At 62.6% G+C, this 55,800-nt stretch carries 55 protein-coding genes, 1 tRNA gene and 1 pseudogene (2 of these 57 cut by a window edge); 27 read left to right on the plus strand and 30 right to left on the minus strand.

Annotated features, from left to right (window positions below; all coding sequences use genetic code 11):
• From V6617_RS17665 to V6617_RS17680, 4 genes are all read left to right on the plus strand, one after another.
• Positions 1 to 22 carry the end of a mechanosensitive ion channel domain-containing protein gene (locus V6617_RS17665; protein ID WP_338608232.1) on the plus strand. 2,327 nt of this gene lie to the left of the window's left edge, so the window shows 22 of its 2,349 coding nt (coding positions 2,328-2,349); its start codon lies off the left edge, out of view; it ends in the stop codon at positions 20 to 22.
• A gap of 88 nt (positions 23 to 110) precedes the next feature.
• Positions 111 to 827 carry an HAD family phosphatase gene (locus tag V6617_RS17670; RefSeq protein WP_338608233.1) on the plus strand — a complete coding sequence of 239 codons (717 nt, stop codon included), beginning with the start codon at positions 111 to 113 and terminating at the stop codon, positions 825 to 827.
• 166 nt (positions 828 to 993) lie between these two features.
• Positions 994 to 1,881 (plus strand): cation diffusion facilitator family transporter, encoded by an 888-nt coding sequence (locus tag V6617_RS17675; RefSeq protein ID WP_338608234.1) that lies wholly within the window; start codon positions 994 to 996, stop codon positions 1,879 to 1,881.
• A gap of 497 nt (positions 1,882 to 2,378) precedes the next feature.
• Positions 2,379 to 2,921 carry a cell wall hydrolase gene (locus tag V6617_RS17680; protein WP_338610763.1) on the plus strand — a complete coding sequence of 181 codons (543 nt, stop codon included), beginning with the start codon at positions 2,379 to 2,381 and terminating at the stop codon, positions 2,919 to 2,921.
• 245 nt (positions 2,922 to 3,166) lie between these two features.
• Here the strand turns inward: V6617_RS17680 and V6617_RS17685 are convergent, their stop codons facing one another.
• Positions 3,167 to 4,762, minus strand: a complete 1,596-nt coding sequence (locus tag V6617_RS17685) for a phosphoenolpyruvate carboxykinase (RefSeq protein ID WP_338608235.1) — start codon at positions 4,760 to 4,762, stop codon at positions 3,167 to 3,169.
• A 340-nt stretch (positions 4,763 to 5,102) separates the two neighbouring features.
• On the opposite strand from V6617_RS17685, the gene V6617_RS17690 reads away from it, so the two are divergent.
• From V6617_RS17690 to V6617_RS17755, 14 genes are all read left to right on the plus strand, one after another.
• The gene (locus tag V6617_RS17690) at positions 5,103 to 5,819 is read left to right on the plus strand and encodes a response regulator transcription factor (protein ID WP_338608236.1); all 717 of its coding nucleotides are present in this window, start codon (positions 5,103 to 5,105) and stop codon (positions 5,817 to 5,819) included.
• A 36-nt stretch (positions 5,820 to 5,855) separates the two neighbouring features.
• Positions 5,856 to 7,643, plus strand: coding sequence for a sensor histidine kinase (locus tag V6617_RS17695; protein WP_338608237.1), 1,788 nt, complete (start codon positions 5,856 to 5,858; stop codon positions 7,641 to 7,643).
• A complete protein-coding gene (locus tag V6617_RS17700; RefSeq protein ID WP_338608238.1) occupies positions 7,640 to 8,101 on the plus strand; it encodes a hypothetical protein in 462 nt (153 codons plus the stop codon). Before V6617_RS17695 ends, V6617_RS17700 begins: the two co-directional genes overlap by 4 nt.
• Before the next feature lie 112 nt (positions 8,102 to 8,213).
• Entirely contained in the window at positions 8,214 to 8,612 is a 399-nt protein-coding gene (locus V6617_RS17705; RefSeq protein ID WP_338608239.1) for a PTS sugar transporter subunit IIA, read from the plus strand.
• Positions 8,609 to 8,926 carry an HPr family phosphocarrier protein gene (locus V6617_RS17710; RefSeq protein WP_014132637.1) on the plus strand — a complete coding sequence of 106 codons (318 nt, stop codon included), beginning with the start codon at positions 8,609 to 8,611 and terminating at the stop codon, positions 8,924 to 8,926. Before V6617_RS17705 ends, V6617_RS17710 begins: the two co-directional genes overlap by 4 nt.
• A gap of 37 nt (positions 8,927 to 8,963) precedes the next feature.
• Positions 8,964 to 9,491, plus strand: coding sequence for a DUF2937 family protein (locus V6617_RS17715; protein ID WP_338608240.1), 528 nt, complete (start codon positions 8,964 to 8,966; stop codon positions 9,489 to 9,491).
• 254 nt (positions 9,492 to 9,745) lie between these two features.
• On the plus strand, positions 9,746 to 11,146 hold the full coding sequence (gene ahcY / locus V6617_RS17720) for an adenosylhomocysteinase (RefSeq protein WP_338608241.1): 1,401 nt from the start codon (positions 9,746 to 9,748) through the stop codon (positions 11,144 to 11,146).
• A 357-nt stretch (positions 11,147 to 11,503) separates the two neighbouring features.
• Positions 11,504 to 13,939, plus strand: coding sequence for a HAMP domain-containing sensor histidine kinase (locus V6617_RS17725; protein ID WP_338608242.1), 2,436 nt, complete (start codon positions 11,504 to 11,506; stop codon positions 13,937 to 13,939).
• Positions 13,940 to 13,943: 4 nt separating this feature from the next.
• Positions 13,944 to 14,414, plus strand: coding sequence for a tRNA (adenosine(37)-N6)-threonylcarbamoyltransferase complex ATPase subunit type 1 TsaE (gene tsaE / locus V6617_RS17730; RefSeq protein WP_338608243.1), 471 nt, complete (start codon positions 13,944 to 13,946; stop codon positions 14,412 to 14,414).
• Positions 14,415 to 14,417: 3 nt separating this feature from the next.
• Entirely contained in the window at positions 14,418 to 15,161 is a 744-nt protein-coding gene (locus tag V6617_RS17735) for a nucleotidyltransferase family protein (protein WP_338608244.1), read from the plus strand.
• On the plus strand, positions 15,161 to 18,232 hold the full coding sequence (addB, locus tag V6617_RS17740; RefSeq protein WP_338610765.1) for a double-strand break repair protein AddB: 3,072 nt from the start codon (positions 15,161 to 15,163) through the stop codon (positions 18,230 to 18,232). The genes V6617_RS17735 and addB overlap by 1 nt, the downstream gene beginning before the upstream one ends.
• The gene (addA, locus tag V6617_RS17745) at positions 18,229 to 21,642 is read left to right on the plus strand and encodes a double-strand break repair helicase AddA (RefSeq protein ID WP_338608245.1); all 3,414 of its coding nucleotides are present in this window, start codon (positions 18,229 to 18,231) and stop codon (positions 21,640 to 21,642) included. The genes addB and addA overlap by 4 nt, the downstream gene beginning before the upstream one ends.
• Positions 21,643 to 21,750: 108 nt before the next feature.
• On the plus strand, positions 21,751 to 22,074 hold the full coding sequence (trxA, locus tag V6617_RS17750) for a thioredoxin (protein ID WP_338608246.1): 324 nt from the start codon (positions 21,751 to 21,753) through the stop codon (positions 22,072 to 22,074).
• Positions 22,075 to 22,326: 252 nt separating this feature from the next.
• Positions 22,327 to 23,439 carry a transporter substrate-binding domain-containing protein gene (locus tag V6617_RS17755; protein WP_338608247.1) on the plus strand — a complete coding sequence of 371 codons (1,113 nt, stop codon included), beginning with the start codon at positions 22,327 to 22,329 and terminating at the stop codon, positions 23,437 to 23,439.
• Between the two features lie 100 nt (positions 23,440 to 23,539).
• Here the strand turns inward: V6617_RS17755 and V6617_RS17760 are convergent, their stop codons facing one another.
• The 17 genes and pseudogenes from V6617_RS17760 to V6617_RS17840 all read right to left on the minus strand — a co-directional run bounded on the left by V6617_RS17760 (position 23,540) and on the right by V6617_RS17840 (position 34,555).
• A complete protein-coding gene (locus V6617_RS17760; RefSeq protein ID WP_338608248.1) occupies positions 23,540 to 24,832 on the minus strand; it encodes a folylpolyglutamate synthase/dihydrofolate synthase family protein in 1,293 nt (430 codons plus the stop codon).
• A gap of 10 nt (positions 24,833 to 24,842) precedes the next feature.
• Positions 24,843 to 25,848: pseudogene (accD, locus tag V6617_RS17765) on the minus strand (acetyl-CoA carboxylase, carboxyltransferase subunit beta).
• Positions 25,849 to 25,921: 73 nt separating this feature from the next.
• A complete protein-coding gene (gene trpA / locus V6617_RS17770; protein WP_338608250.1) occupies positions 25,922 to 26,749 on the minus strand; it encodes a tryptophan synthase subunit alpha in 828 nt (275 codons plus the stop codon).
• A gap of 133 nt (positions 26,750 to 26,882) precedes the next feature.
• Positions 26,883 to 27,065, minus strand: a complete 183-nt coding sequence (locus V6617_RS17775) for a hypothetical protein (protein ID WP_338608251.1) — start codon at positions 27,063 to 27,065, stop codon at positions 26,883 to 26,885.
• A gap of 146 nt (positions 27,066 to 27,211) precedes the next feature.
• Positions 27,212 to 27,631, minus strand: a complete 420-nt coding sequence (locus V6617_RS17780) for an SRPBCC domain-containing protein (protein ID WP_338608252.1) — start codon at positions 27,629 to 27,631, stop codon at positions 27,212 to 27,214.
• A gap of 5 nt (positions 27,632 to 27,636) precedes the next feature.
• Complete coding sequence (locus tag V6617_RS17785; protein ID WP_338608253.1) at positions 27,637 to 28,068, minus strand: DUF1801 domain-containing protein; 432 nt, start codon at positions 28,066 to 28,068, stop codon at positions 27,637 to 27,639.
• A gap of 12 nt (positions 28,069 to 28,080) precedes the next feature.
• On the minus strand, positions 28,081 to 28,500 hold the full coding sequence (locus V6617_RS17790) for a DUF1801 domain-containing protein (protein WP_338608254.1): 420 nt from the start codon (positions 28,498 to 28,500) through the stop codon (positions 28,081 to 28,083).
• A 4-nt stretch (positions 28,501 to 28,504) separates the two neighbouring features.
• Positions 28,505 to 28,735, minus strand: a complete 231-nt coding sequence (locus V6617_RS17795; protein ID WP_338608255.1) for a hypothetical protein — start codon at positions 28,733 to 28,735, stop codon at positions 28,505 to 28,507.
• Complete coding sequence (locus V6617_RS17800) at positions 28,732 to 29,055, minus strand: metalloregulator ArsR/SmtB family transcription factor (protein ID WP_338608256.1); 324 nt, start codon at positions 29,053 to 29,055, stop codon at positions 28,732 to 28,734. The genes V6617_RS17795 and V6617_RS17800 overlap by 4 nt, the downstream gene beginning before the upstream one ends.
• Positions 29,056 to 29,631: 576 nt before the next feature.
• Positions 29,632 to 30,852, minus strand: coding sequence for a tryptophan synthase subunit beta (gene trpB / locus V6617_RS17805; protein WP_338608257.1), 1,221 nt, complete (start codon positions 30,850 to 30,852; stop codon positions 29,632 to 29,634).
• A gap of 12 nt (positions 30,853 to 30,864) precedes the next feature.
• Positions 30,865 to 31,512, minus strand: coding sequence for a phosphoribosylanthranilate isomerase (locus V6617_RS17810; RefSeq protein ID WP_338608258.1), 648 nt, complete (start codon positions 31,510 to 31,512; stop codon positions 30,865 to 30,867).
• Positions 31,512 to 31,862: a LapA family protein gene (locus tag V6617_RS17815; protein ID WP_338608259.1), complete on the minus strand. Its 351-nt coding sequence runs from the start codon at positions 31,860 to 31,862 to the stop codon at positions 31,512 to 31,514. The genes V6617_RS17810 and V6617_RS17815 overlap by 1 nt, the downstream gene beginning before the upstream one ends.
• A gap of 167 nt (positions 31,863 to 32,029) precedes the next feature.
• Positions 32,030 to 32,311, minus strand: coding sequence for an integration host factor subunit beta (locus V6617_RS17820; protein ID WP_338608260.1), 282 nt, complete (start codon positions 32,309 to 32,311; stop codon positions 32,030 to 32,032).
• A 74-nt stretch (positions 32,312 to 32,385) separates the two neighbouring features.
• On the minus strand, positions 32,386 to 33,321 hold the full coding sequence (gene sppA / locus V6617_RS17825) for a signal peptide peptidase SppA (RefSeq protein WP_338608261.1): 936 nt from the start codon (positions 33,319 to 33,321) through the stop codon (positions 32,386 to 32,388).
• Positions 33,322 to 33,354: 33 nt separating this feature from the next.
• Entirely contained in the window at positions 33,355 to 33,855 is a 501-nt protein-coding gene (locus tag V6617_RS17830; RefSeq protein WP_338608262.1) for a GNAT family N-acetyltransferase, read from the minus strand.
• Positions 33,852 to 34,250: a VOC family protein gene (locus tag V6617_RS17835; protein ID WP_338608263.1), complete on the minus strand. Its 399-nt coding sequence runs from the start codon at positions 34,248 to 34,250 to the stop codon at positions 33,852 to 33,854. The genes V6617_RS17830 and V6617_RS17835 overlap by 4 nt, the downstream gene beginning before the upstream one ends.
• On the minus strand, positions 34,247 to 34,555 hold the full coding sequence (locus V6617_RS17840) for a helix-turn-helix transcriptional regulator (protein ID WP_338608264.1): 309 nt from the start codon (positions 34,553 to 34,555) through the stop codon (positions 34,247 to 34,249). Before V6617_RS17840 ends, V6617_RS17835 begins: the two co-directional genes overlap by 4 nt.
• Before the next feature lie 287 nt (positions 34,556 to 34,842).
• Here V6617_RS17840 and V6617_RS17845 point away from each other — a divergent pair, with 287 nt between their 5' ends.
• Complete coding sequence (locus V6617_RS17845) at positions 34,843 to 36,360, plus strand: carboxylesterase/lipase family protein (RefSeq protein ID WP_338608265.1); 1,518 nt, start codon at positions 34,843 to 34,845, stop codon at positions 36,358 to 36,360.
• A 43-nt stretch (positions 36,361 to 36,403) separates the two neighbouring features.
• Here the strand turns inward: V6617_RS17845 and V6617_RS17850 are convergent, their stop codons facing one another.
• On the minus strand, positions 36,404 to 37,375 hold the full coding sequence (locus V6617_RS17850) for an SDR family oxidoreductase (protein ID WP_338608266.1): 972 nt from the start codon (positions 37,373 to 37,375) through the stop codon (positions 36,404 to 36,406).
• 79 nt (positions 37,376 to 37,454) lie between these two features.
• Between V6617_RS17850 and V6617_RS17855 the strand changes: the two genes are divergently transcribed.
• From V6617_RS17855 to V6617_RS17865, 3 genes are all read left to right on the plus strand, one after another.
• Positions 37,455 to 38,063, plus strand: a complete 609-nt coding sequence (locus V6617_RS17855; protein WP_338608267.1) for a helix-turn-helix domain-containing protein — start codon at positions 37,455 to 37,457, stop codon at positions 38,061 to 38,063.
• Positions 38,064 to 38,169: 106 nt separating this feature from the next.
• Positions 38,170 to 39,045 (plus strand): division plane positioning ATPase MipZ, encoded by an 876-nt coding sequence (locus V6617_RS17860; protein WP_338608268.1) that lies wholly within the window; start codon positions 38,170 to 38,172, stop codon positions 39,043 to 39,045.
• Positions 39,046 to 39,171: 126 nt separating this feature from the next.
• Positions 39,172 to 40,191: a nucleotidyltransferase family protein gene (locus V6617_RS17865; protein ID WP_338608269.1), complete on the plus strand. Its 1,020-nt coding sequence runs from the start codon at positions 39,172 to 39,174 to the stop codon at positions 40,189 to 40,191.
• Between the two features lie 114 nt (positions 40,192 to 40,305).
• Here the strand turns inward: V6617_RS17865 and V6617_RS17870 are convergent, their stop codons facing one another.
• Positions 40,306 to 41,673, minus strand: a complete 1,368-nt coding sequence (locus V6617_RS17870; protein ID WP_338608270.1) for an RDD family protein — start codon at positions 41,671 to 41,673, stop codon at positions 40,306 to 40,308.
• Positions 41,674 to 41,900: 227 nt separating this feature from the next.
• Positions 41,901 to 42,326, minus strand: a complete 426-nt coding sequence (locus V6617_RS17875; RefSeq protein WP_422394839.1) for a winged helix-turn-helix transcriptional regulator — start codon at positions 42,324 to 42,326, stop codon at positions 41,901 to 41,903.
• Positions 42,327 to 42,422: 96 nt separating this feature from the next.
• Between V6617_RS17875 and V6617_RS17880 the strand changes: the two genes are divergently transcribed.
• Positions 42,423 to 43,190, plus strand: a complete 768-nt coding sequence (locus tag V6617_RS17880; protein ID WP_338608272.1) for an SDR family oxidoreductase — start codon at positions 42,423 to 42,425, stop codon at positions 43,188 to 43,190.
• 194 nt (positions 43,191 to 43,384) lie between these two features.
• Here V6617_RS17880 and V6617_RS17885 read toward each other — a convergent pair whose 3' ends face one another.
• The 5 genes from V6617_RS17885 to aroA all read right to left on the minus strand — a co-directional run bounded on the left by V6617_RS17885 (position 43,385) and on the right by aroA (position 49,549).
• Positions 43,385 to 44,386, minus strand: coding sequence for an AraC family transcriptional regulator (locus V6617_RS17885; RefSeq protein ID WP_338608273.1), 1,002 nt, complete (start codon positions 44,384 to 44,386; stop codon positions 43,385 to 43,387).
• A gap of 29 nt (positions 44,387 to 44,415) precedes the next feature.
• A complete protein-coding gene (locus V6617_RS17890; protein ID WP_338608274.1) occupies positions 44,416 to 45,234 on the minus strand; it encodes an SDR family oxidoreductase in 819 nt (272 codons plus the stop codon).
• 405 nt (positions 45,235 to 45,639) lie between these two features.
• Positions 45,640 to 47,343, minus strand: coding sequence for a 30S ribosomal protein S1 (gene rpsA, locus V6617_RS17895; protein WP_338608275.1), 1,704 nt, complete (start codon positions 47,341 to 47,343; stop codon positions 45,640 to 45,642).
• Between the two features lie 218 nt (positions 47,344 to 47,561).
• A complete protein-coding gene (gene cmk, locus V6617_RS17900) occupies positions 47,562 to 48,203 on the minus strand; it encodes a (d)CMP kinase (RefSeq protein WP_338608276.1) in 642 nt (213 codons plus the stop codon).
• Positions 48,200 to 49,549, minus strand: coding sequence for a 3-phosphoshikimate 1-carboxyvinyltransferase (aroA, locus tag V6617_RS17905; RefSeq protein ID WP_338608277.1), 1,350 nt, complete (start codon positions 49,547 to 49,549; stop codon positions 48,200 to 48,202). Before aroA ends, cmk begins: the two co-directional genes overlap by 4 nt.
• A gap of 270 nt (positions 49,550 to 49,819) precedes the next feature.
• Between aroA and V6617_RS17910 the strand changes: the two genes are divergently transcribed.
• The 3 genes from V6617_RS17910 (at position 49,820) to V6617_RS17920 (ending at position 51,653) form a co-directional block, all read left to right on the plus strand.
• Positions 49,820 to 50,263: a TIGR02300 family protein gene (locus V6617_RS17910; protein ID WP_338608278.1), complete on the plus strand. Its 444-nt coding sequence runs from the start codon at positions 49,820 to 49,822 to the stop codon at positions 50,261 to 50,263.
• 384 nt (positions 50,264 to 50,647) lie between these two features.
• Positions 50,648 to 50,723, plus strand: a tRNA-Ala gene (locus tag V6617_RS17915).
• A 312-nt stretch (positions 50,724 to 51,035) separates the two neighbouring features.
• Positions 51,036 to 51,653: a YdeI/OmpD-associated family protein gene (locus tag V6617_RS17920; protein WP_338608279.1), complete on the plus strand. Its 618-nt coding sequence runs from the start codon at positions 51,036 to 51,038 to the stop codon at positions 51,651 to 51,653.
• Positions 51,654 to 51,656: 3 nt separating this feature from the next.
• On the opposite strand, the gene V6617_RS17925 is transcribed toward V6617_RS17920, so the two are convergent.
• From V6617_RS17925 to V6617_RS17940, 4 genes are all read right to left on the minus strand, one after another.
• A complete protein-coding gene (locus V6617_RS17925) occupies positions 51,657 to 53,309 on the minus strand; it encodes a TadG family pilus assembly protein (RefSeq protein ID WP_338608280.1) in 1,653 nt (550 codons plus the stop codon).
• 3 nt (positions 53,310 to 53,312) lie between these two features.
• Positions 53,313 to 53,753, minus strand: coding sequence for a TadE/TadG family type IV pilus assembly protein (locus V6617_RS17930; RefSeq protein WP_338608281.1), 441 nt, complete (start codon positions 53,751 to 53,753; stop codon positions 53,313 to 53,315).
• A 168-nt stretch (positions 53,754 to 53,921) separates the two neighbouring features.
• Complete coding sequence (locus tag V6617_RS17935) at positions 53,922 to 54,173, minus strand: GlsB/YeaQ/YmgE family stress response membrane protein (RefSeq protein WP_338608282.1); 252 nt, start codon at positions 54,171 to 54,173, stop codon at positions 53,922 to 53,924.
• 85 nt (positions 54,174 to 54,258) lie between these two features.
• Entirely contained in the window at positions 54,259 to 55,155 is an 897-nt protein-coding gene (locus tag V6617_RS17940; RefSeq protein ID WP_338608283.1) for a LysR family transcriptional regulator, read from the minus strand.
• A 99-nt stretch (positions 55,156 to 55,254) separates the two neighbouring features.
• Here V6617_RS17940 and V6617_RS17945 point away from each other — a divergent pair, with 99 nt between their 5' ends.
• Positions 55,255 to 55,800, plus strand: the 5' portion of a protein-coding gene (locus V6617_RS17945; protein ID WP_338608284.1) for an NAD-dependent epimerase/dehydratase family protein. The gene runs 456 nt beyond the window's last position; 546 of the gene's 1,002 nt are visible here — the first part of the coding sequence; it begins with the start codon at positions 55,255 to 55,257; its stop codon lies beyond the right edge, outside the window.

The raw sequence follows: 55,800 nt of genomic DNA on the forward strand, positions 1-55,800 counted from the left end.
AGGGCCCGATGACGAGACCTGAGGGCACAAGGAGACCATGATGACTACTTTTATCGCCGTGATGATCGTGTTAGGGGGCTATGCTTTCGGAAAGAAGCCAAAAGCCTGACATGTCCCCACTCGCCCATCCCTTCGACGCCGTCATTTTCGATATGGACGGAACGCTGCTCGATACCGAAGCGGTGTTCAAGGCCATCGTCTATGAAGTGTGCACGGAGATGGGGTTCGAAATGACCGATCTCGTGCATGGACGGATGGTCGGCTCGTCGCACGAAGCGACCGCGGCGCTGCTGGTGGACAGTTTCGGCACCCATTTCCCCTATGAAATGTTCGACGACAAATGCCGGGCCTCCATGAAGATCCGCATGGCCGATGCCGTGCCGGTCAAGCCGGGCGCCGTGGAACTGGTCACGGCGCTGCGCGAACTCGATATTCCGCTGGCGGTGGCGACATCCTCGCGGGCCAATCACGCGCTGGGCCATCTCGAAGCGGCGGGTGTTATCGGGTTTTTCGATACCATCGTCACCCGCGACGACGTCATCAATCCAAAACCCCATCCCGAGCCGTATCTGACGGCGGCGCGGCGGCTGAACGTCGATCCGGTCCATTGCGTGGCGTTCGAGGATTCGGTTTCCGGGGTCAGGGCGGCCCATGCGGCAGGAATGCGCACCGTGATGGTGCCCGATCTGGTTGCACCGTCCGACGATATCGCGGCGCTGTGCGTGGCGGTGCTCGAAAGCATGGCCCATGCCCATGAGCATCTGGTCTCCGCACCGCGGTCTGCAAATGGGTTGCAAGAGCATTTGCAAGTAAAATCAAGGGGATAGACACGGCGCTCAGGTTGAGCTAGAGCCGTTCAGGATTTGATTGAATCAAATCCTTGGCTCTAAGCCCTTGTTTGTCGCGTGTCCGGACCGCAAAACCGGTTCCACTTTTGCCGGACACGCGCCAGGGGTATTGCCAACCGCGCTCCCCACCACCCGGATGTCCGCCATGACCCAGGTCCTCAAACTCGCCATCGGCAGTATCGTTGTCGCTCTGGGCGTCCTGGCGCTGAAATTGTGGGCGGCGCAGATTACCGGGTCGGTGGCTCTGCTCTCGGATGCCCTGGAATCGATCGTCAATCTGGCGACGGCGGTGGCGGCGCTGATCGCCGTGCAACTGGCGGCCCGGCCCGCCGATTCCAAGATGCCGTTCGGCTATTACAAGGCCGAGTATTTTTCGGCGGTGCTGGAGGGCGTATTCATCGTCGTTGCGGCGCTCTTGATCTTTTATCAGGCCTGGCAAGGGTTTTCGGCCCCCTCCCCGCTCGACGCGCCGTTCGAGGGCATTGCCATTTCCATGGTGGCGACGGCGATCAACTGGGTGTGGAGCGTGGTCCTGGTGCGCCAGGGGCGCAGATTGCAATCTCCGGCGCTCGAAGCGGACGGGCATCATCTGTGGACGGACGTGTTTTCCTCGCTGGGCGTGGCCGCGGGGCTGGTGCTTGTGGTCGTAACCGGTCAGCCCATGCTCGATGCGGCGCTGGCCGTGCTTGTCGGGCTCAACATCTTGTGGTCGGGATCAAGGCTTCTGGCGGCCAGCGTGGGCGGGCTGATGGATGTTTCGGTGGGAACAGAGCGGCTCGACGCCATTCGCCAGACCATCGCCGACAATGCCGAGGGGGCCATCGAGGCCCATGACGTGCGGGCGCGCGAGGCGGGCAAGGCCGTGTTCATCGACTTCCATCTGGTGGTGCCGGCCGCCATGAGCGTCAAGGACGCGCACGACATCTGCGACAGGATCGAAATGGCACTGCAGGATCGCGATTCCGGCGCCATCATCACCATCCACGTCGAGCCCGAGCACAAGGCCAAGCATTCGGGAATAGTCGTGTTGTGATTCAGGTGAGAGCTGGCTCCAAACGGGAGTAAGCTGCGCTTCCGGCCCCGCCTTGCTGACCGATCCCCTGTCACCCCGGCCCCCGAGCCGGGGTCCGGTACACTCGGCGCTTGAGACAGTACCGCCAGCGCCGCCGGTTACTGGATCCCGGGTCTTCGCCCGGGATGACGGCGGTTAATATGAGGACCACGATCCTCCAATGCCGCTTCAGGCCAGGACGGTCTCCGGGAAAAGCGGTGACGTTCGGCCGAGCGAATTTGCCTAAAATCCAACGGGTTTGAAGCACTCCCCGTTCAGTCCCCTCGTTTAGGGCTCTTTGCAATACGAGCCAAACACGATACAAATTAACCATTGATTAAGCTTAACATCGCGTTAATGGCTGGATCGGGTTAAAGGTCAGGGCAACGAGATAACGGCATCACTGTGAGGTGCCGAACCGGACAAGGGGACACATGGCGGGGCATTTGGCGCGGGGCAGACACGCCATCTTGAAGTGGGTGACAGGGGCCGTTCTCGGTCTCGTCAGCCTTTTTCCGGCGTATGGGCAAGAGGCGGTTCTGACCGCCGATCTGCTCAGCGACTACGTTTCCGAAGGCTATGTGAGCACCGCCGAGCGCAAGCAGGTCGCCGCCTCGGAAATTCACTGCCTTGCCCAGGCCATCTACCATGAATCGCGCGGCGAACCCGACCGGGGACAATGGGCCGTGGCCTCTGTGATCCTCAATCGCGTCGACAGCCGCACCTATCCCGACACCGTATGCGGCGTGGTGTTCCAGAACGCGCATATGGTCAATCGCTGCCAGTTTTCCTTTGCCTGCGACGGGCGCCCCGACGATGGCGGGCATGGCAACATCATCGACCGGGAAAGCTGGGTTCAGTCCAACATCATGGCGATGATCGCCTATCGCAAATCGCTTGAAGGCGGGCGCCCCGAGGATGGGCTGACCACCGCCATGCATTTCCACACAACCACGGTTTCGCCCTCCTGGGCCTCGGCCTATACGCAGGTCGCCGCGATCGGGAACCACATCTTTTACTGATTGGTGGCCGGAGAGCGGGGGCGCGCTGACGCTGGCATCCAACTCCGCGTCATCCCGGGCGAAGACCCGGTAGCCGGCAGCGCCGGCGATTCTGTCTCACCCACTGAGTGTACTGGACCGCGGCTCAAGGCCGGGGTGACAGCGTGGAGACTTTGGCACGTATAGAGCTTGCACAAAAGAAAACCCGCACCGGACGTATCCGGCGCGGGCTTTCCTCACTGTGAGACTGCGGGTGTCTTGAAGCCTTATTCGGCAGCCACCGCGAGGCGGGGGCCGGCTTCGGCGATCTGGGCGTCGGCGGCGGCAAATTTTTCGAAATTGGCTTCGAACAACCCGACAAGCCTGGCCGACTGGCGGTCATAGGCGGCCTTGTCCTGCCAGGTTTCGCGCGGGGTGAGCAGCTTTGAATCCACACCCTCGACGGCGAGGGGTACGGCAAAGCCGAACACCGGATCGATGCGGGCGGGCACATTGATCAATTCGCCCGAGAGCGCCGCGTTGAGCAGGCGGCGGGTGTCCTTGATGGAAATGCGCTTGCCAACGCCAAAAGCGCCGCCGGTCCAGCCGGTGTTGATCAGCCAGCATTCGGCAAGGCTCTCACGGATGCGCTTTTTGAGCATGCGGCCATAGACCGTTGGGTGCAGGCTCATGAACGGGGCGCCGAAACAGGCCGAGAACGTGGCCTGAGGTTCGGTGACGCCGCGCTCGGTGCCGGCCACCTTGGCGGTGTAGCCCGAGAGGAAATGATAGATGGCCTGTTCGGGCGAAAGCCTTGCAATGGGGGGCAGGACGCCGAAGGCATCGGCGGTCAAAAGCACGACATTGGTCGGCGTGGGGCCGGTGCCGGTGCGCGAGACATTGTCGAGCACATAAAGCGGGTACGCGGCGCGGGTGTTTTCGGTTTTCGAGCCGTCGTCGAAATCGGGCTCGCGGCTGTTTTCGTCGAGCACGACGTTTTCGAGCACGGTGCCGAAGCGTTTTGTGGCGGCAAAGATTTCCGGCTCGGCCCTGGGCGAGAGATTGATGGTCTTGGCGTAGCACCCGCCTTCGAGATTGAAGACGCCATCGTTGGACCAGCCATGCTCGTCATCGCCGATCAGGATGCGTTCGGGATCGGTCGAGAGCGTGGTCTTGCCGGTGCCCGAGAGACCGAAGAACAGGGCCGTATCGCCCCCTTTGCCGGTGTTGGCCGAGCAGTGCATGGGCAGAACGCCATCCGAGGGCGCATGGAAATTGAACAGCGAAAACACCGATTTCTTGATTTCGCCGGCATAGGCCGTGCCGCCGATCACAACGATGTTGCGCTTGAGATCGAGCGCGATCACCGTTTCGGAGCGGGTGCCGTGGCGGGCCGGATCGGCCTTGAAGGCGGGATTGTGCAGGATGGTCACATCGGGCGCGAACCCATCGAGCCCGGCGCGGGCCGGCCGGATCAAGAGATTGCGGATGAAGAGCGCATGCCAGGCCGAAGGGGTGAGCACCTCGACATTGAGCTGGTGCTTGAGATCGGCGCCGGCGAAAAGCTGCTGGCCGAACAGATCGGCGCCCTTAAGCGATGCGGTGAAATCGGCGAGCAGGGTTTCGAACTGGGCCGGATCGAGCGCCGCGGTGTTGTCCCACCACACAAGATTGTCGGTCAAATCGTCGCGCACGATGAATTTGTCGGACGGGGAACGGCCGGTGAACCTGCCCGTATCGGCGACAAAGGCGCCGTCGGCGCTGAGCCGCCCCTGCCTGTTGGCAATGGCGGTTTCAACAAGGATCGGTGCGGTGTCGTTGAACCGGACCGAAGCGGCGTTTGCGGCGACGGATCTGGCAAGGCTCTGGCACGTCGTGGTCATCTGGGGCACTCATTAATGCTATGATATATCGAGCGCTACCTTAGGGCCGCACCCGTCCCCGCTTCCATCTGGCAATGGGTCGTAAGACGTTCGTCTAGAGGGGCATTGGGTCCCTGGCCCGCGCGGCCCTTTGCGTGTTGGAGTGGCGCAATGAGGGCCGGCGGCGGCGGGACAAAGCCGCGCAGGGCGGAACCGGTGCGCACGGCAGGCGTTGGTCTTGCCATAATTTACGCGTATTGTGCACGGCAAAAGTCAGCATAAAGAGTTCATTCAGGCGACATTGCAAAGTGCCGGGGGCCTTCTTACCTGCCGGGCGCTCGCAACAGATAAAGGGAAATTCATGCCCAAGATCGCTCTTGTCGATGACGACCGCAATATTTTGACGTCGGTCTCGATGACGCTGGAAGCCGAAGGTTATCAGGTCGCCACCTATACCGATGGCGCGTCAGGACTTGACGGGTTGACCTCGGAGCGGCCCGACCTCGCCATTCTCGACATCAAGATGCCGCGCATGGATGGCATGGAACTGTTGCGCAGGCTGCGGCAGAAATCGGACGTGCCGGTGATCTTTCTCACCTCCAAGGACGAGGAAATCGACGAATTGTTCGGGCTCAAGATGGGCGCCGACGATTTCATCACCAAGCCGTTTTCCCAGCGCCTTCTGGTCGAGCGCGTCAAGGCCGTGCTGCGCCGCGCCGCCGCGCCCAAGGAGGCGGGATCGACGGTGATCAATGGCGAGGAGGGCGCGCCCAAGACCTCGCTCGAACGCGGTTCGCTGGTCATGGACCAGGAGCGCCATACCTGCACCTGGAAGGGTCAGCGGGTGACGCTGACGGTTACCGAGTTTCTGATCCTTCTGGCGCTGGCCCAGCGGCCGGGCGTGGTCAAGAGCCGCAATGCGCTCATGGACGCGGCCTATGACGACCAGGTCTATGTCGACGACCGGACCATCGACAGCCACATCAAGCGGCTGCGCAAGAAGTTCAAGAGCACCGACGACAGTTTTGACATGATCGAAACGCTCTATGGGGTGGGCTACCGCTTCAAGGAGCAATAAAACAATGCCTTGGGCATTTGTTTGAAGGCGCTCCAGTTGGACGCAGGCGAGACCATTTCAGGATCGGCTCCCCCTTCCAAGGGTGAGGAAAAGGCCAAGGCCGCCCGGGAACGCCAGGCGGCCCGCCAGCCGTTCATGCGCCCGCTGTTCGCATTTTTCCGCGGGTTGGGGCATCTGATCAACTTCACGTTCTTTTCCTCCCTCACCCGGCGGATCGTGATCCTCAACCTTGCGGCGCTGGCCGTTCTGGTGGCGGGGATCATGTATCTCAACACCTTCCGGGCCGGGCTGATCGACGTGCGCGTTTCCGCGCTGCGGGTGCAGGGGGAGATCATTTCGGCGGCGGTCGCGGCGTCGGCCACTGCGGATTCCGATTCCATCACCGTCAATCCCGACCGGCTGCTCGAGCTCTATATGGGGGATTTCCCCTCCTCCTACACGCTGTTCGATCCGGCGCTGGAATTTCCCATCAGTCCCGAGCGGGTCGCCCCGCTTTTGCGCAACCTCGTGACCCCAACCCGCACGCGGGCCCGGATCTACGACCGGGACGGGCTGATGATCCTCGATTCGAACAATATCTATGCCAGCGGGGAAATCCTGCGCTCTTCGAGCACGGAGGAGAGCGCACAGTCCCAGCCGTTCTTTTTTGCTGTCTGGAACTGGTTCAGCCGGCTTTTGCGCGGTGGAGACTATCCGGTCTATCAGGATTATCCGGCCCATGAGGGGCTGCGCTACCCCGAAGTGGCTTCGGCGCTCAGCGGTTCGCCCGCCGATATCGTGCGGGTCGATGAGCGCGGGCAGCTGGTGGTGTCGGTTGCGGTGCCCGTACAGCGCCAGCGCTCGGTGGTGGGCGCGTTGCTTTTGTCGACGAGCCCCGGGGAAATCGACGCCATCGTGGCCCAGGAGCGCTGGTCGATCCTGCGGCTGGCGCTGGTGGCGGCGCTGGTGACGGGCACGCTTTCGGCACTGATGGCGGGCACGATCGCCGGGCCGATGCGGCGGCTTTCGGCGGCGGCCGAGCGGGTGCAAAGCTCGATGAAGGCGCGGGCGGAAATACCCGATTATACCGACCGGTCCGACGAGATCGGGCACCTTTCAGGCTCGCTGCGGGCCATGACAAACGCGCTTTACAACCGCATCGAAGCCATCGAGCGGTTCGCGGCCGATGTGGCCCATGAGCTCAAGAACCCGCTGACCTCATTGCGCAGCGCCGTGGAAACCCTGCCGCTGGCCAGGACCGAAAAGGACCGCAAGCGGCTCGCCGACATCATCCAGCACGACGTGCGCCGTCTCGACCGGCTGATTTCCGACATCTCCAACGCCAGCCGCGTCGATGCGGAACTGGCGCGCGAAAACACCGAAATCGTCAATCTGGGCGAACTGGCAGAAGCCATCGTTTCGATCCAGGCCGATCTGGCGGCCAGCCGCGATGTGTCGGTGGTGCTCGAAATCGAGGACAGCAAATATGGGCCGCTGGTCAAGGGTCACGATACGCGGCTGGCGCAGGTCTTTACCAATCTGATCGACAATGCCGTCTCGTTTTCGCCCGACGGGGGCACGGTAACGGTGAGGATTTCGACCAGGGCCGAGAGCGTGATTGCCCGGGTGGAGGACCAGGGGCCGGGGCTGGGCGACACGGAAAAAGTGTTCCAGCGCTTTTACACCGACCGGCCCGAAGCCGAGAGCTTTGGCGACCATTCGGGGCTGGGGCTGTCGATTTCCCGCCAGATCGCGCAGGCCCATCAGGGCACGCTTGACGCAGGCAACCAAAGCAATGCAACTGGAGCGGTGTTTACCCTCACCCTACCCAGAGCGAAAACTTGAGCGCACAAAAGCACAACGCCCACGGCACCGGCATCCTGATCGGCCATCACGGCATCCTTCTCACCGGAGTTTCGGGGGCCGGCAAATCGCTTCTGGCGCTTGATCTGCTCGAACAGGCACGGCTGCGGGGCGAGACGGCGCTGCTGATTTCCGATGACCGGGTGGTGCTGTCGAGCGATGAGGACGGGCTGATCATGGAAGCGCCCGAGACCATCGAGGGCATGATCGAATTGCGCGGGCGCGGTATCATCACGCTGCCTTTTGCCAAGAAGGCCCATGTCCATCTGGTCGTCGACCTTGTCGAAGACGAAGAGCGCCTGCTCGAGGAATCGGCGCTGACCACCAAAATCGAGGGCATCTGGGTGCCGCGCTGCCCGGTTCCGCGGCGCGGGCGGATCGACGGGCTGCACCAGCGGTTTCTGGTTCATGCTGCATTAAGGGCGCTTGGCGCCATATAGGCATGTCGGGTCCGATTTCGCGGGATGGCGGGCCGAAAAGACTTGAAACCTTTACCGTCCCGATCAAGACTCCGCCCCGGTTGCGCGGACAGAAAAAGGTAGCGAAGCGATCATGATGGGCTTGGTCCTCGTGACCCATGGCAGGCTTGCCGAGGAATTCCGATCGGCACTCGAACACGTCGTGGGGCCCCAAGACGGCATCGCTTCGGTCTCCATCGGTCCGGAAGACGATATGGAAGGCCGGCGGCAGGACATCATTGCCGCGGTGGAATCGGTCGATAGCGGGGATGGGGTTGTGATCCTGACCGACATGTTCGGCGGCACGCCCTCCAACCTGGCCATTTCGGTGATGCAGGATCGCGATATCGAGGTTTTGGCGGGGCTGAACCTGCCCATGCTGGTCAAGCTGGCGCGTATCCGGCCTGAAATGGCAATGCGCGACGCGGTGCGCCTTGCAGCGGAGGCCGGGCGTAAATACATTAACGTCGCCAACGACGTTTTGGGAAAATGAGCACAACAGTTACCGAGCCGGGCAAGGCCGTCTGCCAGCGGCTGACCATCTGCAACAAGCGCGGCCTGCATGCGCGCGCTTCGGCGCGTTTCGTGCGCACGGCCGATCATTTCGACGCGCAGGTCAGTGTGACCCGCGATGGCGTGACCGTGGGCGGGACCTCGATCATGGGGCTCATGATGCTTGCGGCGGGGCCGGGATCGACGATTTTGGTCCAGGCGACGGGCAATCAGGCGCGCGAGGCCGTCGAAGCGCTGACCGAGTTGGTCAGTTGCGGGTTCGACGAGGACCAGGACGGCGAACCGGGGGCCTGAGGGTACTTTCAGCGCCGGCGAAAGGACGCCCCAAAAGATGCTCAAGCGCATTGTCTGCCTGATCGGTGCCGCGCTCGGCGGCATAACACTGTCCCAAGCCCCGGAATATTCCCAGCAATACACCCAGCGCCTTGCCGGTGCCGTCGATGAATTGACGGCGATCATCGCGCAGTTCGATGCCGACGCCGCCCGGTTCGGGCTCACCCGGCAAGAGGGGCTGGAGCGCTATCAGGCCAGCGCCGACGGGTTTCTGACCGAACGCGGGATTTCCATGGAAACGGTGTTCAACCGCCACGAACGGCTTTCCACCCAACTGGCCGATCTGCGCCAGGCGCCGGCCGGAACCCAGCTTTTCGAGATCGCGCGGTATTTCGACACCGAAGTGGGCGCAGCCGCACTCGAGGATTTCGAGCCGGCCGTGCCGCTGACGATTGCGGGGCTGGCCTATGTGATTTTCGGGCTGGCTTTGGGGTTCGTGGTTTTCTGGGTGCTGGCCAGCCTGCTCGGCGCACCGTTCCGCAGGCGGCGGAGCCGGGTCAGGATCAGCCGGGCCGAGCGGATGTAGGGAGGCGCTGCCTCGTGATGCCGTCGATTTGTATTGGGGCAAGAGGAACGGTCCCGGCCGGAGACGCTGGCTCTGCCGTGTACCGGGTCCCGGGTCTTCGCCCGGGATGACGGCTGCAGGGGGGATCCGGCTCTCACCATCGGCTCGTTTTTAAGGATATAAAACTTTCTTTATATCCCGGTTGCGGGAGCGGCCCTCTGTCTTGTATAAGCGGCCCACGCTTTTTTCAGTTATCAGACGTGGAGATCGGGCCGATGAGCGCCGCATCCAATTACGCCGTCAAGGACATTTCGCTGGCCCCCTATGGCCGCAAGGAAATCGAGATGGCCGAGATCGAAATGCCGGGCCTGATGGCCATAAGGGCCGAATATGCCGCCAGCCAGCCCCTAAAGGGGGCGCGCATTGCCGGATCGCTCCATATGACCATCCAGACAGCGGTGCTGATCGAAACGCTCGTCGCCCTGGGCGCAGACGTGCGCTGGGCGTCGTGCAACATCTTTTCGACCCAGGACCATGCGGCCGCCGCGATTGCCGAGGCGGGCATTCCGGTGTTTGCCCACAAGGGCGAAACGCTGGCCGAATACTGGGACTTTGCCGACCGCATTCTCGATTGGGGCAATGGCGAGGTCGCCAACATGATCCTCGACGATGGCGGGGACGCAACCATGCTGGTGCTGATCGGCGCGCGCGCCGAGACCGATCCTTCGGTTCTGGCCAACCCTTCCAACGAGGAAGAAGAAGAGCTTTTCCGGGTCATCAAGGCGCGGCTGGCGAAAGAGCCGGGCTTTTATTCCAAATGCCGCGCATCGATCAAAGGCGTTTCCGAAGAAACCACGACCGGCGTGATGCGGCTTTACCAGCTGCAGGAAAAGGGCGACCTGCCCTTCCCGGCCATCAACGTCAACGACAGCGTGACGAAATCGAAATTCGACAACAAATATGGCTGCCGGGAATCCCTTGTGGACGCCATCCGCCGGGGCACCGACGTGATGATGGCGGGCAAGGTGGCGATCGTTTGCGGTTATGGCGATGTGGGCAAGGGTTCGGCCGAATCCCTGCGCGGCGCCGGGGCGCGCGTGCTGGTGACCGAAGTGGACCCGATCTGCGCGCTGCAGGCGGCCATGGACGGCTATGAGGTGGTGACGCTCGAAGACGCGATTGAACGCGCCGATATCGTTGTGACCGCGACCGGCAACAAGGATGTTCTGACCATCGAGCATATGCGCCGGGTCAAGAACATGGCGATCGTTTGCAATATCGGGCATTTCGACAACGAGATCCAGGTTGCCGCGTTGCGCAACCTGAAATGGACCAACGTCAAGCCGCAGGTCGATATCGTCGAGTTTCCCGGCGACAAGAAGATGATCCTTTTGTCCGAAGGGCGGCTGGTGAATCTGGGCAATGCGACCGGGCACCCCTCGTTTGTGATGAGCGCATCGTTTTCCAACCAGACGCTGGCCCAGATCGAATTGTGGACCAAGGGCGAGGACTACGAAAACCAGGTCTATGTGCTGCCCAAGCATCTCGACGAGAAGGTCGCGAGCCTGCATCTGGCAAAGCTGGGGGCCAAGCTGACGACGCTGTCGGCGGCGCAGGCCGATTATATCGGGGTGCCGGCAACCGGGCCGTTCAAGGCCGATCACTACCGCTATTGAGGCACTGCGGCCGAAACCCTTGACGCTGCCGGTTACTGGATCCCGGCTCAGGGCCGGGATGACGGCAGAGGGTTTGAGGGCCGGCGCGTTAACCTTTATGAACGGATCTGGGGCGCTTCGGCGCCCCTTTTGTTAACCTTTTGAGGAACAAATCAGGATCAGAAAGGCTGCTCGGGACTGTGCAAGCCCTAAGTTATCCACGGGCCGTCAGTTTGACTCTTTTTCGCGATTCGCGGCGCGGTTATGGTTAACTGATTCGGGGGGCTTTCCGGCCACCTCAGGGGCAGTCAAGGCAAATCATTGAGCAAGAGGGCATCAGGAATGCAGCCGGCAGGATTCCGGAAATTTACGGGATTCATGGCCATTGGCGTTGCGGGCGCAGCCCTTTTTGCCGCCTCCCCGGCCCTTGCCGCTCCCTTTGCAGCCACCGCCATATCGGGCGCCGCACCCTATACGATGGCGCTGGGCGCCGCCGGGTTCGGGCTGGTCGCAACGCTTTTAGCGCTCAAATGGCGGCGCGAGGCGGAAGTGGCGCAGCTCGATGCCAGCGAAAAGCTGGGCGCGATGCGCGCCGCGCTCGATGAATTCGAGGGGCTTTTGGCCGGGATGCCCGAAGTCACCATCATCTGGCGCGACACGGGGATCGAGCCTTCGGTGATCGGGCCGATCACGGCGCTCTTGCCGGGGGAAAACCGCCCCCATGCGGTGCTCGAATTCCGCTCATGGCTCGAAGACGAGGCGGCGCGTGCGCTGGCGGGACGGCTGACCGATCTGCGCATCGAGGGGCGGGTTTTCGAAACATCGGTGACCGCGCGCGACGGACGGATCATCCGGGCCACAGGGCGACTGGTGGGCGGCGCGGCGGTCGTGCGGCTGCGGCCCTCGGGCGCCAATGTGGAACCCCCGCTCAAGGGCGCGGATCTGACCCGCCTGCCCTCTCCGGGCGAAGCGCAGGCGATCCTTGCGAACCTGACCATCCCGGCCTGGTTGCGCGACAAGGACGGGCTGCTGATCTACACAAATGCGGCCTATCTTCATTTTACCCGCACGTTGGGGCTCAAGGGCGAGCGCGGCACGGCGCCCGACATTTTCGACGTGGCGACCCGCGAGCGGCATTTGAAGGCCATCGAGGATGCGGCCGATACGATTGCCTTTACCGAGGAGCACGCCATTGCCGGGGGGCTCGAACTTGTGCTGTTTCCGCTTTCGGGCGGCAGCGCGGGCTATTGCTACTTGCCCGTGGCGCGGGCCAAGCCGGCCGAGACCGAGGATCCCGAGCCCGATCTGGGGCACCTGACCACGGTGATCGATGCGCTGGCGACGCCCATTGCCGTGTTCGACAAGCGCCAGCAACTGACCCATTACAACACCGCTTACGCCAATTTCTGGGGGTTGGACACGGGCTGGCTCAACACAGAACCCAATGAAAAGGCGATCCTGGACAAATTGCGCACGCAAGGGGCGCTGCCGGCGGAAACCGATTATCGCGACTGGCGCGGCAAGCATTTGATGAGCTATGCGCTGACCGCGCCGCGCGAGGTGCCCTGGTATCTGCCCGACGGGCGATGCGCCAATGTGATCGCGGCACCGGCCACCGGCACGGGCGGGGTGATCTATGTCTTTGAAGACATGACCGAACGGCTGGCGCTCGAAACACGGCACAATGCGCTGATGCATGTGCAGCGCGAAACGCTCAATGCGCTGACCGAGGGCGTTGCGGTGTTTGGCACCAACGGGCGGCTCAAACTGCACAATCCGCGGCTGTCGATGCTGTGGAAGCTGCCCATGAACACGCTGGGCAACCATCCCCATATCGACGAGGTCGCAAGGGTCTGCGCCGAAGCGTTCCCCGAGGACGGGCGGCGTATCTGGGGGGATTTGAAACAGCGGATCATCGATCTCAACCCGACCCGATCCGACACCAAGGGGCGGATCACGCGCGCTGATGGGCGGTTGCTCGATTATGCTGTGGTGCGGCTGCCCGACGGGCAGACCATGATGACCTTCGTCGATGTTTCGGAAAGCGCCAATTACGAGCGGGTGCTGAAAGAGCGCAACGAGGCGTTGATCGCGGCGGATCGGTTGAAAGATACCTTCGTTCAGAACGTGTCCTACGAGTTGCGCTCACCGCTGACCAATATCATCGGCTTTGCCGATCTTCTGGCCTCGGGCGAAGTGGGGCCGCTGACCGACAGGCAGCGCGCCTATACCGATTATATCCGGTCTTCGAGCGCCAATCTGGGGCTGCTGATCGACAACATTCTGGACCTGGCGACGGTCGATGCGGGGATTGCCCAACTCAATCCCGAAATGCTCGACATTTCCACGCTGATCGAAAAGGCGCGGGCCGGGCTCGATGCGACGTTTTCGGGCGGGGACGAAAAAGTCGATCTGGCGGTCGAGATCGAGGACGATCTGCCGACATTCGTCGCCGATGGCACGCGGATCGTGCAAGTGCTCTATAATCTTTTGTCCAACGCGGCGCGGTTTTCCGATCCTGGCTCGCAGGTACGGCTCAAGGTCTCGGCACGGGGCAATGAGCGGATCGCCTTTGCCGTGGAGGATGACGGGGTGGGCATCCCCGAGGACGTGCGCAATGCGATGTTCCAGCGCTTCGAGGGGCAATCGGTCGAGGGTCGTCAGCGGGGCGCCGGGCTGGGGCTGGCGATCGTCAAGACCTTCGTAAACCTGCATGGCGGATCGGTTCTGATCGAGGGCCGCCAGCCGCGCGGCACGCGGGTGACGGTGATCATTCCGTCCAACACCGCGCTGGCCCAGAACGCGGGCGAATAGGGCCATGATCGCGCTGTTCGCGCCCGATGCGGCAGCGACCGACGCCATCGGGGCGGCGATTGCCGCCCATCTCCGCGCGGGCGATATCGTAACGCTCGGGGGCGATCTGGGGGCGGGGAAGACGGCGCTGGCGCGGGCCATCATCAGGGCGCGGCTCAATGACCCCAACCTCGAAGTCCCCTCGCCCACTTTCGCCATCGTCCAGCCTTATCGCGGCATCATCCATGCCGATCTTTACCGGCTGGCCGATGAATCGGAAATCGACGAGTTGGGGTTGATCGAGGACGAGAACGATATCGTGCTTGTCGAATGGCCCGAGCGCGCGCCCTCGCTTATGCGGCGGCCGGGGCTGGGGATTGCCATCGGCATGGGGGCTGCGGGCAACGGGCGCGTCTTGAGCGTTACGGCAAGAGGCCGCGAACCTAAGGGGCTGGCCGATGCGCTTGCGCCGTGGCGGGCCGAGGAGACACAATAGGTCATGAGCGATTCCTTTCCCGTGCCACCCATTTCCGTGCCCGACGTGATGCTGCTTGCCGCAGGGCTGGGCACGCGCATGCGGCCCCTGACCTTCGAGCGGCCCAAGGCGCTGATCGAGGTGGCGGGCAAGCCGCTGATCGATCACGCCATCGATGCAGCACTGGCCGAAGGCTGCACGCGGTTCGTGGTCAATGCCCATCACAAGGCGGAAATGATCGCCGCCCATTTTGCGCGGCTCGAAAGCGCCCTGCCCGATCTGGGATTTGCGGTGAGCCATGAAAAAGAGAGGCTGCTCGATACGGGCGGCGGGCTGCGCAAGGGGCTTGAGCTTTTGAGGTCCGATCCGGTGCTGGCGCTCAACACCGATACGTTCTGGCTGGCTGGCAGCGACACCCCGATTGCGCGGATGCAGGCATGTTTCGAGGCGGGCGGGGCCGATGTCGTGCTGTTGTGCGTGGCGCCCGACAAGGCTTCAGGGTTTCGCAAGGGCGCCGATTATCTGATGGACGCGGACGGGCGGTTGAGCAAGACCCATGGGCGACCGATGGTTTATGCGGGCGCTGCGCTGATTTCGCGGGCGCTGGCCGCGACGGGACCGGATGTGCCGTTTTCACTCTACCGGCATTTTGAGACGGCGCGTGAGGCGGGGCGGCTCCGGGGCGTCGAAATCGCCGCGCCATGGTTTCACGTTGGCGACCGGCAGGCGCTCAAGCGCACCGAGCAGGATATCGGCGCGCTCGTGTGATGGCGCGCTCGGGCACCATTTTTTCCATCGCGCCGCACGCGCCGTTTCTCGCTACGCTGGCGGACGCGATCATCGATGGGCGGGTTGCGCCGGGCTGGCGGCGCGAGGGGCCCTTCTGGCTTTCTGACTTCACGATCTATCTGCCGACGCGCAGGGCGGCCAACACGCTGTCGCGCATCCTTGCCGACCGGCTGGGCGACACCCCGATGCTGCTCCCCGACATACGGCCACTGGGTGGAGACGATCCGAGCCAGGAGCCGTTCATTCCGCCCTATGAGCCGGTGGAGTTGCCCGGTGCGATCAACAGGTTCAAGCGGCGGCTGCTGCTGGCTGAAATCATCGAGCGCTGGCTGGCGGTGACGGGCGAGGGTGCGTTTTCGGCGCCGGGTTTAGGCGGGGTTTCCGGGGCGCCCAATGGGGCGGAAATCTTTGCGCTGGCCGATTCGCTGGGCACGCTGATCGACGATTTCACCATTGCGCGGCGCGATCCGCGTTCGCTGAAAAGCATCGAGAGCGATCAATTGCCCGCCCAATGGCAAGAGCACCTCGATTTCGTGACCTTCGTTCTGGACGCCTGGCCGCAGATCCTGGCCGGTGAAGGTGAAATGGAGGCGGCCGAACGCACCAATATCCTGCTTGAGCGCAAGGCGGCATCACTTGCGCTGGTGCATGGGGACAGACCCGTGGTGGTGGCCGGTTCGACCGGGTCGATCCCGGCGACGGCGGACCTGATCGCTTCGGTGGCAAAGCTGGCCAATGGGGCCGTGGTTCTGGCCGGGCTCGATACGCGGATCGATGGCGGCACCCTTGCCGCACTGGACGATCCGAAGCGCAATCCGCATGGGCATCCGCAATACGGGCTGGCGCGTCTGCTCAAGCGGGTCGGCACGCTGCCCAAGGCGGTGACCGAGCTGGCGCCTGAGGAGGCGCCGCGCACCAAAATTTTGAATGCGGCGCTGGGGCTGCCGGACGCCACCGCGCAATGGCAGACGGTTGCGCAGGATCTGGGCGCAGAGCTGCAGGCAGGCACACAAGGGCTGTCGCTGGTCGTGGCGCGCACGCCGGAGGAAGAAGCCCGGGCCATTGCCGTGTGCGTGCATGACGCGCTGGACCACGGCAAATCGGTGGCGATCATTGCGCCCGACCAGACGCTGGCGCGGCGGATTTGCGCGGAACTGGCGCGGTTTGGCGTGCCGCTCGACGATGCGGCGGGGACGCCATTGCTGCTCTCGCGCGCCGGGCGGCTGGTGCGGCAAGCGGTGAGCGTTCTGGCCAATGGGCTGAACGCCGTCGATATCATGGCGCTGCTGCGCAACCGGCATGTGGCGCTGGGACTGGGGCGGGGGGCGGTGGCGCCGGCGAGCGAATGGCTCGATCTGGGGATCCTGCGCGGACAAAGGCCCCTGCCCGGCTTTGACGGTTTGCGGCGCGCCGTCAGCGACAATCGCGACGGTATCACCAGGCGTCCGGCGCTCAAGCTCGATGCGGACAAGGCGCAGGCGGTTCTTGGATTGATCGATGCGCTGGAGGCGGGATTGGCGCCATTGGCCGGACTGATGGCGCGGGATGAGTTTGCGGCGAGCGCGGTCGCTGAGGTGATCGGCGAGACAATCGAGCGGTTGAGGGACGTACCGCAAGACGAAAAAATCGCGCCCCTGGAGGGCGAGGACGAACTGGCACGCTGGATCGAGCTGGCGGCTCGGCAGGGCGCGCGGGGGCCAAGACTTTCGGGCGGCGGGCTGGCGTTTGCGCTGGAGGGGCTGATGGCCGGCCAGAGCGTGCGGCCGCGCCAGCCCGATGCCGAAGATGTGCAATTGTTCGGGCGGCTGGAAGCGCGGCTGATGGATGCCGACCGGGTGATTTTGGCCGGGATGATCGAAACGGTGTGGCCCGAAGTGGCCGATCCGGGGCCGTGGATGAGCCGGGGCATGCGGTTGGCGGCCGGGCTCGAGCCGCCCGAAAAGCTGCACGGGCTGGCAGCCCATGATTTTCTGATGGCGGCGGGCGGGCCTGAAATCGTGTTTACCCTGCCCGAGCGGGCCGGGACATCGCCGGCCAATCCCTCGCGGCTGATCCAGCGGCTGGAAGCCTTTGTGGGGCCCGAGATCAACAAGAAGATGCAGGAGCGCGGCGCGGTCTGGGTGGAGATGGCCCGGCGGCTCGACGCCACGGGATTGCCGCCGCAACCGGCGGGGCGGCCCGCGCCAAAGCCGCCTGCCGATGTGCGCCCGCGCAAACTCTCGATCACCGAGGCGGAAACGCTGTTGCGGTCGCCCTACGATCTTTACGCGCGCCACGTTCTGGGGCTGCGGCGCATCGATGCGCTTGGCGCCGACCCCGATCATGCCGAGCGCGGCACGCTGATCCACGATATTTTAGGCGATTTCCTGACCGAAGGGCACGATCCGCAAAGTGCCGACGCGTTTGACGCGATCATGGCCATCGCCCAGGAACGCTATGGGCGGCTCGATGCCATTCCGGCGCGGCGCGACATCTGGCTGGCGCGGTTTGGCGCGATCGCGCGGGCGTTTCTCGAATTCGAGCGCGACAGGCCTCAGATCGCGTGGCGGATGGCGGAGATTTCCGGCAGCATCGAATTGCCGCTCTCCGATCCGCCTTTCGTTGTTTCGGGGCGGGCCGACCGGATCGACAGGACGCGGAGCGGCGGGCTCGAAATCATCGATTTCAAGACAGGTCAGGCGCCGGCGCCAAAGGAGATGAAGCAGTTCTTTGCACCGCAATTGCCGCTCGAAGCGCATATGGCACGGGTTGGCGGATTTGTGGGGGCCGAGGGCCAGACCGAAAATATGGCGTTCATCAAGCTCTCGCACGGACCCAAGGCGCTTGAGATCACGCAATACGCCGTGCCGGACGGGATGAGTCTTGCCGATGCCATCGATACGAGTTTCACCCTGTTCCAGAACCATGTGGCGGCGATGCTGCTGCGCGACGATTTTCCGATGACGGCGCGGGTCCTGCCCAAGCCCAGCCAGCGGTTCAAGGGCGATTACGACCATCTGGCGCGCACCGAGGAATGGACGCTGCTCGATGGCGGGGAAGAGGGCGAATGAGCCAAGAAATCCTTCGCGTCCCGCCCGATACCAATGCCAAGCAGGCGCGGGTGGCCGAGCCGCGGGCCAATGCCTGGGTTTCGGCCAATGCGGGGTCGGGCAAGACCTATGTGCTCTCGCGCCGGGTACTGCGGCTGTTGCTGGATGGGGCTGCGCCCGAGGCCATCCTGTGCCTGACCTATACCAAGGCGGCGGCGGCCGAAATGCGGCACCGGGTGACGGGGATTCTGGCGGGATGGGCGCGGGCCGGCGAGGCCGGGCTGGAAGAAGATTTGTTCAAGCTTTTGGATTACCGCCCTTCGGAAGCCGAAAAGCTTAGGGCACGGAGCCTTTTCGCCCATGCGCTCGATACGCCGGGCGGGCTCAAGATCAACACCATCCACGCCTTTTGCGAGGCGGTGTTGCAGCGCTTTCCGCGCGAGGCCGGCGTGCCGGTCAATTTCACGGTCATCGAGGACGCGGACGCCACGGCGCTGTTGCGCGAGGCGCGCGAGGGGGTGATCGCCGAAGGGCTCAAGGCCGATGGGCCGGTGGGCGCGGCGGTGCGGGCACTGTTCGATGCGCTCAGCGACAGCCAGATCGAAACCGCGATTGGCCAATGCCTTGCCAACAACCGCAAGCTGGGTCCGATCCTTGCCGATCCCGAGCGGGCGATTGGAGCGATGCGGGCCAGCATGGGGCTGGGCGCGGGCGAGACAATCGAAGCGTTCAATCGCCAGGTTGTGGATGGGATGCTGGTTTCGACGGGCGAATTTCCCGTGATCTGGTCGCTGACACCGCCCGGCGTCGCCAAGCGGGCCGGGTTCGAGGACAAGCTGGGGCGGATCGACCGGGCGGCCCCAACCGCCAGCCAGCTTTTCGCCGCCTATCTCACCGCAGCAGGGACGGCGCCCAAGCGCGGGTTCCCGGCCAAAGCCATTGTCACGGCCATGCCCGAACTGGCCGAGCGGCTGACGGCCGAGGCGGAACGGCTCGAAGGGCTGTTCGAAAAATCCAAGGCCCTGACCATCGCCGAAAACAGCGCGGCGCTGACAAGGGTTCTCGCGGCAATCCTGAAACGCTACGAGACGCAGAAGCGGGCCCGCTCGCTTATGGATTTCGACGATCTGGTGGCGCGCACGGCGGCGTTGCTGGGCGACAGAGGCATGGGCGAATGGGTGCGCTACAAGCTCGATGCGGGAATCGACCATATCCTTGTCGATGAAAGCCAGGACACCAATCCCGAGCAATGGGCGGTGATCGATGCGCTGGTCGACGATTATTTTTCCGGAGCGGGGGCAGCGCAAAGGCCCAAGACGATCTTTGCGGTGGGCGACCCCAAGCAATCGATCTATTCGTTTCAGGGGGCCGAGCCAAAACTGTTTCTGGACAAGGGACGCGCGCTGGCGGCGGCAGCCAGGGCGGCGGGGCGCATCTGGTACGGAGAGACGCTGGAAACAAGTTTTCGCACGCTGGGGGAAATCCTTATCGGTGTGGACAAGGTGTTTGGCCGGCCCGATATCGCAGCATCGCTTCTGGCCGAGACGATCCGGCATGAGCCGGCGCGAACGCGAACCGGCGGGCGGATCGAAATCTGGCCGGTGATCGAAAATCCCGACAGCCCGGAGATTCCCCAAGCCTGGCCGACCGAGCCGGTGGAAAGCCTTGCGGCGGCGCCAAAACAATTGGCGAACCGGATTGCCGATACGATTGCCGGCTGGATCGAAAGGCGGGCGCCGATCGGGCCGGGGGGGCGGGCGATGCGGCCCGAGGATATTTTGATCCTCGTCCAGAAGCGCAAGGGGATTTTTCCCGAGATCGTGCGGGCGCTCAAACAGCGCAATATCGCCAGCCCAGGCGCCGACCGGTTGCCGGTTTCGGCCCATATCGCCATCGACGATCTTCTTGGGCTTGCCGATTTCCTGCTCAATCCGGCCGACGATCTGACGCTGGCGGCGGTCTTGCGCTCGCCGCTGTTTGCGATTTCCGAGGAGCAATTGTTCACGCTGGCTCATGGGCGGGGGAAGGCAAGCCTTTATGAACGGCTGGCCGCGAGCGGGATGGAGGCCGCGCAGGCCGCATATGAGCGGTTGAGCGGGCTGCGGCAGCGGCTCGATTTCGATCGGCCATACGAATTTTTCGCGCATGTGCTGTACGGTCAGGGCGGGCTGAAACAGTTTCATGCGCGGCTGGGCGAGGAAGTGGACGAGGTGATCGCCGAATTTTTAGATCTGGCGCTCGAGCACGAGACGTCCGATCAACCATCGCTCACCGGGTTTGTCGCTTCGATGCGGGCCTCGGACATTGTGATCAAGCGCGATCTGGTGGCCAGAGCGGGCGGCGTGCGGGTGATGACGGTGCATGGGGCCAAGGGGCTCGAAGCGCCCGTCGTGATTCTTGCCGATGCGGCGACCAAGCCGCGGGCGGTGTCCGATGCCGTGTTTTTCGGCACCCGTGATGGCGCGGCGTTCCTGCTCTATTGCCCGAGCAAGGACAGCCATTGCGACGCCTCGCGGCCGCTGCGGGCCGAGGTGGAGGCGCGCAATGTCGCTGAATACTGGCGCAATCTTTATGTGGGCATGACGCGGGCCGAGGAGGCGCTCCATATCGCGGGGACGCTCGACAGCCGCACCAAGGTGGAGGAAACCTGGTTCGGCGCGGTGTCGGGCGCTCTGGGCGACGAGAGCGCCACGGTTTGCGACCATCGGGGGGACGTGTTGCGGTTTCCGGCGGCGGGGGCGGCTGACGGGGCGGGCGGGCAGGCGAGCGATGATGTGCGTGCCTCAACGCAACCGCTGAGGTTGGGGCCACCGCAAAGGCGCGCGGCGTTGCCGATCATCACCCCGTCGCGGCACGATGAGGTCTGGGTGCCGTCGGGGCTGGAAACGGCAGCGGAAAGTCTGCTCGATGCGCGCGGGGCGCGGCTGCGGGGCATTGCGCTGCACGCGCTGCTGCAGCATTTGAGTGCCGTACCTCAGGAGCGGCGCGAGGCCGTGGCGCTGAGCGCAGCGCAGACGCTCTTGCCCGACGATCCCGAACTTGCCGGGCCGGTGGCCGCGCGGGGGCTGGCGATCCTTTGCGATCCGGCGTTGGCCGGTCTGTTCGGAGCTGACAGCCGCGCCGAGGTGCCGTTCTCGCTTAAAGTGCGGCAGGGCGGGTCCGAGGCGCGGCTTGAGGGGCGGATCGACCGGCTGGTGGTCGGGGAGAGCGTTCTGGTGGTCGATTACAAGTCCGATGCGGGGGTGCCGGGCGGGCCGGAGGCGGTTTCGGCGGGGTATGTGCGCCAGTTGGCGCTATACCGGCTGGCAGCGCAGCGCCTGTTTGCGGGAAAGAGGGTCGAGGCGGCGATCCTGTGGACGGAAAATTCGCACCTCATGACCATTCCAGCCGGTCTGCTCGATGCGGCTGTGGGCGACGTCACGGTGCTGTGAGAAGGACACCTGACAGGGAGGCTTGAACTGGCTCCCGACTCTGCCTAGCTATAGTGCAACGTAATTCTCAAAGGTCCATATGTGGGGCCTGACAATAAAGGTAGTGCCATGACCGGACACGTTACAGACGCCAATTTCTCCACGGAAGTCCTGGGCTCGAAAGAACCTGTGCTCGTTGATTTCTGGGCGGAATGGTGCGGTCCTTGCCGGGCGATCGCCCCGATCCTCGAAGAGATTTCGGGCGAGATGGCGGGCAAGGTCAAGATCGTAAAGCTCAATGTCGATGAAAATCCCGGTGTTGCCGCGCAGTATGGCGTGCGCTCGATCCCGACCATGATCCTGTTCAAGGGCGGCGAAGCTGCCGACATCAAGATCGGTGCGGGCACGCCCAAGGCCGGTCTTGTCAAATGGCTCGAAGGCCACGCCGCCTAGGGATTGGCAGGTGAGGTCTGGCTGCAAACGCGGGATTTCGCTGACGCGGACCTTCGGTTCGTTCAGCCCTGACCTGTCCTGAGATCCATTAAGGTTTCAAGATTTCTCGCCTCTCCTTTCGTTTGGGCGAGACAGCAGAACGCCTCCAGCCTTCGGGTTGGAGGCGTTTTGTTTATTGGGCAAACTTGTGAAATCGGGCGATTGCGAGTTCACTGGCGGTGCTGTTTTGACCACTGCATGGGACCGGGCCTTATGTTTTTTTCTTTCCTGCGCGCTGCGCTGTTCGCGATTGTCGCCGTTTCGACCGCGATTGCCACGGGGCCCGCCGGCGCCCAGAGCGACCAAACTCCTGTTCCGTCTGCAGACCAGCCCATGACCGTGGGCGTTTATGTGCACCCGCCCTTTGTCATGGAAGCCGACGGGCAATTTGACGGCATGGCGATCGAGCTTTGGCGGTGGCTGGCCTCCCAGCTCGATCTCGAGAGCGAATATGTCGAGTTCGACACAATCGGCGACCTGGTGGACGCCACGGCGTCCGGGGAGGTGGACGTTGCGGTGACCAACATTACCGTGACGCGGGGACGGGCCGAGCGGATCGATTTCACCCATCCCTGGTTCGACGCCGGCCAGCGCATCATGGTCGACGAATTTTCCGGGGGGAGCTTTTTCGATCTTGTCGCGGGACTCAACGAATCGGGCCATCTGCGCGCCTATGCTTGGATTCTCGTCGTCATTATCGTCGCCACGGTTCTGGTGACGCTGTTCGACCGTCGCTTCGACAAGGATTTTCCCCGCCGCTGGAGGGACGGGCTTGCCGAGGGATTTTACACCGTCATGTCGGTTGCGACTTCGGGCAAACCGCCGGCGCGCAAGAACCTTTTCGGCTGGGCTGGCCGATTCTGGCAGGGGCTCTGGCTGGTCTGCGGCATTGCGGTTCTGGCCTATCTCACCTCATCGGTGACGAGCGTGATGACCACCCTTTCGCTCAACAACCAGATCAATACCGAGGCAGACCTGCCCGGCAGGGTGGTCGGGGTCCAGCCGGGTAGCGTATCGGAGGATTATGCACTCGAGGCCGGGCTCAACATCCGGCCGTTCAGCCATATCGATCAGGCCGTGGAGGCGCTGGTGGCGGGTCGGATCGACGCAATTGTCGGAGATGCGCCGGTGCTCGAATATTACGCGCATACCAACCCGCAACAATCGGTATCCGTTGTCGGCCCGATTTTTGCGCCGGACAAATATGGCTTTGGACTGCCCCAGCGCAGCGAGATGACGCGCCAGCTCTCGGTGGAACTGATCGGCGCACATGAAAGCGGGCTGATCGCTGACCTTAAGACACGCTATTTCGGAGACGAGTCCTAGAGCCTTGTTTTGTGGGGTTTTCGAACCGCAAAACCGTTTCCGCTCTTGCTGGCCACGCTCTAAACCGCGTTTGCGGCGAGGCCCGGAATAGAGCCCGGCTTCAAACCGGCGGGGTCCTGTTCTGCCTGAGCACGGCTCCGGCCAGATAGAGCGAGCCGCAGATGACGATGCGGGCGCCTTCGAAATGGGCGGCGCGCTGCAGGGCGGCGGGGATCGAACGGGCGATGGTGGTGTCGATGCCCCTGGCTTTGGGGAAACCGGCAAGCGCGCGGGCCGGCAGGGCGCCGGTTTCGCCGGGGATGGGGACGGTAAAGACGTGGCTGGCCATATCGGCCAGAGGCGCAAAGAAATTGGCGGCGTCCTTTGAGGCCATCATGCCGCACACCAGAACCAGCGGGGCGGGGCGGGCCTTGTTCATGTCCTTGAGCGCAGCAGCGAGCACCCCGGCACCGGCCGCGTTGTGGCCGCCATCAAGCCAGAGTTCCTGGCCCTCGGCGAGGTAGGACGACAGCGCGCCGCGCAGCGGCATGAGCCGGGCCGGCCAGACCACCGAGCGCAGCCCTGCGCCGAGCTGATCCTCGTTCTCGACAAGGTGGAAATGGCGCATGGCGGCAAGGGCGAGCGCCGCGTTGTCGACCTGGTGGGCGCCGGCCAGGGCCGGCAGGGGCAGGTCGAGCAGCCCATCCTCATCCTGATAGACGAGCTTGCCGCGCTGGGCAAAGCCGTCGAAATCGACCCCGGCGGCAAAGGGGACAACGCCAAGTTTTTTCGCTTCGGCATCGATCACATCCATGGCGTCATCGGGCTGGCGGGCGACGACCAGCGGCGCGCCGCGCTTTACGATGCCGGCCTTGGCCGAAGCGATTTCGGCGATGGTTTCGCCCAGGAACTGGGTGTGATCGGAGGAAATGGGGGTGATGATGGTGCCGTGCGGCTTTTCGATGACGTTGGTCGAATCGAAGCGCCCCCCGAGCCCCACTTCGAGCAGCAGGTAGTCGGCCGGCACGCGCGAGAACAGCAGGAAGGCAGCGGCGGTGGTGATCTCGAAAAAGGTGATCGGCCTGCCGCCATTGGCCGCTTCGCATTCTTCGAGCGCGGCGTTGAGCGCCCGGGCGGAAACGAGTTTTCCGGCCAGCCGGACCCGTTCGCGGAAGGCGACGAGATGGGGGGAGGTATAGACATGGACACGTTTGCCCTGCGCTTCGAGCATGGCGCGCAAGAAGGCTATGGTCGAACCCTTGCCATTGGTGCCGGCCACATGGATGACCGGCGGCAGGCGGTCCTGCGGGCGGCCGATGGCTTCAAGCATGCGCTCGGTGCGCCCAAGCTCGAGATCGATGAGCTTGGGGTGGAGCGTGAGCAGCCGCTTGAGGATCGCGTCGGTGCGGGACACGGCTGACCTATCAATTCAAAGGTTTATTCGGCGTGACCGGCGACGGGGGCATTGGCGAGGAAATCTTCGTCACCATCGCTTTCGGCGGCAAGTGCGGCGTCGCGGGTGGTGACGGTGGCGACCGCGGCCCCGGCAACGGCACGGGCAGCGGGAATGGCCTCGTTGACCGGAGCCCGGGTCAAAAGACCGATCAGCGAACCGATGGTCGAGCGCAGATCATGCCGATGGACGACCATATCGACCATGCCATGATCATAGAGATATTCGGACCGCTGGAAGCCCTTGGGGAGCTTTTCGCGGATGGTCTGCTCGATGACGCGCGGGCCGGCAAAACAGATCAGGGCACCGGGTTCGGCGATCTGGACGTCGCCCAGCATGGCATAGGAGGCCGTGACGCCGCCGGTGGTGGGATTGGTCAACACCACGATATAGGGCAGACCCGCTTCGCGCAGGCGCTGCACGGCAACCGTGGTGCGCGGCATCTGCATGAGCGAGAGAATACCCTCCTGCATGCGGGCACCGCCCGAGGCGGTGAAGATCACGAAGGGGAGCTTTTTTTCCACAGCCAGCTCAAGCCCGGTGATGATGGCGGACCCTGCCGCCATGCCGAGCGAGCCGAGCATGAAATCGCCATCCTGAACGGTGACCACCGCTTCCTGGCCATAGAGCTTGCCGGTGGCGACCACGATCGCATCGTCGCGCCCGGTGGTGTTGCGGGCTTCCTTGAGACGGTCGGTGTAGCGCTTGGTATCGCGGAATTTCAGCGGATCGGCGGCGACCGCGGGCAGGGCGATGGTTGTGTATTGGCCATCGTCAAAAAAGTGACCCAGACGATCGGTTGGCTTGATCTTCATGTGGTAGCCCGAATTGGGCACGACCCACTGATTGGCCTCCAGATCGCGATGGAACACCATTTCCCCGGTTTCGGGGCATTTGACCCACAGATTGTCCTCGACCTCGCGGCGATTGAGGAAGGAGCGAATCTTGGGGCGAACGACGTTGTCGATCCAGTTCATTTTCTCTCGTCTCAGCTTTTCATTCGGGCGGAAAGCGCTGCCCAAGATGTAGGAAGCAATTGTGGCAATACTATCAGCTTCTGGCGCTGCGTGCACCCTGCGCCAACGTGCGGACCAGATTGTGAACAGCCTGTGGAGTGCCCAGGCTGGCGCGGCCGTTTTCGAGCGATTTCTCGATTGCGGAGACCAGTGCGGAACCGACCACGACGCCGTCGGCGTCCTTGCCGATCAGCGCTGCATCCTCGACCGATTTGATGCCGAAGCCCACGGCAACGGGCAGATCGGTGACCGATTTGATGGCTTTGACCGCCGCGCCCACCGCCGCGCGGTTGCTGATTTCGGCGCCGGTGATGCCGGTCATCGAGACATAATAGACAAAGCCCGAGGCGTTGTTGAGCACGGTGGGCAGGCGGTTTGCGTCGGTTGTGGGTGTGGTGAGGCGGACGAAGTTGAGCCCGGCCTTGATCGCGGGGATGCACAATTCGTCATCCTCCTCGGCGGGGAGGTCGACGACGATCAGGCCATCGACGCCCGATTTGACCGCTTCGGCAATGAAATTTTCGACGCCATAGATGTAGATGGGATTGTAGTATCCCATCAAAACGATTGGGGTTTCATCGTCCTTTTCCCGGAAACGGGCGACCATCCGCAGGGTTTTTTCAAGGCTCATGCCGGCGGCAAGGGCACGCTGGCCGGCGAGCTGGATGGCGACCCCATCGGCCATGGGATCGGAGAAGGGCATGCCCAGCTCGATCACATCGGCGCCGGCCTCGGGGAGCCCGGCGAGAATGGCGTCGGCGGTTTCGGGATCGGGATCGCCCGCCATGATGAAGGAGACGAAGGCGGGGCGGTTTTCGGCCCGCGTCTTTTCAAACCGCTTGTCGATGCGCGAGGCGCCCATGAAATCTCCCGGTAGAAATGCCAGTTGTCGCGCGGATAAAGGACAGGTTGGGGGGTCAAGTCAACTCCGGCAACACAAAAGGCACCCGGCGTAAGCGGGGTGCCTTTTTGATGTCGGTCGCGAAAGCGGAAAATTACTTGGAGTTGAACGCGGTATCGAAAGCGTGGCGAGCGAGATCGGACCGGTTCAGACCGCGCGAGCGCAGCGCGTCGTCGGACATGCTGGACAGATCGGAATAAAGGTTCGAAGCATTGCGGGCGCGGCCCACGTCACCGAAAAAACCCGATATGGAAGCGAAAACGCCGTTGCGTGCCATTGTTCAAATCTCCTGAAAGGTGCTTGATTTCTTTAGATTTAAATGCGCTTACCAGGGGCAATAAACAAGAGCTCAATGGGTATTCCAGCCATGCGCAGAACGGAGGGCTGACGGCCAGGGACGCCCGAGACGTCAGCCCCGGTATGCTAGGCCTTGCCCTCGGCCAGCAGCTTTTCGAGGTTGGCCAGGTTTTCCTGCCAGCCCCATTTGGCGCCGCCGATGGCTTGTTTCTGGTTGGGGTTAAAGCCGGTCTGCTCCATGCGCAGACGGGTGCCCGTGGCAGTGGGAGTGAGGGTGAAGACCACGACGCTTTCGAGCGCGTAGGCGGGATCGGAGTGCGGGTGGTTCCAGGTGTAGGACAGGGTCTTTTCGGGCTCTATGGCCAGAACCTCACATTCCACGCCGCCCCAATCGCCGCGCAGGGTGAAATTGTGCCCGATCTCGGGCTTGAAGTCGGTCTTCATCAGCCATTCCTCCATCAGGTGGGGCTGGGTGAGGGCGCGCCAGATCTTTTCGGGCGGGAAGGGGATTTCGCGTTCGACGGTGACGGTGACGGGCTGGGTCATGGCGGTTAATCCGTGGCGGGCTTTTTGGACCGGGCCGGCTTCTTGACGGCGTTGAGCGCGGCGGCGGCAGAGATCAGAGCCTTGAAGGCATCCTCGTCGATTTCTGCGCCTTCATGGATATCGATGGCGCGGCGCATGTTGCCCTCGAGGCTCGAATTGAACAGGCCCTTGGGGTCATCGAGCGAGGCGCCCTTGGCGAAGGTGAGTTTGACGTAGGTCTTGTAGGTTTCGCCGGTGCAGATGATGCCGGCATGAGACCAGACCGGGGTGCCACGCCATTTCCATTCCTCGAGAACTTCGGGAACGGCCTCGTGGATCAGCGCGCGGACACGGGCGAGGGTTTTTCCGCGCCAGTCGCCGAGATCGGCGATGCGGGCATCGATCAGGCGCGTCGCATCGGCCTGGGTGTTTTCACTGGTTTGAGGCGATTTTTTCATAAGGCATACCGTTCAGAGTTTTTCGCCGGGCAGCTTGCTGGCCTGTTCGATCCATGCGGCGAACCGGTCCTCATCGAACCCTTTGTCCTCATAGATATCGAGATAGCGCACTGCCGGATATTTCGAGATGCCGGGCGGGGGTGGATCGAGATCGCTGCCCCTAAAGAAGGTCACCTTCACGTATTTCGTCATGCAGTGGTAGGAGGTGAACCAATAGTCCTTTTCGACCCCGTAAAAGGGCGAGTTCCATTTCACTGCCTTTTCGAGGTTGGGCACCACGCGCTCAATGATGGCATCGAGGCGGCGCCCGATATCGCCCTTCCAGCCCGGCATGGCGTCGAGGTAGGCGGCGACCGGGCCATTGCCATAGCCCTTGGGAATCTGGGGATTTCCGCCGGACAACAGCACCGGCTTGTCGTTGGATTTGCTCATGGGGTCATGCCCTTTCGCCAATGCGCCGCCCGCCGCGCCATTTGACGGCATAGGGTAGCACGAACAGGTAGAGCCCCGTAAAGAGCAACAGAAACAAGGGAATGAGGGCGAGCAGATAGACCCAGAAGGCGGGCTCTTCGCCACCGCCCAGAGCAATGAAATTGACGATGACGCCAAGCGTGAAGGCGATAGCGAGCCAGCGGTGAGCCTGGCGAAACCAAGCGTTGATTTTCATTGATCCATTCTCCTCAACACATCTTCGAGATCGTCGAACCGGCTGTTCCAGAAGCCGGCCATTTGCCGGGTCCAGTCGGCCAGGGGGGCCAAAGCATCGATGCGGGCGCTGTAATGGGTGTGGCGGCCCTCGTGGCGATCGCTGACCAGCCCGGCCTGCCGCAGCACGCCGAGATGCTTTGAGACCACCGGCTGGGACACACCAGCGCCCTGAGTCAACGCGCCGACCGTAAGCTCGCCGTTTTTGCACAGGCGCTCGAACAGGGCCCGGCGGGTCGGGTCGGCGAGAGTGCGAAACAGAACATCGGGGGTGGCGGACATCGATGACATATATCCCGTTGGCTATGGGTCGACGTATAGCTAGATAGGTATGTGTTTGTCAAGCTCCTTGGGCGGTAAGGATATGAAGAGTTAGGTAGCGCGATAAACGCATACCATTTGGGGCATGTGTTTGGAGCGACGCTGAAAGATGGACGGCGAGAATTGACCCCCGGGGCGACAGGGGGCGGTGAGGCGTTTGGGCAAGCGTCGCAAGCGCTGGGGGTACTGGGTCCCGGGTCTTCGCCCGGGATGACGGTGGGGAGGGAGGGGAAGGCGACGTGACACTGCCGGCGCTCAAGGCCCCCTCACCGGCATGCCGGCCTTCTCGCCTAAGGTGAGGGTAAATAATGCTTGCAGCGTTTGAGACAGGCACGGTGGATCGTCGCGGGTTTCCGGGTTCATCCCGAACCGGCCCCTCCTACCTAGGTCATCCCGGGCGAAGACCCGGGATCCAGTAAGCGGCAGGCTTGCGGTTCTGTCTCGGTGCCGAGCATACTGGGCCCCGGCTCAGGGCCGGGGTGACAGCGAGGTGGTTTTGGCAGGCAGGAGCCTTTGCCCCCGAAATGTCGATTGGCCCTAAAGCGCCATGCCCAGATGCTTGCCGACGGATTCGACGTCCTTGTCGCCGCGGCCGGAGAGGCAGAGGACGATGATGTCGTCCTTGGCCATTGTGGGGGCGAGCTTGATCACATGGGCAAGGCCGTGGGCGCTTTCGAGCGCAGGGATGATGCCTTCGAACTTGGTGCAGGCCATGAAGGCGTCGAGCGCCTCTTTGTCGGTTATGGGCACGTAGCTGACCCGGCCGCTGTCGCGCAGGAAGGCGTGTTCGGGGCCGACACCGGGATAGTCCAGACCGGCGGAAATCGAATGGCCCTCGGTGATCTGGCCGTCGGCATCCTGGAGGAGATAGGTGCGGTTGCCATGCAGCACGCCGGGGCGACCGCCGGTCATCGAGGCGGCGTGGCCGTCTTCCACGTCAAGGCCGTGTCCGCCTGCTTCGGTGCCGAAGATTTTCACATTCGGCTCATCGAGAAAATCGTGGAAGGTGCCGATGGCGTTCGAACCGCCGCCGATACAGGCGACCAGCGCATCGGGGAGCCGGCCTTCGGCTTCCAGAATCTGGGTGCGGATTTCCTCGCCGATCACCTTTTGAAAGTCACGCACCATTTCAGGGTAAGGATGCGGGCCGGCCGCCGTGCCGATCAGATAATAGGTGGTGTCGACATTGGTCACCCAGTCACGCAGCGCCTCGTTCATGGCATCCTTGAGCGTGCCGGCACCGGCGGTGACCGGACGGACCTCGGCGCCGAGCATTTTCATGCGCAACACGTTGGGCATCTGGCGCTCGACATCGGTGGCACCCATGAAAATGGTGCAGGGCAGGCCGAACCGGGCGCACACGGTTGCAGTGGCCACACCGTGCTGGCCGGCCCCGGTTTCGGCGATGATCCGGGTCTTGCCCATGCGCTTGGCCAAAAGGATCTGGCCGATGCAGTTGTTGAGCTTGTGGGAGCCCGTGTGGTTGAGGTCTTCGCGCTTGAAATAGATCTTTGCGCCGCCCAGTTCGGCGCTCATGCGCTCGGCGAAATAGAGCGGGGAGGGGCGGCCGGCGAAATGGGTGCGCAAATCGTCCATTTCGGCGAGGAATTTCTCGTCGGCCTGGGCGGCGCGGTAGGCTTTTTCCAGATCGAGGATCAGGGGCATTAAGGTTTCGGCCACGAAGCGCCCACCATAAATGCCGAACTTGCCGTTTTCGTCGGGTCCCTGACGCAGGGAATTGGCGCTTTGCTGGCTCATAGTCGTAAAACCTTACTGTGCCGCCGCCCGGGCGCTGGCGATGAACCGGGAAATCAGCCCGGCGTCCTTTACGCCCTTTTCGCGCTCGACGCCCGAAGAAACGTCGAGGCCGAAGGGTTTTAGGGTTTTGACGGCGCGGGCCACATTGTCGCTGTCAAGACCAGCGGAAAGCATGAAGCGGACCGCAGGGTCAAGACTTTCGAGCAGCGACCAATCGAACACGGTGCCCAGACCGCCTGGACGGGTGGCATTTTTTGGCGGCCGCGCATCGAGGATCAGCCGGTCGGAGACGGGGCGATAAAAGGGGACCTGACGCACGTCGTTTTTATCGCCGATGGGCAGGGCCTTGATGATTTTCAGCCCCGAGCGCTCACGAATATCGGCCACGCGGCCCTTGGGCTCAGACCCATGGAGCTGGAGCCATTGGGCGCCGGCTTCGACAGCGGCGGCGACGGTGTCGTTGTCGGGATCGACAAGCAGGATAACCGTTTCGATGCGGTCACCGGCCTGGGCGACAAGCCCTGCAATCGTATCGAAGGAGATATGGCGCGGGCTTTTTTCGAAATGAACGAACCCTATCATGTCGGCGCCTTGCGCGATGACATGATCGAGGATGTCGGGGGTTTTGACCCCGCAGATCTTGATGATGGGCTGGTCCATCAGACCAATTCGTCCGTGGCGAGCAGCGCGGCATCGGGCTCACGCGCCGGGGCGCGGCGGGAGCGCTCGAGATCGGCCTTGAGCTTTTCGTTTTCGCGGCGCAGGCGGCGTTCGTGCTTGCGGTGCTGGCCTTGCGTGAACCAGACCGAGAGCCCACCGAGCGAAATGCCGATGAACAGCACGGCATAGATCACCAGAAACAGCGGCACGCCGAAGCCGGGTGCGGCCTCGTCGGCGGCAACAAGAGGATTGAAGTTGACGGCGACCGTGTGCCGGTTGGCCAACGCAAAGACCAGGACCAAAAGGCATAAAGGCACGAGAACGAGCCAGCCGACGATGCGTTTGCGCATAGAATTTCAATTCCATCTGTCGCGGCGGCGGACCGAAAGAGCCGCCGGCGCTGCCGGTTACTGGATCCCCGATCATGTCCGCGATGACAACCGGGCAAAGGCCGTCCCTATCACCTTTTCGCAATGGCGGGCGGCTTTTGTAAGGCCGGCTCGCCCTGGGGTCGGTGTCAGCCGCCGTTGAGCCGTTCGCGGATTTCCTTGCCGGCCTTGAATTGCGGCACGTATTTTTCGCCCACGTCGACCTGTTCGCCGGTGCGCGGGTTGCGGCCGACCCGTGCCGGACGGTTCTTGACCGAAAACGCCCCGAAACCGCGCAATTCGACCCGGTCGCCCCGAGCCAGCGCATCGCCGACCTCATCGAGGATGGCGTTGACGATATTTTCGATATCGCGATGGAAAAGATGCGGGTTTTCCGCCGCGAGCGTTTCGATGAGTTCGGATTTTATCATTGTCTGTCGCACGCCCCCCGGCGCAAATTGGGGTGTTTGACACCCTCGGGCTAATTATCTGTGGGCTAGACGTTTTATCGGGCTTGAGGGTGCCAAAGCGAGACCAGCCCGTCAAGCGGCAAGCCGGGCCATCCTGTTTCGCCGAACGCACCGGCCAGCGAACCAAACAGCAGATCGAGCCAGCCAGGGGCGCGCTGGCGCGGCCAGACCGGGACAATATCGAGACCGGGGTCGATTTCCCGCTCGGTCTGCAGCCAGGCGAGCGCCTCGGTCTCGCCGCCTGCGGCATCGATCAGCCCGGCATCGATTGCCATGACGCCCGACAGGATGCGGCCATCGGCCAGGGCGAGGGTATCGGACCGGGTGAGCCCCCGGCGTTCGGCGACCAGATCAACGAAATACCGGTAGGAGGAATCGACGAGTTCAACCAGGGAATCGCGCACTTGGGGGGAGATCGGCTCATCGAAATCGGGTTTGCCCTTGAGGGGGCCCGAGGCGACCTTGTCGAGATCGACGCCGAGCGTTTCAAACAGGCCCGAAGCATCGACGTGCTGGTAATAGACGCCGATGGAGCCGACGATGGAAAGATTGCGCGCATAGATACGATCGGTGGCGATTGCGGCCATATAGGCCGCCGATGCCCCCAATTCGCCAATTGTCGAAACGACGGGTTTTTGTTCGGCCAGGGCGCGCAGGGAGGCATAAAGCTCCTCGCCGCCGGCCGTGGTGCCACCGGGGGAATTGATGGCGACAATGACCGCGGAGACCGAATCGTCTTCGGCGAGGTCCTCGAGCAGGGCTGTGCGTTCGGGATCGGTGGTGATGGTGCCCGAGATGGTGACGCGGGCAATCACATCACCCACCGGAGCCATGAGCGGGTAAAAACGGGCAAAGCCAACCAAAGCGGCGACGGCCAGCACCACGAAAGCGAAAATCCGCCAGCGGCCGCGCGAACGGCGCAGGGCGCGGGTGACGGGGATGGTGTCGACAGGATCGTCTTGAAGCGACATGAGGCGTCCGGATTGATGGTCTCCCGAAGAGGGCTACCGCCAACGGGAGGCGGGTGCAACCATGTAGCGCGCGTCCGGGGCGTAGCTTTTGAGCTTTGCGGCGAGGCGGGGGGCATCGGCCACGGCAAATCCCATGCGGGTCCAGAAGGGCGCCGAGTTATTGACGGCGACAAGACTGAGGGGGCCGAGGGGGGCGGCGCGGGAACTCAGGGTCTGGACAATCCGGCGCGCAGCCCCGCTGCCGCGCGCGACGGGCAACAGGGCCAGATCGTGGATATAAAGCGTGTCGCACGCCTCGGGCAGACGACCCAGGACCGTATTGAGTGCGGGAAGGCTGCCGAAGCGGTAGGGGTGGGCAAGAACATATCCTGCGGGGGCAGCATCGATTTCAAAAAGGAAGCACAAATCCGGCGCGATGGCCTGCCGGTCGGCAAACACCGCGTCGTCCTCGGGGAAATCGGGATGCACCCGTTGGGCGATGGCCGAGACGGCAGCAATGTCGGTGGGGAGAAGCGGGCGCCAGAGACCGTTCACGGCGAACCGACCATTTGAACGATCTGGATGAGATTGCCGCATGTGTCGTCGAGGACGGCCATTTTGACCGGGCCGGCATCTGTGGGCGGCAGGGTGAAGGCGACGCCGAGGGCTGTGAGACGCTCATATTGGGCGCCAATGTCATCGACCTGAAACGAGGTCATCGGGATGCCGTCGGCGACGAGGGCCTGTTTGAACGGCCTTACGGCTGGGTGGCCGGAGGGTTCGAGCAGCAGCTCCACGCCATCGGGCGCGTCGGGACTGACCACGGTGAGCCAGCGGTTTTCGCCATCGACGGGGATGTCGTTCTTTTTGATGAAGCCGAGCTTGCCGGTGTAGAAATCGAGGGCCTTGGCCTGGTCGTCGACAAAGACGGACGTGACGTAGATTTTCATTGGGGGTCCTCCTCCAAGGATTTCAGCCAGCCCGATTTGAGCTGCAGTATGGGATTGGCGTTGAGGCTGTGGAGTTTTGTGGTGCCCTGCCATTCGATTTCGATAAGCCCGGCCTCTTGCAGTGTTGTCAGGTGCCGGGAAAACCCCTGGCGGGTCTGACCGATGCCGTGGTTGGAAACCACGCGGGTGTAAAGCTCGAACAGGGACTGGTGGTCGCGTTTGCCCAGTTCGGTGATGATGTTTCGTCGCGTCGTATCGCCCAGGGCGCGGAACAGGCGGTTGAGGGATTCGTCGTCGGTGGTCATGCCATTTAATGCAACAATATTGTTGCATAGTCAAGCCATGGTTGGGCCCGGCACCGAAATCGACGAGCGACAGGTTGCGGACAGCAACGCGGAGTAGGCTCGATCGTGCGATCGGGAGGTCTTCGATTGCAGTTCAATGAAGCGCCTGGGCTTCCGAGGAGGGGGCTGCCGGCAACTTCATTTCCCAACAGCGCATGCCGGGCAGTCGTCCGGCGGCATCCGATATGGCCCGTCATGAATTCGAGCGGATTCGTGCACGCCGTCATGCTCAACTCAAGGAGGAGAAGATGAGCATTTTGCGTTCCCTGACCATTGCGATGATCGCACCCTGCCTGGCGCTGGCCAGCCATGCCGTTGTTGCCCAGGACGGCCCGACCGTCGGACTGGCGTCCGGCACTGTGCAGGGCGTGGGCGGCGATGTCGTCAGTTTTCTCGGCATCCCCTACGCAACACCCCCGATCGACCAGTTGCGCTGGAGAGCGCCCGAACCGGCGGAACGCTGGGACGGAGTGCTCGAAGCCACCGCGTTCCGGCCGGCCTGCATGCAGCAGGGCGACCGAGTGATGAGCGAAGATTGCCTTTACCTCAATGTTTGGGCGCCGGAAGAGGCACTGGAGGAAGGCTCGAACCTGCCAGTGATCGTATGGGTATTCGGCGGCAGCTTTCACGGGGGTTCGGGGGATATCGACGGCGCGCCACTGGCCAGCAAGGGGGCCATTGTGGTGTCGATGAATTATCGCGTAAGCACCATGGGTTTCATGGCCCATCCGGGGCTTTCGGCCGAGTCGTTGAGCGGCGTCTCGGGCAATTACGGGCTCATGGACGTCACCGAGTCGCTGCGCTGGGTCAAAAACAACATCCATGCCTTTGGCGGCGATCCGGACCGGGTGACGGTGTGGGGGCTGTCGTCGGGCGCCAGCCTTCTGACTGCGCTCATGGCCTCTCCGCTCGCCACCAACCTTTTCGACCAGGCTATCCTTCAAAGCCCTGGCGCCTTGCGCAACTGGCCGGGTCTTGATGACGCCGAAGCTGTCGGCCTGGGACTGGGAGAGGATATCGACACGCTGCGGGCCCTTGCGGCAACGGATATCGAACATATCCGCAATGTGGGTGGCGGCACCGATTTCCGCGACCTTGCTGGCACGCGGGTGATCGGGCCGGCTCTGGACGGTTTCGTCCTGCCCTTCAGCGAACGCCAGGCTTTTATGGAAGGTCGGGCCAATATGGTTCCCATCCTTATCGGATCGGTGACCGATGAGGGGGGCCTCTTCACACGCAACTATCCGATCCAAACCGCTTCTGAGTATGCCGATTACCTTGAGCTGCCCACCATCTTTGGCGATGACGGGGCCGAAGCGCTCGAACTTTATCCGGTGGCATCGGACGATGACATCGGGCGGGCGGTGGCCGACAGCTTTGGTGACAACCAGTTCGTCTATGGCGTCCGGGGCGTGGCGCGAGCTGTCGCGGAAGCGGGGCTGCCGGTATACCGGTATATGTTCACGCGCCAGATCGATGGCGCGGACCCAACCCATGGCTCCGACCTTGCCTATTCCATGGGCAGCCAGGCACTGGAAGCCGCTCCTTATGACGCGTCCGACCTCGCGTTGTCAGAGGCCATTATGCAGGCATGGGTGGATTTCGCCGCAACCGGCAATCCCAACGGCGGTGCCATCTCCGACTGGCCGGCCTATGATCTGGAAAATGAACCTGTGTACGTGCTCGACAGCAAATTCAGCACGGTCAATGCGCCACGCAGCGAGCAGCTCGACTTCATGGAGCGGCGGGCGAGCGTTGCACAATAAGGTCAATATGCCGCCGTGGCCGCATTGATCGCGCGCGGCGGGCTCAGAGAGCGGAGGGCGGCGCAGTATCTTGCGCCGCCCGTTCCGGTTCACGCCCATCACTGTCGAAACTGACGCCCGTGAGCTCTTCGGACACGTCCCAGAGCCGTTCGGCGACCGCGCGGTCGGTGGCCTGGGGCGGAATTTTCGCTGGCGCGGGATGGCCGCGGGTTTCGCTCAATCCGTTCGGGCCGTAATAGGCGCCGGGCTTTGCCTGCGGCGCGGTGGCGGCGTAGAGGGTGGGGAGGGCGCCCTGGGCGGCGGGCTGGAACAGGAACCACAGGGCGGACCGCGTTATGCCGCTAACGCTCATGCGGCCGGGGGCGTTGTGCAGCAGGTCGGTGCGGGAGACACCGGGATGGGCGGCAAAGCCGGATACGCCCCAGCCGCCCGCTTCGGAGCGGCGTTGCAGCTCGAAGGCAAACATCAGGCAGGCGAGCTTGGATTGGCTGTAGGCCTGCATGGGGACGTAGGCGGCCTGCGATTGGAGATCGGCAAGATCGACCCTTCCTTGACGGGCGGCAATGCTGGAGAGGGACACCACGCGCGGGTCAGAACCCCTGGTCAGCAGTGGCATGAGACGGGCCGTCAAAGCGAAATGGCCAAGATAATTGGTGCCGAACTGGAGTTCGAAACCGTCTTCGGTGAGCTGGCGCCGGGGCGGCACCATGACGCCGGCATTGTTGATGAGGATATCGAGGCTGTCGCGCTGCTGGCGCAGCCGGACACCGAAGGCTTCGACCGATTTGAGGTTGGCCAGATCAAGCTGCTCGAAGCTGATATTGGCACCGGAGACCTCGTTCCTGATCCGGTCGAGCGCAGCCTTGCCCTTTTGCGGGTTGCGGCCGGCGAGGATGATTTCAGCGCCGGCGCGCGCCAGGGCCAGCGCGTCCTCGAACCCCAGGCCGCCGGTCCCGGTGATGACGGCCGAGCGGCCGGTGAGAGGGGGGATTTCCAACGCTGTCCATTTTGCCATAAATTCTACCCTTCGATAAAAGATGCACTCGGTGCATATTTATATTGCACTGAGTGCATTTTTTGACAAGGGCAATGTGGTGACGAACGCAAAAGAGCCGCGCGAATCGGGTCTGCGCGAGCAAAAGCGCAAACAGACGCATGCGCGCATTACCGAGGCGGGACTGCGGCTGTTCCGGGCGCAGGGGTATGAGGCGACGACGCTGGACGCCATTGCCGCCGAGGCAGGAATTTCGCGCCGGACCTTTTTTCACTATTTCAAATCCAAGGACGACATTTTGCTCTCGCTGCAAAGCGGGCCGGGGGAGGCGCTAGCTGCGGCATTGGCCGCGCGGCACGAGGGGCTGACGCCGTTTGCGGCGGTGCGCGGGGCGATGCTGGCGCTGGTGGCGCAATACCCGCCCGACGAGTTGATTGCGCTCGACAGGCTGATGCGATCGAGCGAAGCGATCCAGGCGCGCAAACAGGCAAGCTACGCGCGCGACGAGGCGCTGGTTCTCGAAGCGTTGCGGACCCATTGGCCCGAAAAGAGCGACACCCATCTGCGGATGGTTGCCATGCTGGCCATCGGAGTGTCGCGGGTGGCGCTGGATGGATGGAACAAGGATGGCGGGCGACGGCCGCTCGCCGATTTTCTGGCCGAGGGGTTCGATGCCATCGAAGCGGTGGGCGGGCAACAAAGCGGTTGAAATTCTGACCCGCAGCGCTGGGAGAAGGGTGTCGATTAAGACCCCGTTAACCCTATTGGGACCTGATGGGGCCGATTGTGTATTGGCTGATTTGGGGTTGTTGGAGATGAAGCAGGCAGGCGCGCATATCATTGCTGTGGGCAATGAAAAGGGTGGGTCGGGCAAATCGACGACCTCGCTGCATCTGGCGGTCTATCTGCTCCATCTCGGGTTTCGCGTGGGGACCGTCGACGTGGACAGCCGTCAGCAGACGCTGACGCGCTATGTGCGCAACCGGCGAGCCAGCGCTGAGGCGCGTGGGCGCGACGTGCCGATGCCCAAGCACCTTTATATCCCGACGGCCTGGGGGGATTCGATTTCGGAAAACCAGGCGGCCGAGCGCGAGATTTTCGACCGCTCGGTTACGGGATTGCGCAAGGAGGTCGATTTCATCGTGATCGACACGCCGGGGTTCGACTGCAACCTGGCGCGGGCAGCGCTGGAGATTGCCGATACGCTGGTGACCCCGCTCAACGATTCGATGATCGATCTGGACGTTCTGGCCCGCATCGACGAACAGAGCGGGCAGCCGATCCAGACCAGCCCCTATTCGCGAAACGTGCAAAAGGCGCGCGCCGAGCGGCTGGAGCACACGGGCCAGACGATCGACTGGGTGCTGGTACGCAACCGGATTGCGCAACTGGGCTCACGCAACGCCAGCGAGGTGCAGCAGACCATCGAGATGGTCGCCGAGCGGTTGGGGTGCCGGGTGGCCGAGGGGATCGCCGAGCGGGTGATCTTTCGCTCGCTGTTCAAACTGGGCATGACCGTGTTCGACCCGCTGGACGCCGAGACGCTGGGGGCAGCGCCCTCGATGTCGCATGTCAATGCGCGGCAGGAATATCGGCGGCTGGTGGCGGCGATGCGGCTGCCGGTGGGCCTGCCGGTGCCCGAGGCGGACAATGGAGCGACCGCGGCGGGAGTCGAGCGGCGTTCGGCTTAGAGGCTAGGGTCGGCGGCAGGTCGCCGCGTTCTGCGACTGGCCCGTGTGGATCAGGAAATTTTTTGATGCACACTTGATGTTTATGTGCAGCAAACTATAATTTGATGCACATAAACGGGGTTCGACATGGAACCGGTATCTCTGAGCCGCTCGGCGGTGGTGGCCTATCAGGATCTCTTGCGCCTTCATCTCGATGAGCGGGCGGCGAGCCTTATGGGCAGTATCGAGGAGCGGCACCGCAACGGGCGGGTCTATCTTTACGAGCGGTTCCGGATCGGGACCGAGATGGTAAGCCGGTATCTGGGCGAGGACAGGCCGGAGCTGCGGGCGCGGCTGGAAAAGGCCGAAACCCTGAAACAGCAATCGGAGGGGCGCCGGCAGCGGATGAGCCAACTGGCGCGGACGCTGCGGGCAGAAGGGCTTTTGACGACCGACCGGGACACCGGCTCGCTGCTGCTTGCCTTTTCGAGGGCGGGAGTGTTCCGGTTGGGGGGAACGCTGGTGGGCACTTCAGCCTATGGGCTCTATCAGGGCGAACTCGGGGCGCGCATGGATGCCGAGGAGCTGGCGCAGACCGGCGATATCGATATCGCCAGTTTCGGGCGGCTTTCGGTGGCGCTGGACGATACCGTGGAGGAAAGCCCTGCCGACATTCTCAATGTGCTCAAATTCGATCCCGTGCCGGGGATCAACGACCGGCAGGTGTGGCGATGGCGGCAGAGCCATTCGGACGCCATTGTGGAGTTTTTGACGCCCGCCTTCGGGGAGGAAAGCGTCAAGCCGCTGCCCGCCTTGGGGGTGAGCGCGCAGGGGCTCAATTATCTCAACTTCCTGCTTGCCGACCCGATCCAAGCGGTTGCGCTCTACCGCTCGGGGGTTCTGGTGCAGGTTCCGCGGCCGGAACGCTTTGCCATTCACAAGCTCATCGTGGCCGACCGGCGCCAGGGCGGGCCGGACCAGATCAAGGCGCGCAAGGACCGGGCGCAGGCGGCGTTTCTGGTGGCGGTTCTGGCGCAGGACCGGCCCGACGATCTCGCCGAAGCCTATGAGGATGCCCTATCGCGCGGCCCGCGCTGGCGCGAGCGGATCGGGGCGAGCTTGAAGCGGATGCCGGAAACGGCGGGGGTGATGAAGGGATTGGGGTGAGGGGTGATACCCAGGGCCGCAGTCGACGCCATGGTGGGCGTTCACGGGGGAGTTCCAAAAAATCGAAAGCCGACATTCGGCCTGGTGGACTAGCCTCCAATTCCACGAGTCCATTTACTTCGTCGTGCTCCACAGTGCTGCTGCGAGAGCGGGTACGGTCACGTCGCCTCCAGCGGCGGCAGTGTCGATGCTGACGATGCGCCAGAACGTGGTGCCAACCTTGGTGATAAGCATCGATGCGCGCCAGCCTTCGCTGTCGAAGGTGCCGTCCGCGCGCAGAACGCCCGGTGTTTGCGTTTGGGCAAAGTCTCCGAAGGTCATCGTGCCCGCGACGCCAGCCTTGAGTGCCCTGCCGTAGGTTACCAAGTCGGTGACGCCGGCAACCTCATCCTCTGCGCCGAAGATCGCCTGCTTCGTGCCGTCTGCATTGTTGAAGACGTAGACCGTTGCACCTTGGCCATTGTCCTCAGCCGAAGCGGTCCAACCTGCCGGCAACATCACGCGCTTATCGGTGTTTGGGTTGGTCCACTCCATCGTGATGACCGAAGCCGGACTGGGTGGGCTATAGTTAACGGGCTCGGGCCAGACGCTGTACGCGATCCCACCAACGAAGACCAAGGCGCAAAAGAGCATCCCGATGGCGCGACGCCATCCAGGCATATCGTCCTGCTTCACCAGCACGATTCCTTCGTCGTAGCTCGCCGGCAGACCCCTAGTTACACGGCGGTATTGGAAGACGCCGGAGAAGATCGACACGATCGGAATGCCGAAGGCGAGGCCTTGAATCCATACCTTGAGTTCGCGGACGATCTGACCCACCAGACCGAGGTGGCCGGCGAGGTAGGTGAACCGCAGCGCCATTACCGACTTGCCGATCGTTGTGCCGAAGATGCCGGTCACGATTCCGTTGAGGATCAATGCGACCGGCAACAGGAGCAGGTTTTGGACCTGAGCCTGTTGACTCACAAGCTGCAAGTAGAGGCTCGGTTGCAGGTAAGCCAAGGCATAGCCGACGCCCAAGCCTGCAAGATAGCTGGTGATAGTCAGATCCAGTGCCCGAGCGAAATAGCGAGACCAAGGGCTGTTCTGGCTCAGCTCGTGCCGCTCGGCGGCCGGAACGAAAATCGGCTCGCCCCAACCATCGGGTTTCTCGTCTTCGGACGCGACAGGCTCGTCCCTCACGGGTGCCCAAGAATTGCGGGAAATAGGCAAAGGCTTCGGCTCCACCTTCTCAACCACGGGAGCCGCAGCCGAGGGCGCTGGAATGTCCTTCACCATTGGCTCTTGAGGCGGCAACGGTGGCGGTGGGACGCGAAGGTTCTGAAACGGCTTCTGCAGCCGGAGCAATGCCCATTGTTGCATGCCCTCGCTCCAGACGAGAGTGTCGCCATTCAACCGGCCCGATAGAAAAAGGCCGCGAATGGCTTCTTCATTGTGCGGACCATCGGGCGCCCCCTCCGCGGCGAAATACCAGTCGGCCAAGTCGAATCCCCCAATGGCCCAAGTCTTTGCCGAGATTGTGCCACAATTAGGCGGAGCTCGTCACGACCTACTTCATGACACTTGGTCACGGTCCGAAATCACCCACCGCCAACGACTGCTTTTCCCGCTGAATTGACGAAAAGCAGTCAGTCCCCTTCCCACCCCCTTACTGTCACCCGTTTCCACGATCCAATGCGCTCGCTAGCGCTCAATAAGAGAGCTCGCAGTTACTTCTCGATTCTTGTGTCGAACGTGTCGCGGGCTTGCTCCACCGCGTCAAGATTTTGTGCCGCCCATATCCAAACGCCGCAAAAGGCTGCTCCGAGCGACAGTCCCAGGGGCGTCAACTTGTACTCGACCTTTGGCGGAACCACAGGATGGACGGTGCGCTCAACCAAGCCGTCGCGCTCCATGCCCCTCAGGGTCTGCGTGAGCATCTTCTGGCTGACATTGCCAATTTCTCGGGCAAGCTGGGTAAAGCGCAATGTTCCCTTCTCGGCCAGTATTTCCAGCACCAGCATGGTCCACTTATCCGCTACCCGGCCAATCAGTGCGGTCACCAAGGCCTCGATCCGTGGGTCGACATGATCGGGTGGCGTCAGTTCCGATTGACGCTGCGCTTCCGCAATCTGCTCATGAGAGAACTTGGTGATCACCTGCATTTCTTACACTCTCTTTTGGGTAAGTATAGATTTTTTTGGTGCCTTCTTACTGCTGGAGAGCGTAACCACTAATTTGGGCGAAACTCAATGAAAGGCGCCCAAATGAAACTATCTGGCAGAACCATCCTGATCACCGGTGGAAGCAGTGGCATTGGATATGAATTCGCCACCCAGTTGCTCGCCAGGGGCAACCGGGTGATAGTCACCGGACGAAATCAGGCCGCAATGGACAAGGCTAAGGCGCAATTGCCCCAGCTAGAAACGATCCGCAGCGATGTGGACGATGTCGCTGCCATACGCGCACTCTGTGATGACCTTATCACCCGCTTTCCCAAACTCGATACTCTGATCAACAACGCAGGGATCATGCGCATCATCAAGCTCGGCGAGGGCATTGACCTTGATGAGTTGACCGATGAAGTGGACATAAATCTCAATGGCACAATGCGGATGACCGAGCTGCTGCTGCCTCACCTCAAGCGGCATCGCAATGGGCTGATCGTCAATGTGTCCTCGGGACTGGCGTTTGTTCCGATGCCGATCTCACCGGCATATTCGGCAGCAAAGGCTGGTGTACACGCCTACACACGCTGCCTTCGCGCGCAGATGGCAGACACCGCCCTTACGGTTGTGGAACTGGCACCGCCACTGACTGAAACACCGCTCTATCAAGCAGAATTCTCGCGCAGGATGAATGGGCAGCGCGGCATGCCTGTCGTGACTTTGGTGAAAAAGGCCATAGCTGGCATCGAAGCGGGCAAAACGGAGATCCGTCCGGGTCAAGCCAACGCCTTAAAGATTGCAAGCAGGATCGCCCCGGGCCTGATATTTCGAGCTCTGAGCCGGGTTACTTAAAAGGACCTCGGCTGGCAGCTTCTCGCTTCAGCGATGACGACTTGTTGTTTGATTTCCAGCTCGGCGGCGGTCCGTGCCGGGACCGCGCATGGCTGACGCGATGATTTCGGCGCCCTCAAGTTTGGCATCGGCGTTGCCGCTCCATGAGCATTTGGATTGCGGTCGACGCAATTGATCGAAGCGGCTTTGGGTGGCTATCGCCTGAGGCTTTCGGGGGTCATTCCTGTCCATCGACGAAAAGCCCGATAAAACGAGTTGGGCTCGTCAAAGCCGAGCAAAAACGAAATTTCTGCGGCCGGTAGCTTGGTTTTGGACAGGTAGTGGCGGGCCAGCTTTTCGCGAACTTCCTGCACAACAGCTTGGAAACTCGTGCCTTCTGCCGCCATGTTTCGCTGCAGGGTACGCTTGCTCAGGCCTAACCGCCTTGCGACAGTCTCCATGTCCAAAGTTCCACTTGGGATCGTCTCGTTCAGAACTGCCCGCACGCGGGTCGAAAAACCCGCCAGTTCCTGTAGGTTAGACAGGCGCGTACGCAGCTCGGGCTCATATGTATCCCATAGCCAGTCATTGCCTGTGACGAACGGGTGTATGGCGTCAGACCCGCTGAACGAGACCGCGTGAGTGTCACTTGGTGATATGGGAATACGCAGGAACTCTTCGTAAGCCCATGCATCGGTTGGGCAGACGGACGTGGTCACTGCCAGCGGGCGGATCGGGTGGCGCGTGCCCATTCGCGCCAAGGCCACGACGAACAGTAATTCCATCAATACCAGGGAATCCGGTGGCCGATGCGGCGTATCGAGCCACCTGAACTCGACAGTCACACGATCTTGGTTCTCGGTGATCACGAGGTCCATGGGGCCGATCAGCTTCTTATACTTGGCAACGCGCTGTAGAGCGGTGACCAGATTGGGGCTGCAGAGCGCGGCGAACAGTAAGGGCGAAAACGTCTCTGCCTTGATGGCGTCGAGAACGCGAATGGGCAATGGCGCCCCGGTCGTCGCGCACTCTATCGCATTCCACAGGCGATAATATTCCGCCGATGACAGGCGAACGGTCGGGTTGAGAAGCAGATCATCGGGCAAGCCCGCCTGGCGCAGGACATCGGCAGCGGGAATGCCGAGATCCTTGAGCAGGGTGCGCCAGGTGGTGTCGAGGGCATAGCTCTGGTCTGGGATTGTCGATCGTCCCGGCAAGAATGTTACCCTCATACGATTGGGATGGCTCAGGCGAGACCGAATTGCTGCTTCATGCCCGCATAGAATGCATCATCGTCGGTTGCTCGTCGCTGGGCAAGCATGGACACGGCATCGGGTCCGGCTTCGAAGCACAGGCGGTCTGAACTATCGATGGCAGCGGCATAGACGATCTCGGCAATCGCTTCGGGTGTCGAGCCCTGTTCGAGCATCGGGCCGAGCAGGTCGAACAACGACTGGGCCAAGGGCTGGTACTCGCTCATTGTCGCGTCGTTGTTCAATTCGAAAGAGCGGCCGGCAAATTCGGTGCGCATGCCGCCGGGCTCGACCACTTTTACACGAGCGCCGATGGCAGACAGCTCATATTGAAGAGCTTCGGAAATGCCTTCGACAGCGAATTTCGTGCCATGATAGAGGCTGCCAAGTGGAAAGGCCAAGCGACCGCCCACCGAAGAGATGTTGACGATCGTCCCCCGGCGATTGGTGCGAAAAGTCGGCAAGACCGCACGTGTCGTGGCCAGCAGGCCCAAAACATTAACTTCGAACTGTCGGCGGATACTGTCGATCGGCGTGGCTTCCAGCGGCCCGTAAGCTCCATAGCCGGCGTTGTTGATCAAAACATCCAAAGCGCCGAAACGATCCAGAGCTGCCTCCACCGCGCTGTCGATGGACGCGGGGTCCTGCACGTCGAGCCGAGTGACGATGGTCCGATCAAGCTGGTTGAGTTCGGTCTCGCGATCGGGACCACGCATGGTGGCGACGACGTTCCAACCCTTGGCGTGGAAAAATTTGGCTGTTTGCCGTCCGAGGCCGCTCGAGGCTCCGGTGATGAGGACGGTTTTGCTCATGCTAGATCTCCATTTCGATACCGCCTTCTAGCTGCGGACCATCGCGTAAGCAGTTGCAGGAGGCGCCAAATGACTATCTGAGAACGCCAATGCCAATGAAGATGCCTGCAGGAGGAAGTGAGTAAAGTGGTTACCACCCAACAGGGCTTTCTGAATCCATCCTGTCATTGGCATGCTGGTAACCCAAGCGAACTGGAAGCTTTCAGGACGTCGTTGGAGCCCTCAGAAAGGCTGGGATGGCGGCCCGTTGCCGTCGAAGCACGACAGCCACCTGAATGGCAGCTTTCCTAGTTCTGCTGGTAAAAAGCGGTCAGGCAGGAAACCACCCGATTACGGACAGACCCCCAACTAAAAAGGGCCCGCGCTTTCGCGCGAGCCCCATAAAGGTCAAACACACTACGTGTGTTACTTCTTGTCCTGGCCCTTGAGGGCTGCGCCAAGGATGTCGCCGAGGGAGGCGCCGGAGTCCGAGGAACCGTACTGAGCGACGGCTTCTTTTTCTTCGGCAATTTCCAGGGCCTTGATCGAAAGGCCGATGCGGCGGGTCTTCTTGTCGAACTGGGTGATGCGGGCATCGACCTTTTCGCCGACGGCGAAGCGTTCGGGGCGCTGGTCTTCACGGTCGCGGCTCAGATCGGAGCGGCGGATGAAGGCGCTGAGGTCGGTTTCGGAAATCCGCACCTCGAGGCCACCATCGGTAACGGCGGTGACTTCGGTGGTAACGATCGCACCCTTGCGCAGGCCATCGGAGCCGGCAGCGGCATCGGCCATTGCATCGGAGCCAAGCTGCTTGATGCCGAGGGAAATGCGTTCCTTGTCGATATCGACGTCGAGAACCCTGGCCTTGACGATATCGCCACGGTTGTAATCCTCAAGCGCTTCTTCGCCCGGACGGTTCCAGTCGAGATCGGAGAGGTGGACCATGCCGTCCACATCGCCATCGAGGCCGATGAACAGGCCGAATTCGGTCTTGTTCTTGACTTCGCCTTCGATCTCGGCGCCGATCGGGAACTTATCGGCAAAGCTTTCCCACGGATTGGCGAGGGTCTGCTTGAGGCCGAGCGAGATGCGGCGCTTTTCGGGATCGACTTCGAGAACGACCACTTCGACTTCCTGGGAGGTCGAGACGATCTTGCCCGGATGGACGTTTTTTTTGGTCCAGCTCATTTCCGAAACGTGGATCAGGCCTTCGATGCCCGGCTCGAGTTCGACGAACGCACCGTAATCGGTGATGTTGGTCACGCGGCCAGTGAACTTGGCTTCCACCGGATACTTGGCGGCAATGCCTTCCCAGGGGTCGGCCTGGAGCTGCTTCATGCCCAGCGAAATACGATGGCTTTCCTGATTGACGCGGATGATCTGGACCTTGATCGTCTCGCCGATCGCCAGGACTTCGTTGGGGTGATTGACGCGGCGCCATGCGATGTCGGTGACGTGGAGGAGGCCATCGATGCCCCCCAGATCAACGAACGCACCGTAATCGGTGATGTTCTTGACGACGCCTTCGACCACCTGGCCCTCTTCGAGCTGCTGGACGATTTCCGAACGCTGTTCGGCGCGGCTCTCTTCGAGAATGGCGCGGCGCGAGACAACGATATTGCCGCGGCGCTTGTCCATTTTCAGGATCTGGAAGGGCTGCGGCACGTTCATCAGGGGAGCGATGTCGCGGATGGGGCGGATATCGACCTGGGAGCGCGGCAGGAAGGCCACGGCACCATCGAGATCGACGGTGAAGCCGCCCTTGACCTGGTTGAAGATCTGGCCTTCGACCTTTTCGCCCTTGTCGTAAAGGACTTCGAGGCGGACCCAGCTTTCTTCGCGGCGGGCCTTCTCACGGGAGAGGACAGCCTCGCCCATCGCGTTTTCGACGCGGTCGACATAGACTTCGACTTCCGAGCCAACGGCAATGGTGCCGTCGCGGCCGGCGGCGCCGAATTCCTTCATCGGCACGCGGCCTTCGGTCTTCAATCCCACGTCGATGATGGCGAGGTCTTTTTCGATTGCGACGACCTTGCCTTTGACAACGGTGCCCTCGACGGGATCGATGTCCTGAAAGCTCTCAAAAAGGAGCTGTTCGAAATCTTCTGCAGATGCGGTCTGGTTAGCCATTAAAACTCCATTCCGAGCGGGTGCGCGGAACATTTGGTTGGTGTTGATGATGTGGATAGTCGTGCCGATATAGCCAACGGCGTTCCCACCCCAGATGGGGTTTGGAGCGCTGATTTTCAAACCGGCGAATACTGACAGGGCAGGTGAACCCTTAAGGCGGGTTCGGGTGCGAAAGATTTGTGGCCCAACGCCGCAAGTTTGGATTTTGCCCTGGCTCTTTAAGAGCGGGCCGACTTGCGGGCGATAGCCGCCTCCACTTGCGCGATGGCTGCCGTAATGGCGGCTTCTATATCCAAATTGGTCGTATCGAGCAAGACCGCATCGTCAGCGGGGTGAAATCCGCCATGGGGGGCGGCGGCATCGCGCGCGTCGCGGGCCTTGATATCGGCAAGGAGCTTGTCGCGATCGACGCTCTGGCCGCGCGCTTGAAGCTGACGGGCGCGGCGCTCGGCGCGAACCTGGGGATCGGCGACGATGAAGAGCTTGGCGTCGGCCTCGGGGGCGATTGTGGTGCCGATATCGCGGCCATCGAGCACGGCGCCGAGCGGCTGGGTGGCGAAATCGCGCTGGAAAGCAAAGAGAGCTTTGCGTACGCCGGGGAAGACGGCGATCTTTGAGGCCAGAACGCCCACTTCGGCACCGAGCAGGAATTCAGGATCGATGGCGGCAGAATCGAGGTCCTGGGCGGCCTTTGTCGCCCGTGCCTCGATATCGGGGGCATCGATATGGGCTTTGACCGCCAGCCCGACGGCGCGGTAGAGCAGGCCCGTATCGAGATGGGGCAGGTTGAAGTGCCGGCCCAGCGCGGCGGCGATGGTGCCCTTGCCCGAGGCCGCCGGTCCATCCACCGCGATAATCATGCGGCGTCCTCGCTTTGGGAAAATCCGGCGCCAAGGCGGGTGAAATCGGGCTCGAAGCTGGGGAACGAGGTCGCGATCATCCGGTCGTCATCGACGGTGACGGGCTTTTCGGCGGCCAAGCCCATGACCAGAAAGCTCATGGCGATGCGATGATCGAGGTGGGTTGCCACGGTGCCACCGCCAGGGACGGCGCCCTTGCCGGTGACGGTGAGGAAATCTTGGCCCTCCTCGCAGACAACGCCATTGGCCTCGAGCCCGCGGGCGACGGCGGCGAGGCGGTCGGATTCTTTCACCCGCAACTCCTCGAGCCCTGCCATGTGGGTGACGCCTTGGGCAAAAGAGGCTGCAACGGCGAGGACCGGGTATTCATCGATCATTGAGGGGGCGCGGGAGGCGGGGACGGAGACGCCCTTCAAGCGCGAATGTTTCACCCGCAGATCGGCGATGTCCTCGCCGCCCGAGACGCGGCGGTTTTCGATTGCGATGTCGCCGCCCATTTCAATGAGCGTGTCGATCAGGCCGGTGCGGGTGGGGTTCATCAGAACGTTTTCGATGGTGACTTCCGAGCCCGGCACGATGAGGGCTGCCACGAGCGGGAAGCCGGCCGAGGAGGGATCGCCAGGGACGATCAATTCCTGCGCCCTCAGATCGGGCAGGCCGGCAACAGTGATAGTGCGCACGCCATCGGCATCGGTTGCGATGGCAATATCGGCGCCGAAGCCTTCGAGCATCTTTTCGGTGTGATCTCGGGTCATGATCGGCTCGATCACCGTGGTCGTGCCGGGGATGACGAGGCCGGCCAAAAGCACGCAGGATTTGACCTGGGCGGAGGCCATGGGCACACGGTAATGCACCGGCACGGGATCGGTGGGGCCCTTGAGTGCGATGGGCAGGCGGTTTTCGTGGTGCTCGACGACTTCGACGCCGATGGCGCGCAGCGGATCGAGCACGCGGGCCATGGGCCGGGCCGAAAGCGAGGTATCGCCCACAAAGCGGGTAACGAAGGGATAGGCGCCGACAAGGCCCATGGTGAGCCGCACGCCGGTGCCGGCATTGCCGAAATCGAGATCGGCCTGGGGGGCGAGAAAGCCGCCGACGCCGAGCCCGTCGATCTGCCAGGTCTCGCCGATCTTTTCGACCTTAGCGCCGAGCGCCTGCATGGCGCGGCCGGTGGCCAGCACATCCTCGCCTTCAAGCAGGCCGGTGACATTTGTGCGGCCCAAGGCCATGGCGCCGAACATCATGGCGCGATGGGAAATCGACTTGTCGCCGGGCACCCTTATGGACCCGGAAAGGGCACCGGCATTGTGGCTGGCGCGCGGACGGGGCGGGAGGGCGTGGGACATGGCAAACGGACCGGGACTGGAAAGGGTAAAAACGAGGTCGGGCTTAGCATGATCGCTTCTGCCTGCCAATTGCGGCGGCGCCGGTAACATTTTGCGTTTGACAGCAGCGAAAATTTCACGCTAACCGAACCCCAACGTGGCCGCCCTTATTGAGAGAGGGTGTTGCGCCCGCACTTTATGCCTGTTGCGCCCCTCTATGAAAACCCGGTAGCGTTTTTCCGGGGCGCTCGAAATACCAACCCTACAGCAGCAGATGAATGGGGAATTGCCTTGGCCAGTGACGAACGCGGTACCAAGCGGACATGCCCGGTGACGGGCAAGAAATTTTACGATTTGGGCAAGGACCCGGTGGTCTCGCCCTATACCGGCAAATCCTATCCCGTGAGCTTTTTCGAAGCCGCTCAGGAAAAGTCTGCCGCCAAGTTCGGCGCCAAGGAGCGCAAGGCGGACAAGGTTGTGGAGGAGGCCGAGGTCGAGGAAGCCGACGTCGATGTCGCCGCCAAGGAAGCGGGCGCCGAGGTCATTTCGCTCAATGACGCGGAAACCAATACCGACGACGACGATGATGACGACAACGAGGACGATATCCCCGAAGTCGAAGACGTCGAAGTCGACGAAGAATTGGGCGGGGATGACGACGACACCTTCCTCGAAGAAGACGACGACGATGACGATATCGGCATCGAAGTGGATGTGGACGACGACGAGCGGTAGAGGTTTCTCTGTTTCACGGCGCGCACCGCTTCGGGCATGACGCGCTAAAACCGCGCTATGCCCTTAGCTGCGCCTGCGACGGCGCGGCGAACGATCGCCCCAGCCCGCGAGCATAGCTCGCTTGGGCGTTCTGCCTTCAAATCGATCCACCGGATCGATTTGCCCCGCAAAGCGGTCAGGCAAAACTCCTCACCTAAGGCTCGTCCATGTGACCCACGGACTTGCCGTGCAGGGTAGACAGGGCTTTTAGGGGCTGCATGAAAAATTTGCGACGCCGGACAATATTTGCTCTTGCGTCGCAAAACACTTCTCACTAGGTTCCGCCCGTTCGCTCGGGCCACCCGAGGAACCACCCGGACGGCGCGTTTTGCGCCACCCAACGATGGGGCCATAGCTCAGCTGGGAGAGCGCCTGCATGGCATGCAGGAGGTCAGCGGTTCGATCCCGCTTGGCTCCACCATTCTTCCCTCGATGTTCGTGCTTTTCGCAAGCCTTCGTGCCACGAATGGTCTTGTTTGGCCTCACGGGCCGCACCGCGCACGGCATGACGCGCGCTGGCCCTCCGGCCGGGCGGCGAACGATCGCCGGGGGCCTCGGCTTCGCCTCGTCCAGTCTTCCCTCGATGTTCGTGCTTTTCGCAAGCCTTCTTCGTGCCGCGAATGGTCTTGTTTGGCCTCGCCCAGGGCTCGTCCAGCCCACCCACCGGCTTCACTGACACCATCACTTGCGCGGAAAACGCCTCTCGGTAGAGTTGGGGAAAAGAGGAGTCGTCATGCCGCCTGTCATTCCCGATCCGGAAAAAATCCGTCCGTTTGCCGATTTCGAGAGCTTTTATGGCTGGCTGGCCCAGCATGGAGGCGCGTGGGACGAGGTTTGGGTGCAGTTTTTCAAGAAGGGGTCGGGGGTCGAGACGATCGGTTACGAGGAGGCGGTGCGCGCCGGGTTGTGCTGGGGATGGATCGACGGGATCAAGAAAAAGCACGACGAAAAATCGTATCTCCTGCGCTTTACGCCACGGCGGAAAAAGTCGATCTGGAGCCTGATCAATACACGTCATGCCGAACGCCTGATCGAAGAGGGTCTGATGCGTGAGCCGGGGCTGGCGCAGGTTGAGGCGGCAAAGGCGGATGGGCGCTGGGACGCTGCCTATTCGTCGGGGGCCGAGTTCACCATGCCCGAGGATTTTGTCGCGGCGGTGCGAGCCAACCCCGAGGCGCTTGCGGTTTATGAAACGCTCAACCGCGCCAATCTCTATGCACTGATGTTCCGGATCAACGGGGTCAAAAAGGCGGAAACGCGGGCCCGCAATATCGAAAAATTCGTCGCCATGCTGGCGCGGGGGAAACGCTGCATCCCAATGGGAGAGCGAAGGCGTAATGCCAAGATTTGAGCCTTATTGAACCAGGGCGGCATTGCGGCAATCGAAGCTGTGGACGGCGACGTCGACTTCGCCCAGGCCGATGCCCAGGGCGTCGAACAGCACGATCAGGACCTCATCGAGAACGATGGCGACAGGGTCAAGCAGCGTTTCGACGGCGTCGAGCGCACCCGAAAGCAGGGAACCGAGCAGGTTGATCGAAAGAACCTCCAGTTCAAGATCGAGATTGCCGATCAGTGAGCCGGTCAGGCTTGAAACGGGAGTGCGGGTGGTTGCCGTGCGGATGGTGTCGTTGGCGGCGTCGTGCGCCGTGAAATAAAGCGGGACGGGGCTTGTCTGGCTCATTGAAACATCGGCGCGGGCGTTGACTCGGGCGATGCCGCCCAGAAGCGAAACGATGGGGGTCTTGGCGATCTCGAGCGGGCTTTTTGTATCCAGAAACGCCGATTGGGGCGTGTTGCCTATGGCCAGCCGCAGCACGCCGGGGCTTGCATCGATGGTGGCGGTGCCCTGATCGGGGCGACCGGGGGGACAGGACAGGGACGCCATGCGCGCCTCGGCGGGGGCAAGCTCGGCATAAACGGGCAAGGTGATGTCGAGCAGGCCCAGCCCGCCGCCATTGCCCAGAACCGAGACGTCGAGACGAAGCCTGGTCTGGGCGGTGCGCAGATAATCGCCCTCGCCCGAGAGCGTGAACCAGCCGGTGACCGGCGGTTCGCCCACAACCAGTGCCACATCGATGCCGGCAATGCCGGGCACGCCTGCACCAAGTTCGAGGCCGATATGGCGGTTGCCATCAGCGACCAGAGCGGCGGCCGACAAAAGGCCCAACGCATCGACGCTGGCCTCGACCGCTGCCGAAGTGCCAAGCGCCAGCCCCGCCAGCCCGTCGGCGACGATCAGGCGTGCCATGTCCACGCTGAGTGTTTCGTCGACCAGCCCGGCCAGGTGCACAAGGACCGCATTTCCCCCCGAAGCCGAGGCGATGGCGGCGGCGATGGCGCCAAGGGAGATATCGGCATTGAGGAGTTCGGAGTAGGTGCCGACCTCCAGATCCACCTCTCCGGACAGGGCGTCAAGGAAATCGAGGAGCGAAATATCGACATCGGCGATGGCGTTATAGTCGAGCAGCGAAAGCGACAACTCGGTGCCCAACAGGCCACCCAGCACGGCGTTGAGGACGCCGCCATTGAGGCTGGCGAGGCGTGAGCCGATGGACCAGCCGGCCATGGGGGTGGCGCTGGCGGTGGCCACGACACCGATGAGAGGCGGCGGAAAGCCGAAAAGCGACGCGAAATGGACGGTGCCCTCGCGCCGCAGGGTGACGCGAGCCGCATTTATGGGGCCGGTATCGGGAGCAAAACGCTCGGCGGGCGCAAGAGAGGGATCGGGAGCGTAGTGACCGGTCTGAACGATGATCGTTTCGGGGAGGGGATCGTATCCGGCGTCGCGCAGGCTCAGGCGCACCTGTTGGGCGGCGTTGGCCGGGTCGCCTGCGGCGTGGATGGCAGCCAGATCGGCGACCGATTGCAGGCGGCGTTTTTCGAGATGGAGGGAGGCCTCATCGATTGCAAAGGCGGCAAGGCCGAGCAGGACAGGCGCGCCGGCAGCGAACAGGGTGACCACATTGGCCCTGACATCGACGAGGAAGCGGGCGATCGGGCCCATCGATCACACCCCACCATTGCGGATGGTGGAGGCAAAGACGATGGTTTTGCCGGGGAGGGGCAGCGGGGGGTGGAGATTCCAGATGGGCAGCGCCGAGGCATCATAGCTGACGCTGACCAGGAACTGGTCGGGATCGGACGGGCTGGGGGCGGCCGCTATGGTCAAGAGATCGGGGTCGATCAGCACATAAGAGCCGCCATTGTTGGCGAGGAAGGCCGTGGCGAGGGCGGTGCGCTCAGCTCCCGAGAGCCCGGCCACCGCCGCGCGGGCCGCATCGGCGGCCAGTTGCTGGACCGAGTGGGCGGCGCCAAAATAAATGCCATAGCCGATGGCGCCGAACAAAAGCAGCAGGAAGATGGGCGCGATCAGGGCAAATTCGACGGCGGAGGTGCCCGCCTGGTCCTGCCAGGTGCACGCCAGGAACCGACGGCGGCCGTTTGGCATGAAATCCCCCTTTGTGCCGGTCATCGGGGGAAAAAATACGGGGCAAAACGCTACCAAGTTCTCTTTGGCGGCCTATGGGCGTTGACCATGCGTATATCTACGGCCCGCAGCAAAAAACCGGCACCTTGGGCAAGGCGCCGGTCGAGATATCGCATTATGAAAATCGTTTTACCGTCGGACGGCCCTGACGAGCGCGATGAGAATACACGCGCCGATCAGACCGGCGATCAGGTAACCGAACCAGCCGCCGAACGAAACACCGATCAGGCCGAACAAAAAGCTGGCAATCGCCGCGCCGACGATGCCGAGAACGATGTTGAGAAAGATTCCCGTGCCGGTCTTCATGATGGCCGAGGCTATCCAGCCGGCCAGACCGCCGATGATGATGGCTGCAATCCAGCCGACTCCCATTTCGTCCATTTTAACCCCACAACAGCATTGTTAATGATCGTCCCCAAAAGGACGTTCTTATAACGCGCAAAGGGGCGAACTGGTTGCGTTGGGCCTATGACGGCTTGTGCATCATTGCATGGAAACCGGCAACTAGCGTATCGAACGCGGCGCGGACGCGGGGTACGCGGGCCAGGTTTTCGTGGGTTACGATCCAGGTGCCCATTTGCACTGGCGCGTAATCGGGCAGGATGCGCACAAGGCGCGGGTCGGCCTCGCACAGCGGGACCTGTGCCACGGCGATGCCCACGCCGGCCCGGGCTGCGGCGATCTGGGCGGGATGGCTGTCGGTGCGCAGCACCATGCGGTTGAGCGCAAAGGTCAGCCCCAGGCGCCGGGCAAATTCAAGATCAAGCGGATCGCGGTCGGGCCCGATCATGTCATGGTTGGCCAGATCCTCGAGCGTTTCGGGCCGGCCGCGCCGCGCCACATAGGCGTGACTGGCAAACATGCCCAAAGGGATGGTCGCGACCTTGCGGGCCAGAAGCGCCTGCTGGTCCGGCGCGACGGTGCGGACGGCAAGATCGACCTCCTGGCTCAACAGATCGGCCCGCTGATTGGACAATGACAACTCGATGCGAATGGCAGGGTGTGACACCCTGAGGGTCTCGAGCATCGCCGGAATGACTTCGATTCCCATAAATTCGGGCACGCTCAGCCGCACGATGCCGGCGATTTCTCCAAAGGGTGCCGAAGCACGGCGCGTAAAGACATCCGATGCAATGGCCATGGCATGAGCCGGTTCGCGCAGGGCTTCCGCCGCCTCGGTGGGCGTGAGCCCGGTCATCGAGCGGGTGAACAGTACGGTGCCCAGATCGGCCTCGAGCGCCTCGATGCGGCTGCGCACCGTGGGATGGGACAGGCCAAGCCGTCGCGCCGCACCCGAAAGGCTGCCTTGCTCAAGCACGGCAAGAAAGATGCGCTGGTCGTCCCAGTTGATCGTCTGCTTCATAAGTTTTTTGTAGGCGATACTCCAAGTTTTGCCAATATATTTTTAGGCCTGCCGAGCCCATCTTTCGTCCATCGCAAACGCAGACAAAGGATTTCGATCATGGATACGGAAAAAAGGACGGCATTGGTTCTGGGGGCCACGGGCGGGGTGGGCGGCGCCATCGCCACAGCCCTGATCGGCAACAGCTGGACGGTGCGCGGGCTGGCGCGGAACCTCGATGCGGCGCGGCGCAGCGGGGTGGCTGGAATCGACTGGGTGGCCGGCGATGCCATGAACCGGGCGGATGTGATCGGCGCGGCGCAAGGGGTTTCCACCATCGTGCACGCGGTCAACCCGCCAGGCTACAGAAACTGGGGCGAGCTGGTGCTGCCGATGATCGACAACACCATCGCCGCGGCGCGGGATGTGGGGGCGCGGGTGGTGCTGCCGGGCACTGTCTATAATTTCGATCCGGCGCACACACCGGTGCTGAGCGAGACAAGCCCGCAGACCCCGAAAAGCTTCAAGGGCCGTATCCGTGCCGAGCTCGAGGCCCGGCTGGAGCGGGCGGCTCCTGAGGTGGAAAGCCTTATTCTGCGGGCCGGGGACTTTTTCGGGCCGGGTGCCCGATCGAGCTGGTTCGCCCAGGGCATGGTGGCGGCCGGC

Origin of the sequence: Pelagibacterium nitratireducens (assembly GCF_037044555.1) — a bacterium.
In the GTDB taxonomy this organism is placed as follows: domain Bacteria; phylum Pseudomonadota; class Alphaproteobacteria; order Rhizobiales; family Devosiaceae; genus Pelagibacterium; species Pelagibacterium nitratireducens.

What these genes read in the sequence shown, in the direction of transcription:
- V6617_RS17670 (WP_338608233.1), top strand. Translation starts at nt 111, where the DNA reads ATGTCCCCACTCGCCCATCCCTTCGACGCCGTCATTTTCGATATGGAC.
- V6617_RS17675 (WP_338608234.1), top strand. Translation starts at nt 994, where the DNA reads ATGACCCAGGTCCTCAAACTCGCCATCGGCAGTATCGTTGTCGCTCTG.
- V6617_RS17685 (WP_338608235.1), bottom strand. Translation starts at nt 4,762, where the DNA reads ATGACCACGACGTGCCAGAGCCTTGCCAGATCCGTCGCCGCAAACGCC.
- V6617_RS17690 (WP_338608236.1), top strand. Translation starts at nt 5,103, where the DNA reads ATGCCCAAGATCGCTCTTGTCGATGACGACCGCAATATTTTGACGTCG.
- V6617_RS17705 (WP_338608239.1), top strand. Translation starts at nt 8,214, where the DNA reads ATGATGGGCTTGGTCCTCGTGACCCATGGCAGGCTTGCCGAGGAATTC.
- V6617_RS17710 (WP_014132637.1), top strand. Translation starts at nt 8,609, where the DNA reads ATGAGCACAACAGTTACCGAGCCGGGCAAGGCCGTCTGCCAGCGGCTG.
- V6617_RS17715 (WP_338608240.1), top strand. Translation starts at nt 8,964, where the DNA reads ATGCTCAAGCGCATTGTCTGCCTGATCGGTGCCGCGCTCGGCGGCATA.
- ahcY (WP_338608241.1), top strand. Translation starts at nt 9,746, where the DNA reads ATGAGCGCCGCATCCAATTACGCCGTCAAGGACATTTCGCTGGCCCCC.
- V6617_RS17725 (WP_338608242.1), top strand. Translation starts at nt 11,504, where the DNA reads ATGGCCATTGGCGTTGCGGGCGCAGCCCTTTTTGCCGCCTCCCCGGCC.
- tsaE (WP_338608243.1), top strand. Translation starts at nt 13,944, where the DNA reads ATGATCGCGCTGTTCGCGCCCGATGCGGCAGCGACCGACGCCATCGGG.
- V6617_RS17735 (WP_338608244.1), top strand. Translation starts at nt 14,418, where the DNA reads ATGAGCGATTCCTTTCCCGTGCCACCCATTTCCGTGCCCGACGTGATG.
- addB (WP_338610765.1), top strand. Translation starts at nt 15,161, where the DNA reads ATGGCGCGCTCGGGCACCATTTTTTCCATCGCGCCGCACGCGCCGTTT.
- addA (WP_338608245.1), top strand. Translation starts at nt 18,229, where the DNA reads ATGAGCCAAGAAATCCTTCGCGTCCCGCCCGATACCAATGCCAAGCAG.
- trxA (WP_338608246.1), top strand. Translation starts at nt 21,751, where the DNA reads ATGACCGGACACGTTACAGACGCCAATTTCTCCACGGAAGTCCTGGGC.
- V6617_RS17755 (WP_338608247.1), top strand. Translation starts at nt 22,327, where the DNA reads ATGTTTTTTTCTTTCCTGCGCGCTGCGCTGTTCGCGATTGTCGCCGTT.
- trpA (WP_338608250.1), bottom strand. Translation starts at nt 26,749, where the DNA reads ATGGGCGCCTCGCGCATCGACAAGCGGTTTGAAAAGACGCGGGCCGAA.
- V6617_RS17775 (WP_338608251.1), bottom strand. Translation starts at nt 27,065, where the DNA reads ATGGCACGCAACGGCGTTTTCGCTTCCATATCGGGTTTTTTCGGTGAC.
- V6617_RS17780 (WP_338608252.1), bottom strand. Translation starts at nt 27,631, where the DNA reads ATGACCCAGCCCGTCACCGTCACCGTCGAACGCGAAATCCCCTTCCCG.
- V6617_RS17785 (WP_338608253.1), bottom strand. Translation starts at nt 28,068, where the DNA reads ATGAAAAAATCGCCTCAAACCAGTGAAAACACCCAGGCCGATGCGACG.
- V6617_RS17790 (WP_338608254.1), bottom strand. Translation starts at nt 28,500, where the DNA reads ATGAGCAAATCCAACGACAAGCCGGTGCTGTTGTCCGGCGGAAATCCC.
- V6617_RS17795 (WP_338608255.1), bottom strand. Translation starts at nt 28,735, where the DNA reads ATGAAAATCAACGCTTGGTTTCGCCAGGCTCACCGCTGGCTCGCTATC.
- V6617_RS17800 (WP_338608256.1), bottom strand. Translation starts at nt 29,055, where the DNA reads ATGTCCGCCACCCCCGATGTTCTGTTTCGCACTCTCGCCGACCCGACC.
- trpB (WP_338608257.1), bottom strand. Translation starts at nt 30,852, where the DNA reads ATGAGCCAGCAAAGCGCCAATTCCCTGCGTCAGGGACCCGACGAAAAC.
- V6617_RS17810 (WP_338608258.1), bottom strand. Translation starts at nt 31,512, where the DNA reads ATGGACCAGCCCATCATCAAGATCTGCGGGGTCAAAACCCCCGACATC.
- V6617_RS17815 (WP_338608259.1), bottom strand. Translation starts at nt 31,862, where the DNA reads ATGCGCAAACGCATCGTCGGCTGGCTCGTTCTCGTGCCTTTATGCCTT.
- V6617_RS17820 (WP_338608260.1), bottom strand. Translation starts at nt 32,311, where the DNA reads ATGATAAAATCCGAACTCATCGAAACGCTCGCGGCGGAAAACCCGCAT.
- sppA (WP_338608261.1), bottom strand. Translation starts at nt 33,321, where the DNA reads ATGTCGCTTCAAGACGATCCTGTCGACACCATCCCCGTCACCCGCGCC.
- V6617_RS17835 (WP_338608263.1), bottom strand. Translation starts at nt 34,250, where the DNA reads ATGAAAATCTACGTCACGTCCGTCTTTGTCGACGACCAGGCCAAGGCC.
- V6617_RS17840 (WP_338608264.1), bottom strand. Translation starts at nt 34,555, where the DNA reads ATGACCACCGACGACGAATCCCTCAACCGCCTGTTCCGCGCCCTGGGC.
- V6617_RS17845 (WP_338608265.1), top strand. Translation starts at nt 34,843, where the DNA reads ATGAGCATTTTGCGTTCCCTGACCATTGCGATGATCGCACCCTGCCTG.
- V6617_RS17850 (WP_338608266.1), bottom strand. Translation starts at nt 37,375, where the DNA reads ATGGCAAAATGGACAGCGTTGGAAATCCCCCCTCTCACCGGCCGCTCG.
- V6617_RS17860 (WP_338608268.1), top strand. Translation starts at nt 38,170, where the DNA reads ATGAAGCAGGCAGGCGCGCATATCATTGCTGTGGGCAATGAAAAGGGT.
- V6617_RS17865 (WP_338608269.1), top strand. Translation starts at nt 39,172, where the DNA reads ATGGAACCGGTATCTCTGAGCCGCTCGGCGGTGGTGGCCTATCAGGAT.
- V6617_RS17880 (WP_338608272.1), top strand. Translation starts at nt 42,423, where the DNA reads ATGAAAGGCGCCCAAATGAAACTATCTGGCAGAACCATCCTGATCACC.
- V6617_RS17890 (WP_338608274.1), bottom strand. Translation starts at nt 45,234, where the DNA reads ATGAGCAAAACCGTCCTCATCACCGGAGCCTCGAGCGGCCTCGGACGG.
- rpsA (WP_338608275.1), bottom strand. Translation starts at nt 47,343, where the DNA reads ATGGCTAACCAGACCGCATCTGCAGAAGATTTCGAACAGCTCCTTTTT.
- cmk (WP_338608276.1), bottom strand. Translation starts at nt 48,203, where the DNA reads ATGATTATCGCGGTGGATGGACCGGCGGCCTCGGGCAAGGGCACCATC.
- aroA (WP_338608277.1), bottom strand. Translation starts at nt 49,549, where the DNA reads ATGTCCCACGCCCTCCCGCCCCGTCCGCGCGCCAGCCACAATGCCGGT.
- V6617_RS17920 (WP_338608279.1), top strand. Translation starts at nt 51,036, where the DNA reads ATGCCGCCTGTCATTCCCGATCCGGAAAAAATCCGTCCGTTTGCCGAT.
- V6617_RS17925 (WP_338608280.1), bottom strand. Translation starts at nt 53,309, where the DNA reads ATGGGCCCGATCGCCCGCTTCCTCGTCGATGTCAGGGCCAATGTGGTC.
- V6617_RS17930 (WP_338608281.1), bottom strand. Translation starts at nt 53,753, where the DNA reads ATGCCAAACGGCCGCCGTCGGTTCCTGGCGTGCACCTGGCAGGACCAG.
- V6617_RS17935 (WP_338608282.1), bottom strand. Translation starts at nt 54,173, where the DNA reads ATGGACGAAATGGGAGTCGGCTGGATTGCAGCCATCATCATCGGCGGT.
- V6617_RS17940 (WP_338608283.1), bottom strand. Translation starts at nt 55,155, where the DNA reads ATGAAGCAGACGATCAACTGGGACGACCAGCGCATCTTTCTTGCCGTG.